Here is a 51,913-nt window from a genome sequence, read left to right as displayed (position 1 = left end):
CGGGACGCAAGAATTATACCAAAAGCATTTATCGGAAATTTTCACAGACTCTCAGAAAATGAATCCCTGCTAGGTGAGCTCGAGGAGCTGCAGGTCGCTTTGGAGGAAGTACAGGCGAGGCATAGCCAGATTGAGGGGCGCAACGAGCAACTGCTCGCGGATTTTGCCGAGGTCACCCGGGTTACTGAAACCCAGCGCCAAGCAGCCGAATCGGCGCGGACCGAGTTGGCGAAGCTGCAGCTAAGGCTGGAAGGCCTCCCTCCACTGGAGGCCCAACTTTCACGCACGTGTGAGGCGCTCGAGGCGGAACGTCGAGCCCGCGTGACTGCCGATCAAGTTGCAGCCGTGGCTGAGGTCCGCCTCGAGCAGAGTAGAGCCTCGGTCGATGATCTGAGGTTACGGCTTGCGCGGGCTGAGACTGATGTGCGAGAAGGAAGCCAGGAAGTTGCAAAGCTGAGAAGTCAGGTAAGCAACTTGCAGGGGGCACTAGACAGCACGGGCAAGGAACTCACCCAGACCAAGGAGGACGCCCGACGCGCCGAGGCGGCAGTTATTGAGTTGAAGGGACGGCTCGCCGCCGCTGCGGGCAGGAACTCGAACTCGCAAAATCGCCTACAGGACGCCCTGCAGCAAACGCCTCACACACCTTCTGATGCCCCGTGACGTCGTTCTTACCGATCGCCCTCCGGCGCTTAGCGTCGCTTGAGGGCCTTAGGTCCGCCGAGTCTGCTCACCCGAGTTCGACAGTTACGCTCGCAAGTACTTGTTTTTGCTAGAGCGCACTTTCAAAAATGCCACTACAGCAGCGCCAACTGCTCCGGCGCCGCTGGCTTTTCGATTCCTAATGCATGAAGCACCTCGTTTTGCTCCGTGCTGAGCGTCGACACCCCCGCGACCGGCTCGCCGCCGTTCAGGCGCACCCGGTGATGCTGGATGCGCTGCAGTTGCTCGAGCGCCCGCTCGGGCGTGTAGCCCGCGTCGGCGGCCTTGAGTCGGCTACGCATCACGCGGTGCAGGATCAGCGCCATGAAGCAGATCGACGCATGCGCGCGAATCCGCTCGGGCAGGCGGTGATACACCGGGCCGATCTCGATCTCGGACTTGAGCACCTTGAAACCGCGCTCGATGTCGGCGAGCGACTTGTAGCGCTGAATCACGTTCTGCGCGGCGAGCCCCTCGGCATTTGTGACCAACAGCAGCTTGCCGTCCATCATTTCGGCGAGACGCTTCGCCTTGTCGTCGATGTGGTAGCTGAAGAGCTCCTCGCCCAGATCCACCTTGAGGATGCGCGACAGGTGCGCTTCGCTGACCGCATGGTAGAAGCGCGCCTTGGCGCCGCTGTCCGAGAGCTTGCGGCCCCGGTGCTTCACGCCTTCGTCCTGCTCGGTGAGCTTGCCCGACCATTCGTCTGCCTGGCGGATCAGCGCGTCGATGCGTTCGTTGCGTTGTTCTGTCTTGGTGGCCGCAGCCATCGGGTCGTGCGCGACCACCAGCCGCAGCCCGTTCCAGGGCTGCTCCGAGATCACCTCCTGGGTGGCGGTGGCGCACTGCTGTTCGTGGAAGGGTTCGAGCAGCTCGATGAACTCGTTGTATCGGCGGCCCGGCACCGCGACGATGAATTCGAGCGGCTTGCCGCTGGCCAGGCGCACGGCCTTCAGCGCCTCCAGATTGTCCAGGCTGAGCAGCCCCCGGTCAGCCACCAGCACCAGGCGCTGCACCGACGGGAAGCGCTCGAGCACCTTGGAGAGTGTGGGCAGCAAGGTACGCGTCTCGGCCGTGTTGCCGTCGAACACCTCGTGGTAGATCGGTAGCCCCTCGGCGGTCTGCACCACGCCGAGCATGAACTGGCGGGCGATCAGCCCTTCCTTGGCCATGCCGTACTGGCGCACGTCGCCGGCCTGCTGGCTGAGTCCTTCGCTGCGGATCGTGGTGAGGTCGTAGAACACCACCGACAGATCCTGGTCGATCAGCGGGCGCAGCAGCCCGGCGACCACCGCATCGACCTCGTCCTGATGATCCATGAGTGCATCGAGGCTGCGCAGCAACTGCTGGTGCGTCACCGCCTTCGGCCCGAAGTCGGGCAGCGCCACCGTCTGTACCCAGCGCAGCACACCGAGCTTGGATTCGGGGTCGCACAGGCGGTTGAGCACCATCAGCCGGATCAACGCTTCCACGTCCGTGGTGCGGCGCGTGCGGCGAAACACCCGACGCAGGCCCGAGAAACCCAGCGATTTCCACAGCTCGGTCAGCGCCCACACGTTACCGAGTGCCCGCGCGGACTCGAACGACACCGTCGGCGCCGGCGGCTTGGCGCCCATCGGTTCGCGGCCGGTGACCTTGAGCAGGCCGTTGATCACCGCGTCGAGCGAACCATCGACCTGCTCAGCGCGCCCGAGCGTGGCGACGGTGCGCTTCTTCACTCGTCCCGCCTCGTCGCGATAGGACTCGACGAGTTGGACGTAGCGGCGGCCTCCGGAGGTGGTGAGCTTGACGTGCATGCCGCCACTCTACCCAGGCACAAGGCCTCGTCAAGTTTGAAGGTGGCTGTTACAAACGTGCCACCACAGCACTTTTGCGATCATGGCCTTGAAACCCGCGCCGGTGCTGAAGGCACTTTCCGAAAAGGGTCGAAAATCGGGGTGAAGTGTCGAACCCCGGCGGTCAGCGCCCACACGTTACCGAGCACGCGCGCGGACTCGAACGACACCGTCGGTGCCGGCGGTTTGGCGGCCATCGGTTCGCGGCCGGTGATCTTCAACAGGCCGTTGATCACTGCGTCGAGCGAACCATCGAGTTGCTCGGCGCGGCCAAGCGTGGCGACGGTGCGCTTCTTCACCCGTCCGGCTTCGTCGCGATAGGACTCGACGAGTTGGACGTAGCGGCGGCCTCCGGAGGTGGTGAGCTTGACGTGCATGATGCCGCCACTTTAACCACCTACGAACCCCCGTCAAGCCTAGGGGCGTCTGTTACAAACGTGCCGCCACAGCACTTTTGCGATCGTCGCCTTCAAACCCGCGCCGGTGCTGAAGGCACTTTCTGAAAAGGGGCGAAAATCGGGGTGAAGTGTCGAACCCCGGTGCTCAACTAACAGTTCCCTTACTTCGCTTGCGACACGTCGTCGCCAAGCATCTTGCGGATGGCATTGACGTAACCGATCCTATAAATTGCACGCCCTCTGGCGTTCAAGATTCGGCCATGGTCGTCCTGCGACCAACCCTCATCTTGAATTAGTCTGTCACTTATTGCGTGTCGCAGGGCATCTTGTTCCTCGCGCGTGAGGCCGGAGGAGGCGGGGAGAGTCTGAATGCTGCCTTGTGGCACGTCGGTTTGCTTCGTCGTTCTATCGATCACCACATGTGTATTGGCCTTGAGCAGATTGACCTGGCCCCGGAGTTTCTTGTTCTCTGCAAGGACCGCTCCCATAACGGCACGAACGGCAGGATCGGGGATCTTATCGAGGACTCCGAAGAGTGGGTTCTCGGGGGCCTTCCGCACCTTGCGGGTGACTCCACCGGTATGATTTGCCCAGGCTTGGATCAGCCCCTTGAAATCGTCACCCGTCCTGTTGTGAATAGTAGATTTAACAGGACCGCCCCGCTCCGTGGAAATCTTGGAAATGGTCGCAACAGAAAAATCTCGGCTACCACGTTCATATTGTTCTCGGCACACCGCATGGATGATGTCGAGATTCTTGGCCTTTCGGGCAGTTGCGTTTGCCTTTAGTTCCTCAAGCAGGTCGTCAGGATGCATCACTTTCTTCCTTGAACGCGGACAGGACGCGCTTGCCGCGCGCCGATTCGATAATCTCGCGGGCTGGCGTACTGGCGACGCTCGCGGCAAGGACGTCCCAGGCTTCATCTAGGATCCCCAAGTCACAAAGGCGGCGTCCTCCCTCCACGAATTCGAGAGCCTCTCCGAGCGACCCTGTGCGGGCCTGAATTAGCTTCATTACGGCGTTGCCGACATCCAATTGCTGCTGGGGATTGAGTCGAAAGAAAATTGGTGGGATCCTGTTGTACTCGAGCATGCAGTCGAGTAACTGACCGCGCCGCATCGCAGGTTTTCGCGCATCAATTCCTAAGTTGATGGTCGCGTTCTCACAGAGAACTTCGATTTGGTGCATCTCGGACTTTGCTTCAGTGAACGCAACCTGAATGTCCTGCATCTCGCCCACTGCCACCAACTGCACTCCGTCCGAGTCCTTCTCCTTCAGGATTTCCAGCGAACGAGCGATCAAATGGTAGGTCGCCTGAAGGTCATTGATGAGTTTCCCCATCGCCTCCGCCTCCTCTTCGTAGCGTTGAGATAGTCGTTCTAATTCGCGGGCTTCAGTGAAAAACAGGCCCTCACGTTGGCAGTGGTTCCGATGGTTCTCCAAGTCCGTAACTGCTTTCTGCAGACTATTGTGGCGCTCCGCACGTTCGTGAGTCTCGTAACTGATTGTGTTGAAATGTGCCTGTAGACCCGGCAACCACGCAGGACCCGAAAGAAAGAAGCGGCAGCGGACACAGTTGCGCTCTGAAGGGTAGCCGGGAACGGGGGCGTAAGTTGTGTCCTCCAAACGGTCATTCAATCTATCCCCACCTACATCACATTTTGCTCCCCCTACCGGGCAGATACCCTTGTCCTCGAAGACGTAGGTTGCTGCAGACTTGTGACCGACCGCAGCGCGCATTGCATCGACGCTCACGCTCGCAAAGCGCTGGCTAACCTGTTCTATGGTCGCATCTAACAGGAAGCGCCGATGATTGGCCTCATCGGCCGCAAAGGCGTTGCGCTCTGCCGCTTCCAGTACTTCCTTCATGTAAGCATGGCCGCATTTTGTGTAGTAAATGGTCATTAGCAACCCACTATGACCGACAATCAGTTTCGAAACTGCGGCTAGCGGCAGTTGCTGGTCAAGCACGAGGTAGGTGATCAGGGAAACTCGAAGGCTGTGCAGGGAGAAGTGTGTGTTGTCGGGAGTTGGATATACAAATTTAATGGCCGACCCATCATTGAGCGTTGCATCCCTTTCCGCGCACAACCGCTCCAATTCAGCGAGGAGTCGATACCATAGGTTGTCAAGGGCGTTACTGCCTATTGGTAATCGGCGGTCGGAGATCTTAACTGCTGCAGCATCCCGGAACAAGAAGCAGGCATTGCCCCGCTCCTCGAGTATCTTCGGGTGTGGTGGAGTGAAACCAAAGTGCTTGCGCTTCAGGTTGGCCCAAGCGGAAGGCGAATCAATTGGGTTGTATCTCTCCTGCCAGTTTCTCAGTTTCTCGAGCCAGTAAAGGGCGTTCTCGTGCGCCCAGGGGATGACATAGCCCTTGGCGCTCTCCGCTTTATTGACGTCGGCTGTCTTATTAGTGTTGATGAACAACCCTACGCCCGATTCGTTCTTGTATCTATGGAATATCCCTCGCTGGTAGGGCCTGCTAGCGTTACCGGTAGCGAGTGGCGAGTCGTTCAACTCAAAGGCAGCCCCATTTGATCGGGCAGTGTAGCGCCAAGTGTCCGCCTCGCCCGAGTCCAGCATCCTCACTTGGAATGTGCGCAGCGGCAATTCCAACTTGAGCAATAGTGCCGTAGCCCGAACGGGCGACCAGATCTCGAAAACTTTGGCTGGGTAGTCCTTGAGCGCCTTTTCGCGCACACTCGCAGGACGCTCCCGCCACACGCAGTCTGGATCAGTCCGGTCAATGATTTTAGGATCAACCGCGAACCAGTCGCCTCCGCCTCTGCGGCCGTCCGTTGCGCGCTGCGCCCACTTCCAGTCGCAGAAATTCGGCCCTGAGCCCAGCAGCTGACGCAATTCCTTGATGTAACGGATGGAGAGTACAGGCCGGACGCTTTCCGTCGGTGACGCAATGCCAGAGAAGGATAGCCGTGTTACCGGGTTGTGGAATTCGGACGGAATTAACAATTGGCCGTTGTCATCTTCGATGGAGAGTTTTTCTTTAAGTAGCCAGTCGAGGAAGTCAGCGACGATATTGTTAAGACTTATTTCCCATCGACCCAATGGGCTAATTGCACCTTCGATCTTGCTGGCAGCCAGAATTTCGCTAAAAACTGGCTTGGGTGTGCTCCTCTTAAGGAAAATAATCGGATTGCAAGGCAGATCTTGCCGGATGATGTATTTTACCAAGAACGTATCAAGGGCCGCGCGGCGACTAGATAGATTGACAAACTGACTCTTCAGCCATTCGGCGGCGAGTGAGCGCCAACTTTCCATTCGCGGGTCAATATCCTCAAGATGTGTAAAGCAAAGGTCAGACCCCTTGCCGGATGCCCTGTCACGGATGCGTGGGAACGGGTTGGCCAAGTGGGGCGGCACGACGTTGTGGCCTTCTCCGTCGGCTTCAGCGAATTTCTCGCGTAGCACCCAACCGAGGAAGTCACTGATTTCATCATGCATGGCCTTTCCGTTGCTTTCGGTTAGATCATCCAATCTAAGCGTCGCCCACAGGTCGGGCAGGTGGGCCTCCTTCTTTAGCAGCTCCGCGGGACGCTTGTCCAGCTGACATGCCTGCAGGTAGCGGACAAAGAAGGCGGTGAGTGCGCCGTATTTTTTCTTAGGTGATTTTTGGGTTGCCAACCACTCGACCACCAGTTCGCGCCATGCCTCGAACTCCGGGTCGATCGCCAGCAGGAAGCGGAACCCGGCATCAACCTTTGCAATTTGCCGTTTCTCCTTGCGGCGAGGGAAGGGGTTTGCGAGGTGGGTTGGCACGACCTTGCGGCCCTCTCGGTCCGTTTCAGTGAATTTATTCTGGAGCACCCAATCGAGGAAATCGCTGATTTCATCGTGCAGTGCCTCTGCGTTTAGTTGGATTAGTCCATCTAACCTCAGCGTTGCCCACAGATCAGGCAGGCGAGCATCTTTCTCAAAGAGATCCGCCGGGCGCTTCGGCAGTTGACATGCCTGCAGGTAGCGGACAAAGAAAGCCGTGAGTGCGCTGCATTTTCTTATATGTGCGTTATGGGTCGTGAACCACTCGACAGCCAACACTCGCCACGCCTCGAAGGCCGGATCGATCGCCAGTAAGAAGCGGAACTCGGGATCAATTTTTACAACCTGCCGCTTCTCCTTGCGGCGTGGGAACGGGTTGGAGAGGTGCGCTGGAACGACCTTGGGGCCTTTTGCATCGGCTTGAGCGAGTTTCTCCCGGAGCACCCACTCGAGGAAGTCACTTATTTTATTTTTTTGGACCTTCGCGTTGCAGTCATTTTGGCGATCCAATCCCAGTGTCGCGAAAAGGTCGGGCAGGTCGGTACCCTGCTGAAAGAGCGTCATTGGTCGCTTGTCGAGTTGGCGTGCATGCAGGTACTGGACAAGGAAGACGTGTAGTGCCCCGTATTGCTTTCTAGGCGATTTTTGGGTTGCCAACCACTCGACTACCAGAACTCGCCACGCCTCGAAAGTCGGGTCGATCTCCAACAAGAAGCGAAACTCGGAGTCGATATTAAAAGCCCACCGCTTTCTTCTTCTGCGCGGGAAAGGGTTCGCGAGGTGAGTCGGCACGCTTTTGTGGCCTTTCGCGTCCGCCTCGGTGAGTTTCTCCCGGAGCACCCAGTCGAGGAAATCGCTAATGCAATCATGCCGGGTGAGGGCGCTGTTCTTAACTAGGCTATCCAACCCCAGTGTGGCCCACAGGTCGGGTAGGCGGGCATCCTGCTTGAACAGCGCCACAGGACGCTTGTCCAAGTCAGATGCGTGCAAATATCGGGTAAAGAAGGCGTTGAGTGGGGGATAACTGTTTTCAGCGTTTTCCTGGGGCGCCAACCATTCGACTGCCAGCAATCGCCACGCCTCGAAGGCCGGATCGATAGCCAGTAGGAAAAGGAACTCGGAATCAACTCTTACAAACTGTCGCTTGTCCCTGCGGCGTGGGAAAGGGTTTGCGAGGTGCGTCGGTACGCTTTTGTGGCCGTTCGCGTCTGGCTCAGTGAGTTTCTCCCGGAGCACCCAGTCGAGGAAATCACTGATGTGATCATGCTGGGCGGCCGCGCTGTATTCAGCTAACCCATCTGACCTCAGCGTCCCCCAAAGGTCAGGCAGGCAGGCATCCTGCTTAAACAACTCCGCAGGGCGCTTGTCATGGTGAGATGCCTGCAGATAGCGCACAAAAAAGACGGCGAGGGGGGCGTATCTGTTTTGAGGTTTTTTCTGGGTGGCCAACCACTCGACCACCAGCAATCGCCATGCCTCGAAGGCCGGATCGATCGCCAGCAAGAAACGGAACTCAGGATCAATTTTCGCGACGATCTTCTTACCCTTTGCCATGTCAGGGCCTCCTCAGCAGTTTCGGGTTCGTTCCGCTCAGCAACGCCAGCGGGTCGATATCCTTAAAACCGTAGTCACCGAAGTCGGGAGGCGCGAACTGGATTTCCGTTCGTTCGCGCTCGGCGGCGGCTTCTAGTGCGCGTATTAGGCGAGCGCGATCTGGCTCGGTGTAGACCAACTGGGACTCCAATGACTTGTGATGTAGCGCCTTCTTTCGGAGGATTGGATCGACATTGGCATCGAATAAGGCCTGCCCGTAGGAATGCCTGTGGCCATGTGGCGATGTGCCCAGGGCTTTAGCGGCCGTCAGGCCGATCCGCTCGACGGCACGCCGATGCTGACGCTCGAAACTGTCAATGCTGTATGGCTTTCCAGCGAGGGTTACGAAAGCGAACGGGTGGTCACAGGCTAGTTGTGCCCGCTGCACCATATAGAAAACCCATAGTTTCCAGAACAGAGCGGCCGCCCAACCTGGAAACCAGTTCACGTACATGAAGTAACTCCTCGAGTCGAGGGCGTTCCCCTTCCAGCCTGCGAACAATTGATCCGTGTTACCGTAGTTGTTTCGAGGACGCAACCCGTACTTGCCGTTCAGGTAGGTCAGTCGATTGCATTTGATAGGTTGGCCTTTGGCGTCCAACCAGTCGGGCGGCGCCGTCCCATCGCTCGGATGGAAGATACGCACCAAGGCGCGATCGTTATGTATCGGGTCGGGCACTACGTCGTGCACATAAAGGTGAAACGGTTCGGACATGCGAAGGCCGCCGTAGTGCATCAAGAGCGTGATTAGGATGTCACGGAGGTTCAACCGCTCCTCGATCCGGGGGCTCTTCTGCTTGCCAGGCACGATGAAGCCCCGAAATAACAGGTCGTGGATACGCTCATCAGGGAAACGCTTTACCGGGTCGTGGTCGAAAATCGGGGTCTTCTTGAGGAGGATGTTTCTAGCGCGCGTCATAGCGAGCGAGTCATTTTCTGGATCCCAGGTGTGGGCCAGAAAGGCGCGGTGCCGTCGCTGGTGCCACGCAGCCCACGCCAGCATTTCTTCACTGCGTGTGGCCGTACGCCACGGATTAAGAGGCTTCGCGTCGAACTCTTGTGCCATCCAGTCGGAGAAGTGCGAGATCCTAGTCACTAGCCCCCCGACAATGGATGGATTGAGTCCATTCCAGTAGAGCCCGCTGGGGTCGGTGCCATCGACCCCCACGGTCCCAGTCGTAAGGCGCTGGGCAAAGGTCTCAAACAACTGCTTTGGATCATCAAAACAATCGTGATTTGCCGCCATATAGTCGATCAGGAGGCCCACGGCTTGGACCGTCTTGCTCATCCACGCCGAGCTTCGTCCCTGAGAGTGCGAAAGAAAGTAGTCGGCGAGCGGCAGCAGGGGGCCATGCTCGGTGAGAATGACGGGAATCTCTGTGACCGCGCCGGTATGATCGCGGCGCACCTTGCCTCGGATGGTTGTGTGAAGCACTAGACCATCCCCGCCAGAATTTCACTGAGATGCGCTCCCAGGGCGACCTGGCGACGGGATGCATGCGGCGGCGCTTCAACCGCCGCCTTGGCCGCAGCCAAGTCACCCACCAGAATCACCTGCGTTTCGGCACGCGTGACGGCGGTATACAGGAGCGTGCGGTCGAGCAGCCGAGATCTTGTGACCGGGATGATTACGCGGCGAAATTGGCTGCCTTGAGCCTTGTGGACCGTGATGGCGTAGGCCAACTCAATGCTGGGCAGGAGATCGAGAGTCAGTTGGCGCTGCCTACCATCATCCCAAAGGATGTGCCCCAAAACCCTACCGGGCGCGACGTTCGGGCTGGGCGGCTCCGCCGATATAAGGGTTCCGAGTGACCCGTTTTGCAGGTTCATTTCCCAGTTATTGACGAGGCAGATCACGGGATCGCCGACACGAAGGCCCGTGCCTTGGTGCTGGTCGAACTCGTCGTTCCACAGTAGAAGTGCATCGCCGACGGGATTGAGTCTCTTCTGGCTTAACTGGTTGAGCATTCTGACGCCACCGGCGGCCGCATTTCTGACGGCGGCAACGACTTGGCTGCCCTTCCGGTCATCGGCCAGTAGATCTAGCACCAACTCGTTGATGGCCGCACTGGGACAGGGCAGGAAGGCGATTGCCTTCTTGGGATCGTCCGGTAGGTCCGGCCATTGCCCGCTACGGATTGCGTTGGCAGCCTCAGCAATTGCGCCGGAGTGGCGTTTCACCTTTTGGAGTTCAACACGCGGGATACCTTGCTGGTGCGCCAATTCCTGTAGTACCAGCCCTGGCCCCACCGGTGCGAGCTGGTTAGGGTCTCCCAGCACGACGAAGCGATAGGTGGACGGCAGATGCCGCAGAATGCGGAATGCCGTGGGCAGGTCGACCATCGACGCTTCGTCAATGATGAGCACACCCCGCTCGGGCGCCTCCTCGGGATTAAAGTGCTTGAGGAAACCGGCGATGGTGCTGGCCTCATGACCCGTGGCTTCCTGGATGCGGCGGGCCGCCCGCCCGCTGATTGCAACGGCGTAGGTCGGCCAGCCTGCCGCACGGCAAACTGCGAACCAACTCTTGAGCACCGTCGTCTTCCCGGTGCCTGCGCCGCCGGTGACAACCGTTATCAGGTTGGCGTTTGCAACGTTCAGCGCTTCGAACTGACTGGATTCGAGTGTGATGCCGCTTTCAAGTCGATAAGCCTCAAGTACGCCGGCGAGTTCATCCCTAGTTAGTAGCGCCTCGGGGTGGGCCGCTCGTTGCGCAATGGCCCGGGCGATACCCTGCTCCATGACGAACGGGCCGAGCGCCTGCAGGCGGCCATGGCGACGCAGGAATACGCCGGCGGCTTCCCCTTTTTGCAGAGCCTGAGCGATCAATGCGGATCTGCCAGACCCCAGTAAGCGTTCCAAGCGCTCCTCTGCCTGTGCGTGGAGGACGCATGAATGTCCTGTGTCAAATGCCCCGTACAGGACTTCCTCGACGGCTGCAACTAGCCGGCGCGGATCGTCTTCGGCAAGTCCAAAGGTTTGCCGCGCAAGCGTGTCGGTGGATTTCCAGTCAGCGGCGAAACTGATCAGGCGGTAGGGGTCTTCCTCGATTTTTGCGGCTGCCTGGTTGCCAAAGTAATCCAGTACCTTGCGGCCCAAGGCTACCGAGAAGCCGCGGTTCTGCAACCATTGCAGATTGAAGGTGTCTCCCCAACACCGCCAGGCAGTTGCGATTTGCTCGGCCGTCGTTTTGGGCAGGACTTGTGCAAGACGATCCACCGCGCCCGCATCAAGGAGGGCATACAGTTCCTCGCCAAAGTGATCCCAAAGTCGGCGGGCTTTGACCATGCCAATGCCTTTAAAGGCATTGCACTCAGCCAGCAGGGTCACGATGTGCTCGCCCGATGGCCGAACGAGTTCCATCGTCTCGGGAGTTATGGTTGATTCGATCAACCGGTAGCCGTTCACGACGATGGCGTTGTCTTCAGCTACGCCAGTGATCCTCCACAACTGGCCGAGTTCGACGCTCCCTCGAAGCAGATAGTGGGGCGCCTTGACAACCAAGTGCGCCCGGGCATCGACGCGATGCCCGTCGCCATCGACCTCTACACCCGTGAAAATGGCGCCACCCCGGCCCAACGGGTTTTGGCTTCGGATCGTGCTTACGCGAAGCGTCAGGCTAGGCGCGCTCACCGGGGCAATCTCCCCGTGCTCGATAGCAAACTGTCCAGGATGTGATATCGGGCCAGTTGGCCGCGCACCTCCATTAACTCGGCCTTGAGCGCAGCGTTCTCTGACTCAAGGCGCTTCAGGCGTGCCTTGTCGGCCGCTGCTCGAGGACTATTCGATTCGGCACCGCCCACCGCACTCGCCGCCTCGGTAACTACAACCGGCGGCAGGACGCCGCGCTCACGCAGGTCGGCTTCAAGTTGTTTCAGCGAATCCCTGACCCGGGGGTTCTGCAACAACACGCTCTTGGCAAAGTTGCACTCGCGCGAAATCTCCATACGGTTGAGCTGGCCGCGCGTAACCATGTCGCGAAGGTCGCTATCGGTCTTGCTCGCCGCCCAGGAAGTGAAGGTGGTGAGGTTCTCGTCAGCCTTTTGCTGTCCGTTAAGGGGCTTTTTCATAGTAAGTGGCCTACTATTAGGTGCGTAAAAACACCCTAGCAGATGACCCCCCCTAAAAAAAAACGCCGCCCTCGTGGGTCGAGAGTGGCGTTTTCGGGGGTGAATAGTAACGACTAGCTACACCACATATACACCGACTGCGGTGTCGTGGTGGCGGTGATGCGTGACTGCTGGCGGTCGTCGTACTCGGTGGTGGTGCTGTCGACGAGGAAATAGACCACCTCCTCGACGACCTTCAGCATCGCCGTCTGGTTGTTGAGCACGGACAGGCGCGGGCTGGACAGCACCTTGACGGTGCCGAAGGTCTCGAGCAGCTCGAGCTGGATGTCGGTGCTGGCCGACAGGTAGCTGAGCGTGGGCAGGCCGGCCCCGGCGTCGTTGGATCCGCGCGGGCGCACGTTCCAGCCCGGCACGCCGATCCGCGTCCAGTCGATGCCCTGGCGGTAGCCGTCGGCGAGGGTGACTTCGACAATGGTGGCCTCGATCATGACCTGGCGCCGTGCTGACTGCTGCACCTGGTCGAGGAAGGCGCGCAGATGGGCGTGCTGGCGTGCGTTGGCGCGCACCAGCAGCACGCCGCTCTCGCGATTGACCATGACGTCGGCGCTGCGGCAGGGCGCGCCGGCCTCGCCCCCGCAGCGCGGGCCGCCGCCGGCGTCGTCGAGGAGGGTAATCAGGTTGGCCTCGAGCGAGGCCCAGAAGTCGTTGCTGGCGCGGGTTTCGATCTGGGTCACCGAGGCATTGCCGGCGCCGTTCGCACCGCCCTGGGCGAGGGCGCCGGTGGTGGCGATCTGGGTGCTGGTGGCGACCGCGCCGCGCATGTCGCGGCTCAGGTTCACGTAGTCGAGCGGGTAGCTGCGGATGAAGGGGGTGTCGGGGCGCACCGACAGGTGGCGGCCACGCAGCTCGTAGCGGATGTCGACCTGGCGGGCGATGCGCTCGAGCAGCGCGGGCAGTGGCTGGTCGAGCGCATGCAGGGTGACGCGGCCCTCGATGCCGGCGTGGAGGTCGAGCTCGAGGCCGGCATCGCGGCCGATGGCGAACAGCAGCTCATGCACCGGGATGTCGCGCACCGACACCGAGTAGCCGGCCGGGGAGGGGGCGTCCGGGACGGGGGCTGCCGGCGGCGCGGCGTCATGGGCGGCGGCGGGCGGTGAGGTGGTGGGCGGCTCCGGCGCTGTCACGCTCGTGCTCGCGAGCGTCGCGGCGGGCGTGCGGGGGAGGGGCGCGGCCTGCGCATCGAGGTGTCCGGCCGCCATGCGCGAGGGCTGCAGCGCGGTGCAGGCCGTCGCCAGCGCGACCGCCACCGCGCTCGTCGCGAGGGTAGAAATAATGTTGATGGGGCGATTCATGATTCGATGCTAATTGCATTTGAACGAAAACGGAATACCTGAATGGAATAATCGCGGGAACGTCGCGGCGCGCCTGTGGTCGGTTGCAAGTGTCTGGAGCAGAACAGCTCTGCTTCCGCAGGGCGTGGCCATGGACTGCGCCTGAGACGTTGTTGCATTGCAACATCGAAGTCTCGCATCGGCGTGCGCCTCTGTTACAATGCTCAGCTTTTTCCGGACTCTCCGCCCATCGTGTCCTTGTCTGCCGAACATGCCTCTCCGCTGGTCTCGCTGCGCGACGTGCGCTTCGCCTATGGCGAGCGCGAGGTGCTGCGCGGCATCGACCTCAGCGTGCACCGCGGCCAGGTGGTTGCCATCATGGGCGGCAGCGGCTGCGGCAAGACCACCCTGCTGCGCCTGATCGGCGGTCAGTTGCGCGCCAGCGCCGGTACGGTGACGGTCGAGGGGCGGGACGTGGCGGGCATGTCGGCGGCCGAGCTGTATGCGCTGCGGCGGCGCATGGGCATGCTGTTCCAGTTTGGCGCCCTGTTCACCGACATGAACGTGTTCGACAATGTCGCCTTCCCGCTGCGCGAGCACAGCCGTCTGCCCGCCGGCATGGTGCGCGACCTCGTCATGATGAAGCTCGAGGCGGTGGGCCTGCGCGGCGCCGCGGCGCTGCGTCCCGGCGAGCTGTCGGGCGGCATGGCGCGACGGGTGGCGCTGGCACGCGCGGTCGCGCTCGATCCGATGCTGATCCTGTACGACGAGCCCTTCGCCGGACTGGACCCGATCTCGCTCGGCATCATCGGCCAGCTGATCCGCAGCCTCAACGATGCGCTCGGTGCGAGTTCGGTGATGGTCACTCACGATGTGCACGAGTCGCTCGAGATCGTCGATTACATCTATTTCGTCTCCGACGGCCGCATCGTCGCCCAGGGTACGCCGGACGAGATCCGTGCCTCGGCCGACCCCTTCGTACATCAATTCGTCAATGCCGAGGCCGACGGCCCGGTCCCCTTCCACTATCCGGCGCCGCCGATCGACAGCCTGCTGGGCGAGGAGCGCACATGAACGGGTTGTTCAATGGGCTGGCCGCCGGCCTGCGCCACGTCGGCGAGTTGACCATCAACGGCGTGTGGCGGCTGGGCTTCGCCACCCGCTTCCTGCTTGCGGTGCTGCTCGCCTCCGGGCAGTCGGTGCGACGCATCCATCTCACCATCCGCGAGCTCTACTTCAGCGGCGTGCTGTCGCTGCTGATCATCATCGTATCGGGGCTCTTCGTCGGCCTCGTGCTCGGTCTGCAGGGCTACGACATCCTGCAGCGCTACGGCTCGGCCGACGCGGTTGGCGTGATGGTGGCGCTGTCGCTGCTGCGCGAGCTGGGCCCGGTGATCGCCGGCCTGCTGTTCGCCAGCCGCGCCGGCTCGGCGATTGCCGCCGAGATCGGCCTGATGAAAACGACCGAGCAGTTGAAGGCGATGGACATGATGGCGGTCGATCCGATCGCCCGCGTGGTGGCGCCGCGCTTCTGGGGTGGCGTGCTGTCGATGCCGCTGCTGGCGGCCCTGTTCTCGGCGATGGGGATCTTCGGCGGCTGGCTGATCACGGTCGTGGTCATCGGCGTCGATGACGGCGCCTTCTGGTCGCAGATGCAGTCCGCGGTGGAGTTCCGCTACGACGTGATGAATGGCGTGATCAAGTCCCTCGTCTTCGGCACCGTGGTGTCGCTGATCGCGGTGTTCGAGGGCTACGACTGCCAGCCGACCGCCGAAGGCGTGTCGCGTGCCATCACCCGCACCGTCGTGACGTCGGCGCTGGCCATCCTGGCGCTCGACTTCGTCCTTACTTCCTTCATGTTCCGGGGTCTATGATGAGTCGTACCACGCTCGACCTGTGGGTCGGCATCTTTGTCGCGCTGGGTTTTGCGGCGCTGATCTTCCTTGCCATGCGCGTGGCCAGTTTCTCGGGTTTCGATGCATCCAACGCCTACCGCGTCGAGGCGCCGTTCGACAACATCGGCGGGCTGAAGGTGCGCGCGCCGGTGAAGAGCTCGGGGGTGCTCGTTGGCCGAGTTGCGGCGATCCGCTTCGATGCCGAGATCTACCGCGCCGTCGTCGAGCTCGAGCTCGATGGTCGCTACCAGTTCCCGGCCGATACGACCGCGTCGATCCTGACCTCGGGCCTGCTCGGCGAGCAGTACGTCGGCCTGGAAGCGGGCGCCGACATCGAGATGCTCAAGGGTGGCGATCGTGTGCTGATCACCCAGTCCGCCGTGGTGCTGGAAAAGCTCATCGGCCAGTTCATGTTCGATCGTGCCGCAGACACGCCGGCACAGGCCAGCACGCCCGCACAATAAGCCGGCGGCAGGTCTCTGGAGATAACAACAATGAAGATGCAATCCCCCATCAAGCGGCTGGCGGCCCATGCCCGCCTTGCCGCACTCGCGCTGGCGGCGTCGCTGCTGACCGGCTGTGCCACCACCGCCAACCCGGACGATCCGCTCGAGGGGTACAACCGGGCGATGTTCAGCTTCAACGAGCAGGTCGACAAGGTGGTGCTCAAGCCTGCGACCGAGGTCTATCAGGCGGTGCTGCCGAGCCCGGTGCGCACCGGCGTGGGCAATGTGTTCGGCAACCTGGCCGACCCCTGGATCGGCCTCAACAACCTGCTGCAGGGCAAGGTCGCCGAGGCGATGAGCGACTTCATGCGTTTTGCCTTCAATTCCACCTGGGGCCTGCTCGGCCTGCTCGACATCGCCAGCGAGGCGGGCCTGCCCAAGCACGACGAGGATCTCGGCCAGACCCTGGGACGCTGGGGGGTGGGCGAGGGCGCCTATATCGTGCTGCCGTTCTTCGGTCCCAGTACGGTGCGCGACACCGTCGCCCTGCCGGCCGACATGGCCGGCCGCACGCCGTTCAGCATCGACCACGTGCCGACGCGCAACACCGTCACCGCCACCCGCGTGGTCCACGTCCGTTCGGTCCTCCTTGGCGCCGATCGCACGCTGGAAGAGGCGGCCCTCGACCGCTACGCCTTCGTGCGCGACTTCTATCTGCAGCAACGCCGTTACAAAGTCAGTGATGGCATGCAGGAGCGGGTGTACGAAGATTTCGACGACCTGTCCGCCGCACCGCTCGGCGACGAGGTCGATTCGGCTGCCGCCGCGGCGGTCGAGCGCCTGGAACTGGTGCCCGACGCCCGGCTCGCCCTCAATGCCAGGGCGCCGTCTGCAACCCCAACCGACATGCAGTAAGACAAAGACATGAAAAAACTCATCACTCTGTTCTGTTTCCCCCTCTGCCTTCTTTTCGCCGGTCTGGTGCCGGCGGCCGTCGCCAGCGAGGGCAAGGCGCCCGAAGTGCTGATTCGTGACGTGACCAACGAGGTGCTCGAGATCGTGCGCACCGACCCCGCATTGCGCTCGGGCGACACGCGGCGCGTGATCGAACTGGCCGAGGCCCTGGTGCTGCCGCATTTCGATTTCCGCCGCATGACCATGCTCGCGGTCGGTCGCGACTGGCGCGAGGCCACGCCCGAGCAGCAGGGGCGTCTGATCGAGGCCTTCCGCACCTTGCTCGTGCGCACCTACGCCAACGCCTTCACCCAGTACCGCGACGAACGCGTCGTGTTCCCGCCCTCGCGCTACGCCGCTACCGACACGCGCGTGCAGATCCGCACCGAGGTCGTGCGCCCGGGCGCGCAGCCGATTGGCATCGACTACATGCTCGAGAAGGGCGAGCAGGGCTGGAAGGTCTTCGACGTCGTCGTTGCCGGCGTCAGCCTGGTCACCAATTACCGCAGCAGCTTCACCCAGGAGATCCGCAACGGCGGCATCGACGGGCTGATCCGCTCGCTCGAGGCGCGCAACAGTTCACTCGCCGACGAGCAGGGTCTGGGCACCACCGGCGTGGCGCGCGCGTCGTGAGTGCGGCGGCCGTAGCAAGCGTGTTTGTGCCGGCCGGCGAGCTGACCATGCTCGCCGCACCCGCGGTTCTCGAGGAGGGCCGGCAGCGGGCGCAACGCGGTGACCTGATCGTCGACTTCTCGCAGGTCACGGCCGCAGACTCCGCGGCGCTCGCGCTGCTGCTCGACTGGCTGCGTGCGGCCCGGGCCGCCGGGAACAGTCTGTCGGTGCGTGCACTGCCCGAGGGCATGGCCAGCCTCGCCCGCCTCTACGGCATCGAGTCGCTGCTGCCGCTCGAGGCCGGCGCATGAGCGTTCCGGCAATCCGCATCCACGGCGTCACCAAGCACTACGGCTCGCTGAAGGCCCTTGGCGGCATTGACCTGGAGATCGGCCAGGGCGAGTTCTTCGGCCTGCTCGGGCCCAATGGCGCAGGCAAGACGACGCTGATCTCGGCCCTGTCGGGGCTCGTGCGCGCGGACACCGGCAGCCTCGAGATCATGGGCCACGACGTGGTCGGCGACTATCGCAACGCCCGGCGCAACCTGGGCGTGGTGCCGCAGGAGCTGGTGTTCGATCCCTTCTTCTCGGTGCGCGAGCTGCTGCGCATGCAGTCGGGCTATTTCGGCATCCGCAACAACGACGACTGGATCGACGAGATCCTCGCCAGCCTCGACCTCAGCCACAAGGCGCAGGCCAACATGCGCGCGCTGTCGGGCGGCATGAAGCGGCGCGTGCTGGTGGCGCAGGCGCTGGTGCACCGGCCGCCGGTGATCGTGCTCGACGAGCCGACCGCGGGCGTCGATGTCGAGCTGCGCCAGGGACTGTGGCACTTCGTCCGCAAGCTCAACCGCGATGGCCACACCATCGTGCTCACCACGCACTACCTGGAAGAGGCCGAGACCTTGTGCGGGCGCATCGCCATGCTCAAGGCCGGCAAGGTGGTGGCGCTCGACACCACGGAAAATCTGTTACGGCGTTTTGCCACCCACAGCCTGCGGGTGAAGGTGGAGCAGCCGGCTGCCGCGCTGGCCGTGGGCGGCAGCGAAGACGCGGATGGCTGGATCGCGTTCGCCTTCGACTCCTACGCGGCGGTCGAGGACCTGCTCGCCCGTCTGCGCGAAGCCGGCGCCGGCGTGCGCGAACTGCAGCTTGGCGAGCCCGATCTCGAGCGCGTCTTTGTCGAGGTGATGCATCGTGCTTGAGACCCCGTCCCGCGCCACGCCCCCCCGCATCGAGCCGATGCCGGCCGAGTCGCCGCTGACCGGCTTTCGCACCCTGCTGTACAAGGAGACGCTGCGCTTCTGGAAGGTCAGCTTCCAGACTGTCGCCGCGCCGGTGCTCAATGCGCTGCTGTTCCTGCTGATCTTCTCGCACGTGCTCGATCGCCACGTCACCGTGTATGGCGAGGTCGCCTACACCAGCTTCCTGGTGCCGGGTCTGGTGATGATGTCGGTGCTGCAGAACGCCTTTGCCAACAGCTCGTCGTCGCTGATCCAGAGCAAGATCACCGGCAACATCATCTTCGTGCTGCTGCCGCCGTTGTCCTACCGCGAGTTCTATGCCGCCTACGTCATCGCCTCCATCCTGCGCGGGCTGATGGTGGGGCTCGGCGTGCTGCTGGTGGCGGCGCTGTTCGTCGAGGTGCCGATGGCCCATCCGCTGTGGGTGCTGACCTTCGCTCTGATGGGCGGGGCGATCCTGGGCTCCTTCGGCGTCATCGCCGGCATCTGGGCGGACAAGTTCGACCAGCTTGCCGCCTTCCAGAACTTCCTCATCATGCCGCTGACGATGCTGTCCGGGGTGTTCTACTCAATCCACTCGCTGCCGCAGTTCTGGCAGGACGTGTCGCATTTCAACCCGTTCTTCTTCATGATCGACGGGTTCCGCTATGGCTTCTTCGGTCAATCGGACACTTCGCCCTGGCTGTCGCTCGGGGTGGTGAGCGTCTGTTTCGTCGTACTCGCGGCGCTCACCCTGGCGATGCTGGCCCGGGGTTACAAGCTGCGTTCGTAAAGGATTCACATCATGTTTGAAGCAAGCGAAGTCAAGCGCCTGATCGAGCAGGGCCTGCCCTGCGAGCTGGTCGTCATCGAAGGTGAGGACGGCGTCCATTTCCGCGGCATCGTGGTCAGCGCCGCCTTCGAGGGCAAGCCCAAGGTGCGCCAGCACCAGGCGGTGTATGCCACCCTCGGCCGCCTGATGGGCAACGAGATCCATGCCCTGCAACTGCAGACCTTCACTCCCGCACAGTGGGAAGAAGGTCGCGGCGAACTGGGGATGTGATCGCCTGATGGACAAGCTGCTGATTGAAGGCGGTGCTCGCCTGGCGGGCGAGATCGCCATTTCCGGCGCCAAGAACGCCGCGCTGCCCATCCTGTGCACGGCCCTGCTGACCGCGGAGCCGGTGACCTACACCAACGTGCCGCAACTGAAGGACATCGGTACGCTGCTCGAGCTGCTCGGGCAGATGGGGGTGAAGGTCGAGCGTGCGGGCGATACCGTCACGCTGGATGCCTCGGGGCTGAACAACCCGGTCGCGCCCTACGACATGGTCAAGACCATGCGCGCCTCCATCCTCGTGCTGGGGCCGCTGGTGGCGCGCTGCGGCGAGGCGCGGGTGTCGCTACCCGGCGGCTGCGCGATCGGCGCGCGGCCAGTGGACCAGCACATCAAGGGCCTGCAGGCGATGGGTGCCGAGGTGCGCGTCGAGCACGGTTACGTGCATGCGACCGTGCCGCGCCTGAAGGGCGCGCGCCTGTTCACCGACATGGTGACGGTGACCGGTACCGAGAACCTGATGATGGCCGCGGTGCTGGCCGACGGCGAGACGGTGATCGAGAACGCCGCGCGCGAGCCCGAGGTGGTCGACCTGGCGAATTGCCTGGTGGCGATGGGCGCGCAGGTGTCGGGCGCCGGCAGCGACGTGATCCGCATCCGCGGCGTCGAGCGCCTGCATGGCGCGACCCACCGCATCATGCCCGACCGCATCGAGACCGGCACCTACCTGTGCGCGGCGGCGGCCACCGGCGGTTCGGTGCGCCTCACCCGCACCTCGTCGTGCTACCTCGATGCGGTGATCGACAAGCTGATGGACGCCGGCTGCGAGATCGTCTCCGAGCGCGATGCAATCCGCCTGTCGGCGCCGGCGCGGCTCAATGCGGTGAGCCTGCGTACCGCGCCCTATCCGGCCTTCCCGACCGACATGCAGGCGCAGTTCATGGCGATCAACTGCGTCGCCAACGGCGTGGCGATGATTCGCGAGACCATCTTCGAGAACCGCTTCATGCACGCGGTCGAGCTGCAGCGCCTGGGGGCCGACATCCGCATCGACGGCAATACCGCGGTGGTGCAGGGAGTGGCGAAGCTCGAAGGCGCGGCGGTGATGGCGACCGACCTGCGTGCGTCGGCCTCGCTGGTGGTGGCTGGCCTGGTGGCCGAGGGCGAGACCACGATCGAGCGTATCTACCATCTCGACCGCGGCTACGAGCGGCTGGAAGAAAAGCTGGCCGCGCTGGGGGCCAAGGTCAGGCGCCTCGCCTGAGTCGCGCTTCCCAAGGGCGCGCACGACAGAAAGCAGAAAGGGGGCCTGGCGCCCCCTTTTTTGTCCTTCTCGGCGCTTGCCGGCCGCGTGGCCGGCGGGGCCGTTTACAGCTCGTACTGGCCGTTGGCCTCGGGCTGCCAGGTCACCTCCAGCACCTTGAGGCGGATCAGCTTGCCGTCGGTCCCCTTCCAGTCGATCGACTGGCCGGCAGACAGGCCGAGCAGCGCGCTGCCGGCGGGCGAAAAGATCGACACGCGGTGGGCTGCGGCGTCGGCATCCTTCGGGTAGGCGAGCGTGAGCTCGTACTCGCGGCCGGTGCCTTCCTCGACGAAGCGTGCGCGGCTGTTCATCGTGATGACGTCGGCGGGCATGTCCTGCGGCTCGCGCACGTCAGCGCGCTCGAGTTCCTCGCGCAAGCCGTCGAGGTCGCTGCGGCTGCGGAAGGCGGGGAGGGTCAGCAGACCCTCGAGGCGCTCGAGGTCGCTGCTGGAGACGATGATCGACGGTTTCATGTTGCGGGTTTCCTGCTCGAAGTGCGCGCCGGTGCTGTGGCGCAACAAAAGAAAAGGCCGAACCACCGCCTGCGGTTCAGCCACTTGTGCCGAAGGTTAACAGAAGCGGCGCCGGGTTACAATGCAGGGTCCTCACGATCAAGGCTTTTCACGTGTCCAGCATCACGCTCGCCCTCTCCAAGGGGCGCATCTTCGAAGAGACGCTGCCGCTGCTCGCCGCCGCCGGCATCGTGCCCACCGACAATCCCGAGTCCTCGCGCAAGCTCATCATCGGCACCAACCGGCCCGATGTGCGCCTGGTCATCGTGCGCGCGACCGACACGCCGACCTACGTTCAATATGGCGCGGCCGACCTCGGGATTGCCGGCAAGGACGTGCTGATCGAGCATGGCGGCGGCGGTCTGTATCAGCCGCTCGACCTCAACATCGCCAAGTGCCGCCTGTGCGTCGCGGTGCAAAAGGGCTTCGACTACGCTGCGGCGATCCGGCCAGGTGGGCGTATCCGCGTCGCCACCAAGTACATCAACGCGGCCAAGGCCCACTTTGCCGGCAAGGGCATGCATGTCGACCTGATCAAGCTCTATGGCTCGATGGAGCTCGCGCCCCTGGTCGGGCTGGCCGATGCCATCGTCGACCTGGTGTCCACCGGCGGCACGCTGCGTGCGAACAATCTGGAGGAGGTCGAGGACATCATGCCGATCAGCTCGCGCCTGATCGTCAACCAGGCTTCGCTCAAGCTCAAGCGCGAGCTGCTACAGCCGGTGCTCGACGCCTTCGCCGGTGCGATCAAACCGTAAGGACCGTTTCATGAGTCAGACTCCGATCCGCCGCCTCGACGCGCGCGAACCCGAATTCCTGTCCACGCTCGATGCCTTGCTAACCTTCGAGTCCGAGGCCGACGAGCGCATCGATACCGCAGTGACCGAGATCCTGCGTGCGGTGCGTACCACCGGCGACGCCGCGGTGGTCGAATATACCCGCCGTTTCGACGGCCTCGACGTGCACTCGATGCCGGCCCTGGAGCTGCCGAAAGCCGAACTCCACCGCGCGCTCGACAGCCTGTCGTCCGATCAGCGCGAGGCGCTCACGATCGCCGCCGACCGCGTCCGCATCTACCACGAGCGCCAGAAGGGCGAGTCCTGGGAATTCACCGAGGCCGACGGCACCCGCCTCGGGCAGAAGGTCACGCCGCTCGATCGCGTCGGCCTCTATGTGCCGGGCGGGCGCGCGTCCTATCCGAGTTCGGTGCTGATGAACGCGATCCCGGCCAAGGTCGCCGGCGTCGGCGAGCTGATCATGGTCGTCCCGACACCGCGCGGCGAGAAGAACCCGTTGGTACTGGCCGCCGCCGCGATCACCGGCGTGGACCGCGTGTTTACCATCGGCGGTGCGCAGGCGGTGGCGGCGCTGGCGTACGGCACCCAGACCATTCCGCAGGTGGACAAGATCGTCGGCCCGGGCAACGCCTACGTGGCCGAGGCCAAGCGCCGCGTGTTCGGCACGGTCGGCATCGACATGGTCGCCGGGCCCTCCGAGGTCCTGATCATCTCCGACGGCTCGGGTCACGCCGACTGGGTGGCGATGGACCTCTTCGCCCAGGCCGAGCACGACGAGCTGGCGCAGTCCATCCTGCTGTGCACCGACGCCGCCTTCATCGACGCGGTGCACGAGGCGATCGACCGCCTGCTGCCGACCATGCCGCGCCGCGACACGATCGCCAGGTCGCTCGCCAACCGCGGCGCGCTGATCCATGTCGACAGTCTGGAGCAGGCCTGCGCGCTCGCCAACCGCATCGCGCCCGAGCACCTCGAGCTGTCGCTGGATGACGCCGAGGCCTGGATCGACCACATCCGCCACGCCGGCGCGATCTTCGTCGGCCACTGGGCGGTGGAGGCGCTCGGCGACTACTGCGCCGGACCCAACCACGTGCTGCCGACGATGCGCAGCGCGCGCTTCTCGTCGCCGCTGGGCACCTACGACTTCCAGAAACGCACCAGCATCGTGCACATCTCACAGGCCGGCGCCCAGCACCTGGGCAAGGTGGCCTCCATCCTCGCCCATGGCGAGGGCCTGCAGGCGCACGCGCGCTCGGCGGAGATGCGGCTGAAGGTTTGAGTGCACCCACCCGGGTCTCCCGATCCGGGTGGGGCGGGAAAGCGGCATCCCCTTGTCGATCGCAGGGAGGCGGACATGAAGCTCAGGTTCGGCTGGATGGTGGCGCTGGCCCTGGCCGCGGACGTGGCGGTGGCGGCCGAGGAGCCCGTGCTCAACGTCTACAACTGGAACGACTACATCGCCGCCGACACCATCCCCGCCTTCGAGAAGGCGAGCGGGCTCGCGGTGCGCTACGACCTCTACGACAGCAACGCCACGCTGCAGGGCAAGCTGCTGACCGGCGGCAGCGGCTACGACGTGGTCTATCCGAGCGTGGAGTACGCCGGCAAGCAGATCCAGGCCGGGATCTTCCAGCCGCTCGACAAGTCTCGCCTGCCCAATCTCGTCCATATCGACCCGCTGATCCTCGACGCGGTGGCGGTCGCCGACCCGGGCAACCGCTACCTCGTGCCCTACATGTGGTTCACCACCGGGGTCGCGATCAACGTCGACAAGGTCATGAAGGCGCTCGATGGCAAGCTGCCCGACAACGCCTGGGACCTGCTCTTCGATCCGGCGCTCACCGCGCGCCTGAAGGGCTGCGGCATCGCGCTGATGGACGAGGCGAGCGACGTGATTCCGGCGGCCATGCTCGACGCCGGCCTCGACCCGGTGAAGATGGACCCCGCCGACATCCGCGCCGCGGTCGAGCACATCCGCCCGGTGCGCAAGGACATCCGCAGCTTCAACACCGCGCCGATCGAGCAGATGGCCAAGGGCAGCCTGTGCGTGGCGATGATGTTCTCGGGCGACGCCCGCATCGCCGCGCGGCGTGCGCAGCTCGCCGGCTCCGAGGTCAGGCTGCAGTACCTGATCCCGGCGGTGGGGGCGATGATGTCGGTGGACGTGATGGCGATCCCGCGTGACGCGCCGCATCCGCACAACGCCCACCGCTGGATCGACGCGATGATGGATCCGGCGACGGTGGCGCGCATCTCCAACGAGACCTTCTACATCAGCGCCAACACCGCGGCGCTCGCGCTCACCGACGCCACGCTGCGCGACGACCCGGTGATCAACGTGCCCGCGGCGGTCAAGCGTACGCTGCGTGCCAAGCCGGTGCTCGACAAGGAGGTGCAGCGCGAGCTGACCCAGGCGCTGAACCGCTTCAAGGCGGCGCGCTGAAGGGGGGCGGGTGTGGGAGGCGAGCAGGGCGATGAACGATCGGGGGGCTGGCGGCGCGCGGGGTGGGGTGGGGGGCGAGTCCGTCCATCTGCGCATCGAACGACTCGGAAAACGCTTCGGCGACACCTGGGCGGTACGCGATGTCGCGCTCGACATCGGCGAGCGCGAGGTTTTTGCGCTGCTCGGCAGTTCGGGCTGCGGCAAGTCCACCCTGCTGCGCATGATCGCCGGCCTGGAGACGCCGAGCAGTGGGCGCATGCTGCTCGACGGCGAGGACCTCGCCGCGGTGCCTGCGCATCGCCGCCCGACCAACATGATGTTCCAGTCCTACGCGTTGTTCCCGCACATGACGGTGGCGGGCAACGTCGCCTTCGGCCTGCGCCAGATCCGGCCGCGCATGAGGCGCGAAGCGATCGCAGCCCGCGTCGCCGAGATGCTCGAGCTGGTGCAGATGCGCGCTTACGCGCAGCGCTGGCCGCAGGAACTCTCCGGCGGCCAGCAGCAGCGTGTGGCGCTCGCGCGCAGCCTGGCGCGCGAGCCGCGCCTGCTGCTGCTCGACGAGCCGCTCGCCGCGCTCGACAAGCGCATCCGCCAGCAGACCCAGTTCGAGCTCGTCGGCCTGATCCGGCGCGTCGGCGTCACCTGCATCCTCGTCACCCACGACCAGGAGGAGGCGATGACCATGGCCGACCGCATCGGCATCCTGTCCGAGGGCGGGCTGGTGCAGGTCGGCACGCCGGGCGAGATCTACGAACATCCCAACTGCCGTTTCAGCGCCAGCTTCATCGGCGAGACCAACCTCTTCCACGGCCGCATCGAGGGCGATCGCCTGGTTGGCAGCGAGTTTCCGCGGCCGATCGCCTTCGTGGCGGGCGCTGGCGCCGCTCCGCCGCAGGGCGGCGAAGCTTGGCTGTCTCTGCGCCCGGAATGCGTGCGCGTGCATCAGCGCGCCGCCGGCGATGCGTGCGTGCCGGAACGGCCTGGGGAGAACGCCGCGCCGGCCGAGGTCGCCGAGATCGCCTATCTCGGCAACCGCTCCATCTACCACCTGCGCCTGCCCGGCGGCCGTTCGATGATCGCCAGCGTGCCCGCGGCGCACTGGGGTGAGGCCGCGCCCCCGGCGCGCGGCGAGCCGGTGCGGGTGTCGTGGCCGGCGCCCGACGGCGTGCTACTGCTGCGATGAAGGTGCGCCCGGCTTCCGCGCAAGGGCATGGCCGCTTCTGGGTCGGCCTGCTGCCGTGGGCGTGGATGCTGCTCTTCTTCGTGCTGCCCTTCGCGCTGATCGTCAGTGTCAGCCTGTCGACCCCTGAGCTTGCGGTGCCGCCCTACGTTTCGCCCTTCGCCGGCACCGCTGTGGACGGAGCTTCGGCCTTCCGCCCTGATCCTGCCAGCTATGCGCGACTCGGCGGCGAAGTCGCGGCGCTCGGCACGCCTGGCGCCGACCGGCCCTACCTCGCCGCCTATGCCAATTCGCTGCTGCTCGCGGCGCTCACCACGCTGTGCTGCCTGGTCCTCGGCTATCCCTTCGCCTACCAGCTCGCGCGCGCGCCCGAGGCGATGCGCAACACGCTGCTGATGCTGGTGATGCTGCCGTTCTGGACTTCCTTCCTGCTGCGCGTCTACGCGTGGATGGGCCTGCTCGACAGCAGCGAGACCGGGCTGATCAACCAGGTGCTGCTCGGTCTCGGCCTGGTGACGGAGCCCCTGCCGCTGCTATACAACACCGGTGCGGTGCTGGTCGGCATGATCTATAGCTACCTGCCCTTCATGGTTCTGCCGCTCTACGCCAACCTGGTCAAGCTCGACCTGCACCTGCTCGAGGCCGCGCGCGATCTTGGCGCACGGCCGGCGACAGTGTTCCTGTGCATCACCCTGCCGCTGTCCTGGCGTGGCATCGTCGCCGGCTCGCTACTGGTGTTCATCCCGGCGGTGGGTGAGTTCGTGATTCCCGACCTGCTCGGCGGCGGCAGTGTGATGACGATCGGGCGCAGCATCTGGGACGACTTCGGCCCCAACCAGGACTGGCCGATGGCGGCCGCCGTGGCGGTCGTGATGCTGATCGCGCCGATCGTGCTGCTGCACCGCCACGGCGGGCGCGCGGGGAGCGACGAATGAGCCGCGGTGGCGGCTGGGGCGGACGCGCGTGGATGGTCGGCGTGTATGCCTTCCTGTACGTGCCGATCCTGTGCCTGATCGTGTTTTCCTTCACCGCCGGAGAGATCACCACGCGGCTCGACGGGCTCTCGCTGCGCTGGTACGCCGCGCTCGCGCGCGACGCCGAACTCCATGCGGCGGTGCTGCTGTCGCTGCGCGTCGGCGCGCTCGCCGCCACCGCCGCGGTCGTGGTCGGCACCGCGGCCGCGGTGATCCTGGTTCGCGCCGGGCCCTACCCGGGCAGCCGCTTCTTCGTCGGCATGATGAGTGCGCCGATGGTGATGCCCGAGGTGGTGGTCGGGCTGTCGCTGGTGCTGCTGTTTACCCATCCGACGCTCGCGGCTCTGGGCGGGCGCGGGGTGACGGCGATCTGGGTGGCGCACACCACGCTGTGCGCGGCTTATGTGGCGGTGCTGGTGGCGTCGCGGCTGCGAGAGATGGATCGCGCGCTCGAGGAGGCCGCACTCGACCTCGGCTGTCCGCCGCTCAAGGTGTTCTTCGTGATCACCGTGCCGGTGATCGCGCCTGCGCTGGCTGCCGGCTGGCTGCTCGCGTTCACGCTGTCGATGGACGACTTCGTGCTCGCGGCGATGCTGTCCGATCCGGGCAGCACGACGCTGCCGGTGCTGGTGTTCGCCCGCCTGCACCACGGCCTCAAGCCCGAGATCAATGCACTCGCGACCGTGATCGTGGTCGTGGTGTCGGTCGCGGTGCTGCTCGTAAATCGTCTGCTGCTGGCGCCGCCGCGCACCGCGGGGCGATCGGCGGGGCGCGCCAGTTGAGCGGTTTCAGCCGGCGAGGATCTCGCGCAGAGCGGCGACCAGAATGTCGCACTGCGCATCCGTGCCGATGGTGATGCGCATGAACTGGTCGATGCGTTCCGCCTTGAAGTGGCGCACGATGATCGCGCGCTTGCGCAGTTCGGCGGTGAGCTCGGCGCCGTCGCGCTGCGGATGACGGGCGAAGATGAAGTTCGCCGCCGAAGGCAGCACCTCGAAGCCAAGCGCCTGCAGGTCGGCGACGAGCTTGTTGCGGGTCGCGACCACCTTGGCGCAGCTGGCGCGGAAATAGTCGTCATCCTCGACCGAGGCGACCGCGCCGGCGATCGCAAGGCGGTCGAGCGGGTAGGAGTTGAAGCTGTTCTTGACCCGCTCGAGCGCCTCGATCAGCCCCGCGTTGCCCACCGCGTAGCCCACGCGCAGGCCTGCCAGCGAGCGGCTCTTGGAGAAGGTGTGGGTGACGAGCAGGTTGGGGTAACGCTCGACCAGCGCAACCGCGCTGTCGCCGCCGAAATCGACGTAGGCCTCGTCCACCAGCACTACCGCCTCTGGGTTGCCGGTGACGATGCGCTCGACCTCGGACAGCGCGAGCAAGCGGCCGGTGGGCGCGTTCGGGTTGGGGAAGATGATCGCGCCGGCGCGCTCGTTACCGTGCGGCAGGTAGTCCTCGACGCGGATCGAGAAGTCGTCGGCAAGCGGAACGCTGCGGTACGCGATGCCGTACAGCCCGCAATACACCGGGTAGAAGCTGTAGGTGATGTCGGGGAACCACAGCGGCCGCTCGTGCTTGAGCAGCGCCGTGAAGGCATGCGCGAGCACCTCGTCCGAGCCGTTGCCGACGAAGATCTGTGCCGGCTGCACGCCGTGGTGGCGGGCGAGGGCGGCCTTGAGGGCGTCGGCGTTGGGGTCGGGATACAGGCGCAGGCCGTCGCCGGTGGCGGCGCGGATGGCTGCCAGCGCCTTGGGCGAGGGGCCACAGGGGTGCTCGTTGGTGTTGAGCTTGACCAGGTTGTCGAGCTTGGGCTGTTCGCCCGGCACATAGGGGGTCAGGCCGTGGACGACGGCGCTCCAGAAGCGGCTCATGGCGGTGTCTGCTGAGTGGGTTCGGATGGCAGGTCGGCGACGCGATAGCGCCAAGCTCGACCGCTGCATAGGCTGCGCGGTGCAGCCATTTTGCCGCGCGATGTTATCATGGGTCGCTGGAAACCCTTTGGCTGGTAGTCTCTCATGCGGCAAGCAGAAGTCACTCGCAACACCCTCGAAACGAAGATCACGGTGCGCATCGATCTCGATGGCAGCGGCAAGGGCAAGCTCGATACCGGCGTGCCCTTCTTCGACCACATGCTCGACCAGATCGTCCGTCACGGCCTGATCGACCTCGATATCCACTGCGAGGGCGACACCCATATCGACGACCACCACACCGTCGAGGACGTCGGCATCACGCTCGGCCAGGCCTTTGCCAGGGCAGTGGGCGACAAGAAGGGCCTGCGCCGCTATGGCCACGCCTACGTGCCGCTCGACGAAGCGCTGTCGCGCGTGGTGGTCGACTTCTCCGGCCGGCCCGGGCTGCACTACTTCATCAGTTTCACCCGCGCCCGCATCGGCAACTTCGATGTGGACCTGGCGCGCGAGTTCTTCCAGGGCTTCGTGAACCACGCCGGCGTCACCGTGCACATCGACAACCTGCGTGGCGACAACGCTCACCACCAGTGCGAGACGGTGTTCAAGGCCTTTGCTCGCGCGCTGCGCATGGCGGCGGAGCGTGACGAGCGCGCGGCGGGCACCATCCCCTCGACCAAGGGCGCGCTCTGATTCCTCCCATCCTGCGGCGGCCACGCGCCGTCGTCGTCCCCCTGAATAGCGAGTCAAGCCGATGACCAGCGTGGCCATCATCGATTACGGCATGGGCAACCTGCGCTCGGTCGCCAAGGCGATCGAGCACGTGGCGCCCGGCCACGACGTCTTCGTGACCTCCGATCCGGCGCGTGTCGCTGCCGCAGCGCGCGTCGTCTTTCCCGGTCAGGGGGCAATGCCCGACTGCATGCGCGAACTCGACGCCCGTGGCCTGCGCCCCGCGGTGCTGGCGGCCGCGGCGGAGAAGCCCTTCCTCGGCATCTGCATCGGCCAGCAGATGCTGTTCCAGCACAGTGCCGAGGGCGACGTGCCCGGGCTCGGCATCCTGCCGGGCGACGTCGTGCGCTTTCCGGACGAGCGCATGCGGGCTGCCGACGGCAGCCGCCTGAAGGTGCCGCACATGGGCTGGAACGAGGTCTGGCAGTCTGCGCCGCACCCGCTGTGGGACGGCATTCCGGACGGCGAGCGCTTCTACTTCGTGCACAGCTACTTCGTCGTGCCCGCCGATGCCGCACTGACCGCGGCCGAGACCGACTATGGCCTGCGCTTTACCAGTGCGGTAGCGCGGGCTAATATCTTCGCGGCCCAGTTCCACCCGGAAAAGAGCGCCGCGGCCGGCCTCCGGCTTCTTGCAAATTTCATCCGCTGGCAGCCCTGAGCGCCGACGGCCCGTCTCACGACTCCGCCCCACCTGAACTGATCCCCGTATGTTGCTGATCCCCGCCATCGACCTCAAGGACGGTCACTGTGTTCGCCTGAAACAGGGCGAAATGGACGACGCCACGGTGTTTTCCGAAGACCCGGGCGCCATGGCGCGCCACTGGCTCGACGCCGGCGCCCGTCGCCTGCACCTGGTGGACCTCAATGGCGCCTTTGCCGGCAAGCCCAAGAACGGCGCAGCCATTCGCGCCATCACCGACGTCGTCGGCGAGGATATCCCGGTGCAGCTCGGTGGCGGCATTCGCGACCTCGACACCATCGAGCACTACCTCGACAACGGCATCACCTACGTCATCATCGGTACTGCCGCCGTCAAGAACCCCGGCTTCCTGCACGATGCCTGCAGCGCCTTCCCCGGCCACATCATCGTTGGCCTCGATGCCAAGGACGGCAAGGTGGCAGTCGACGGCTGGTCCAAGCTCACCGGCCACGACGTCGTGGATCTGGCGAAGAAGTTCGAGGACTACGGTGTCGAATCGGTGATCTACACCGACATCGGTCGCGACGGCATGCTGTCGGGTGTCAATATCGAGGCCACCGTGCGCCTGGCGCGCGCGCTGCGCATCCCGGTCATCGCCAGCGGTGGCATCACCGACATGCGCGACATCGACGCGCTGTGCGCGGTCGAGGAGGAAGGCATTCTCGGCGCGATCACCGGACGCGCGATCTACGAGGGCACGCTCGACTTCGCCGCCGCCCAGGCACGTGCGGACGAGCTTAACGGTGTGACTGAATGATTCTTTCCTGCGAGCGCCGCTGATGCTGGCCAAGCGCATCATTCCCTGCCTGGACGTGAAGTCCGGGCGCGTGGTCAAGGGCGTCAATTTCGTCGAGTTGCGCGATGCCGGTGATCCGGTCGAGATCGCCCGTCGCTACGACGAGCAGGGCGCCGACGAGATCACCTTCCTCGACATCACCGCCAGCTCGGACGATCGCGACATCATCCTGCACGTGGTCGAGCAGGTGGCCGAGCAGGTCTTCATCCCGCTCACCGTTGGCGGCGGCGTACGGGTGGTCGAGGATGTGCGCCGGCTGCTCAATGCCGGCGCCGACAAGGTCAGCATGAACACCGCGGCGGTGAACAACCCGCAACTGGTGCATGACGCTTCGAGCAAGGTCGGCAGCCAGTGCATCGTGGTGGCGATCGACGCCAAGCAGACCGCACCCGGCAAGTGGGAAGTGTTCACCCATGGTGGGCGCAACAACACCGGGCTGGACGCCATCGAATGGGCGCGCAGGGTCGAGTCCCTTGGTGCGGGCGAGATCCTGCTCACCAGCATGGACCGCGATGGCACCAAGAACGGTTTCGATCTCGCGCTGACGCGCGCGGTGTCGGACGCGGTGCGCATCCCGGTGATCGCCAGCGGTGGCGTCGGCACCCTCGAGCACCTCGCCGAGGGCGTGTCCGAGGGCCGCGCCGACGCCGTGCTGGCGGCGAGCATCTTCCATTTCGGACAGCACACCGTGCGCGAGGCCAAGGAGCTGATGCGTGCGCGCGGCATCGAGGTGCGGCTGTGAGCACGAGCACGCGCTGGTTGAACGAGGTCAAGTGGGACGAGCACGGCCTGGTGCCGGTGATCGCGCAGGAAGCGGCCAGCGGCGACGTGCTGATGTTCGCGTGGATGAACCGCGAGGCCTTGCAGCGTACCGCCGAGACCGGCGAAGCCATCTATTGGTCACGTTCGCGCCGTAAGCTGTGGCACAAGGGCGAGGAGTCCGGCCATGTGCAGAAGGTGCTCGACATCCGCATCGACTGCGACAATGACGTGGTGTTGCTCAAGATCGAGCAGGTCGGCGGCATCGCCTGCCACACCGGTCGGCATAGCTGCTTCTTCCAGAAGTATTTCGCCGACGGCCACTGGGAGGCCGTCGAACCGGTTTTGAAAGACCCGCAGGAGATCTACAAATGATCGATATCGAAGTGCTGCGTCGCGTGTCCGATACCCTGGTCGCGCGCAAGAAGGCCGATCCGGATTCCTCCTACGTTTCCAGCCTGTACCAGAAGGGTACGGACGCGATCTGCAAGAAGGTCGCCGAAGAGGCCGCCGAGACCATCATGGCGGCCAAGGACGAGGACAGGTTGCACCTGGTGTGGGAAGTCACCGATCTGTGGTTTCACTCGATGGTGCTGCTCGCCCACCACGGCCTGTCGGTCGATGACGTGCTGGCCGAGTTCCGCCGCCGCGAGGGCGTGTCGGGGATCGATGAGAAGAAGTCGCGCACAGCCCAGGAGGCCGGTGCATGAGCGACTGCCTGTTCTGCCGCATCGTCCGCGGCGAGATCCCGTCGAAGAAGGTGTACGAGGACGAGCACGTGTTCGCCTTTCACGACATTCACCCGGTCGCGCCGGTGCATGTGCTGGTGGTGCCGAAGCTGCACGTCGACTCGATGGCGCAGCTGACGGCGGAACACGAGACCGCGATGGGGCGTCTCATGGTTGCAGCGGGGCAGATCGCGCGCGAGCAGGGTTGCACGAACGGCTTCCGGACCATCGTCAACACCGGAAGAGTGGGTCTACAGGAGGTGTATCATCTGCACCTCCACATTCTGGGCGGCCCGGATCCCCTGCCGCCCATGTTGAAGCGTTAAGGAGAGCGGTATGGGTTCTTTCAGCATCTGGCACTGGCTGATCGTGCTGGTCATCGTCCTGCTGGTGTTCGGCACCAAGAAGCTGCGCAACATCGGCTCGGACCTCGGCGGAGCCGTGAAGGGCTTCAAGGAGGGCATGAAGGAGGGTGATGCGACCGCCGCCGGGGACAGCACCCAACAGAAGATCGTCAATGGCGAGACCATTGAGGGCGAGGCGCGCGAGAAGGTCGACAAGACCCGCAGCTGATCCTCCCGCGTCTCGATGCAACAGGGGCGCCCTGCCGGGAGCGCCCCTTCGTTTTCCTGCGGACCGCCCGCGGTGGTTCGCGTCTCGAGCGAGCAGACATGTTCGATTTCGGTTTTACTGAACTGATGGTGATCGGCGTCGTGCTGCTGATCGTGGTCGGGCCTGAGCGCCTGCCCAAGGTCGCGCGCACCGCCGGCCATCTGCTCGGGCGGGTGCAGCGCTACGTATCGGACGTCAAGTCGGACATCCAGCGCGAGATGCAGCTCGAGGAGCTCAAGAAGCTCCAGGAACAGGTCAAGCAGCAGGCGCAGGAGCTCGAGTCTTCCGTGCGCTCGGGCGTGTCCAGCATCGAGTCCGAGGTCGGGCGCACGACGGAAGAGCTGCGTTCGATGCTGCCGGATGGCGCCGCCGCCGGCCCCAATGCAGCCGAGGCGCTGAGCGGCAATCAACTGCTCGCCCAGGATCGTGCGGCAAAGGCCGATGACGGTCCGCAACTCGAGCTCGGCCTCGATTCCTCGGCACGCCCCGGCTCCACGGCAGACAAGACACAGGCATGAGTGCACAACAGGAAACCTTCATCGCCCACCTCATCGAGCTGCGCGATCGGCTGATTCGCGCCCTGCTCGCGGTCGTGGTCGTCTTCGTCTGCCTGATGCCCTGGGCCGGTGACATCTACGACATCCTCGCGCGGCCGATGATGAACACCCTCCCCGAGGGTACGAACATGATTGCCACCGGCGTCGTGACGCCGTTCTTCGTGCCGGTGAAGGTGACCATGATGGTGGCTTTCGTGATGGCGCTGCCCTGGGTGCTCTACCAGGCGTGGGCCTTCATCGCGCCCGGTCTGTACGCGCACGAGAAGCGCCTGGCGCTGCCGCTGGTGCTGGGCAGCACGCTGCTGTTCCTGATCGGCATGGCCTTCTGCTACTTCTTCGTGTTCGGCATGGTGTTCAAGTTCATCGCCGAGTTCGCGCCCAAGAGCATTGTGCCGGCGCCTGACATCGAGCAGTACCTGTCCTTCGTGATGTCGATGTTCATGGCCTTCGGCATCACCTTCGAGGTGCCGGTGGTGGTGATCCTGATGGTCAAGGCCGGCATCGTGGACGTCGCCAAGCTCAGGGAGGCGCGCCCCTACGTCATCGTGGGCGCCTTCGTGATTGCCGCGATCGTGACTCCGCCCGATGTGATCTCGCAGTTCATGCTCGCCGTGCCGATGTGCCTGCTGTACGAGCTGGGCATCGTGCTGGCCAGCATGATGAGCAAGCCCTCGCCGCGGCAGGAAGCGGCCGCCGACTACGTGCCGCCCTCGATCGCCGACATGGACAAGGAACTCGACCGCATCGAGGCCGACGAGCGCAAGGGCAGGGGCGACTGAGCGGCGGGCCTGGCACGGGGCGCGGCCTGCGCCCTGCGTCGGGGCGGGCTCAGCGGGTGGCGACCGGCGGCGGGCGGCGCCCGACGGCGACCTTCAACTCCAGCTCCTGAGCACCGCGCCGCACGCGAAACACCACTTCCTGACCGGGCGGCACCGCCGCCACCATGTCGAGCATCGCGCGTGGGTCGCGCACCACCTTGCCGTCGAGGGCGATCAGCACATCGCCCGGCCGCACGCCGGCGCGTTCGGCCGGGCTGCCGCGCAGCACGCCGGCAATGAGTGCGCCGCGCGCATCGGCGTAGCCGAAGGATTCGGCAAGCTCGGGCGTCAGGTCCTGGATCTCGACGCCGACCCAGCCGCGGACGACCTCGCCGCGGGCGACGATCTGCTCGAGCACATCTCGCGCGATCGACACCGGGATGGCGAAGCCGATGCCGAGCGAACCCCCCGAGCGTGAGTAGATGGCGGTGTTGATTCCCACCAGGTGGCCGGCGCTGTCGACGAGGGCGCCGCCCGAGTTCCCGGGGTTGATGGCGGCGTCGGTCTGGATGTAGTTCTCGAAGGTGTTGATGCCGAGCTGGCTGCGCCCGAGCGCCGACACGATGCCCATCGTCACCGTCTGGCCGACGCCGAAGGGGTTGCCGATGGCGAGCACGACATCGCCGACACTCAGGCTTTCGCTGGCGGAAAAGGTGATCGCCGGCAGCGTGTCGCCGGCCTCCAGCCGGAGCACGGCAAGGTCGGTCTCGGGGTCGCGGCCGATGAGCTGGGCGGGAAACTTGCGGCCATCGTTGAGCGCGACCTCGATCTCGTCGGCCGTCTCGATGACGTGGTTGTTGGTCAGCACATAGCCGTCGGGGCTGACGATGACGCCCGAGCCGAGGCCGGACTCGCGCTGGCTCGGGCCGTTGTCGGGGCGCTCGCCGAAGAAGTGGCGAAACAGCGGGTCATCGAACAGCGGGTGGCGCTGGCTGCGGCCGGCCTTGGTGGTGAAGACATGGACCACCGCGGGCATGGACTGCTGGGCCGCCGGGGCGTAGGAGCCGGCGGCGGCCGCGCGTTCGCCGCCGGCAGGGGCCTCCAGGATCGCCACCACCGCTGCGGGCGTGGCGTTGCGCAACCACTCGGGCTTGAGCGTGTTGAGCACGAACAGCACGGCCACGCTGACGGTCACGGCCTGCGCGAAGATGAGCCACAAGCGGCGCATAATGTTGGACTCTAGGTACGAGGGCCTCGAAAGGGCCGGCAGGGCCGCGACAGGAACGCCTGCCGGCCGCATGAGGTGAAGGAGACGGCATGCAACTCATCGAGCTCAGGAACTATCTCGACACCCTGCTCGACGCTTCACGGCTGAAGGATTATTGCCCAAACGGTCTGCAAGTGGAAGGACGCTCCGAGGTGGCGCGCGTGCTGTGCGGCGTGACCGCCAGCCAGGCCCTGCTCGACCGGGCCGTCGCCGGCGGCTATGACGCGGTGTTCGTGCATCACGGCTATTTCTGGAAGGGCGAGGATGGCACCATCACCGGCTTCCGTCGCCAGCGCCTGCGCACGCTGCTCAGCAATGACATCAGCCTGTTTGCCTACCATCTGCCGCTCGACGTGCACCCGGAGCTGGGCAACAACGCGCAGTTCGGCAGGCTGATGGGCTGGCAGGGCGAGGCCCGCTTCGCGGACCAGGAGCTGGGCTGGATCGGCCGTCCAGCGGCTGGCGCGGACGGGAAGACGGCAGCGTGCATTGCGCGCTCGGTTGCCGCCCGCCTCGGGCGCGATCCGCTGCTGGTCGGGGACGGCGATCGCGCGGTGCGCCGCGTCGCCTGGTGCACCGGAGGTGCGCAGGGCTATTTCGAGCAAGCCATCCTGGCGGGGGCGGACCTCTACGTCTCGGGTGAGATTTCCGAGCAGACCGTGCATCTTGCGCGCGAGACGGGCGTGCCCTACATCGCTGCCGGCCATCACGCCACCGAGCGCTATGGTGCACGCGCGGTTGCCGCGCACCTGCGCGAGCGGCTCGGCCTCGCGACCGATTTCGTCGACCTCGACAATCCGGTCTGATCGCGCTCGCAGGGCGGACAGGGGGCTGGTCAGCGGCGCGTCGTGTAGTTGCCCGACTCCGGCTGGTAGGGGCCGAGCTCTTCCTCGAGGACGGCCGACAACATCAGGATCTCGTCGATCACGGTGAAGGGGAAGCCGGCCCGCGTGCCTTCGCGATTGTCGCGCAACAACACCTGCAGATAGCGCTGGCAGGTGGTCGTGCGCCAGCACTTCTGCAGCGTCTCGATGATGTGCGGCAGATCTTCCAGGCTGGTGCGCGACGCGCGCAGGCTGTCGTAGTTCTGCCAGTTGACTGCGTTCACGTTGAAGGTCTTGTTCAGCTCTCGCGCGATGGCGTCGAACTCGGTCCGCAGGCCGGCCGCACGATAGACCTCGAGCAGCTTGAGCCAGGGTGCGACCGCCTGCTTCGGATTGCCACGGATGAATTCGGCCAGGGTTTCTGCGGCACCGTGCATGCGTCCGAAGCTCATCATGATGTCGGCCAGCTCGACCGCGGATTTGTGCTCTTCGTTCGGTGCCCGCTCGGCGTCGCCGCTGACGACGATCGGGGTCTCGATCGCGGCGACCGGCAGCGGCTCCCAGTCGACGATCGCCTTCGTGCCGTTGGCGTGCGCAGGATCGGTGGCGATGGCGCTGCGCGCCTTCAGTCCGCCCGCCGCGGACGAGGCCGGGCGGGTCGTCGGCTGGGTGGCCGCCGTCACGCGCTGGCGGCCCGAGGGCGGGGCCGTGACGCTGCGCCGACGCAGCAATAGCAGGGTCAGCAGCAGTGCGGCAAGGGCCAGCCCACCGAGCAGATAGCGGTCGTCGCTGGCGGCGCTGGACACGGGGGGCGTGGCCGCTGCCGTCGTCGGTGGCGCCGCGATGGACGCGCTGTCGGCCACCGGTGCCGTCGCGTGCGCGGCTGCTTCTGCGTCCAGTGCGCGGACACGTGCCTCGAGCCGGACCTGCATCTCCTCCAGTTCGCGGATGCGGGCGATCAACTCCATCTCCGCGATGATGCTGCGGTCGATGGCCGCCGCCAGTTCGCGCTCGCGCGCCAGCAGCGCGTCGCTCGCGGAGGCGGCGGCTGCCGAGCCCGCGCGGGCGCTGCCCGGCGTCGCGGCCTTGTCGACCTCGAGCCGGTCCTGGCTGGCCGCATTGGCCGCATTGGCCGCGGCTGTGCTGCGTGCGGGCGCCGCCGCTGCCGTGCGCGCCGGCGTGGTCGCGCGCGCCGGAGGACGGGCCTGCGAGCGGGCCGCAGCGGCGGGTGCCGGGCGTGGCGGACTGGCGCGCTGGGCTGTGGTGGCCGGGACGGGGGCCGCATCGGGGTAGGGCAGCAGCAGGGTGTACTCGCGCCGCAGCCGGGACTCGCAGGTGTTCTCGATGGCGAGCTTGAGGACGGGTTCGTTCATCGGCGTGCGGCTGCTCACGACCAGGCGGGCGTTGGCGCCGCTGCCGACGATTTGGATCTGGCCGGCCTGCAGCCAGGGCAGGTCGGCACCCACACCGGCCGGCGTGACGACGCGGAAGCAGTCGGCCAGGGCTGGCCTTTCGCCACCGATCAGGCGAATCTCGGCGCGAAATGGTGCGCCGATCGCCGACAGTGCGCCCAACTCGCCGAGCGCGGCGGCAGAGGCCGCCGGAACGCTGTTGAACAGTGCCGTGGCGAGGGCGAGGGCGAGCGGTATCCGGTTGTTCGTCATTGTCCGCGCTTCCGGCGGGGTGGAATCGATGCTGGGTTTGTATCAGAGTCTTTACAGCCATTCCAGCGACTGGGTCGCAAACCGGATGCTGATTACGTCGCAACGTGATTTTTTTGGTGCGCGCCGGATGGGCCAGGCGGAGGGGCCAGGCTGTGGTGCAGCGCTCAAATCGGTTAAGATCGACAATCCATACGTCAGCGTACGTCAAGGCCGCTCATGCCGCTTCCCGATCACCCTGTGTCGCGTCGCCGTGTCCACACCCGGCGCATCGAAGTCGAGGGTTTCGTGCGCGAGGACGGGCTCTACGAACTCGAAGCCTCGCTCTGCGATGTCAAGGACATCGACTATCCGATCGCGTCCGGGCTTCGTCCGGCCGGCGTGCCGGTGCACCTGATGCGGGTGCGCCTCACCATCGACAAGGCCTTCAACATCCTCGAGGCGGTCGCCTGCTCGGACGGCGTGCCCTATCCGGGCATGTGCGACACCATCGGCCCGGCTTACCGCCGGCTGGTCGGGCTCAATCTCGTGCGCGGTTTCCGGCGCACGATCGGCGAGATGTTCGCCGACGTGCGCGGCTGCACCCACATGACCGAGATGCTGCTGTCGCTGCCCACGGCCGCGATCCAGACCTTCGCCACCTTCCGCCGTGACAACGAGGACACGCCCGAGAAACCTTTCCAGCTCGATCGCTGTCACGCGCTCGAGAGCTCGGCCGAGGCGGTGCGCGTGTACTACCCGAAATGGTATCGCGCGGAGACGCTGGGACGCCCGGGCGAGGTCTGACACGCCGTGCGCGGAGCGGCTGTGCACTGCGCAAAATTGGTTATAATTATGGAGTCTTGCGGTCGTGGCGCGGGTTTGCGTGCGTGCCGCGGGTCGGGTCGGGGGGTCCCGATTCAAGGCGGGGGGCGACGGTCGAGGGAGACGGCGCCCGTCGTGGAGCGCACGCTCCGAAGCATGCCATCAACCTGCTCGTGGCGGCTCGCGCCGTTGCGGCTTCGATCGAAGGGCAATCATGAAGATTCATGAGTATCAGGCAAAAGAACTACTGAGAAAATATGGCGTCGTCACGCCGCGCGGCTTCCATTGCGTGTCCGTGGATGGGGCGGTCAAGGCAGCCGAGGAACTGGGCGGCAAGATCTGGGTGGTGAAGGCCCAGATCCACGCCGGCGGCCGCGGCAAGGGCGGTGGCGTCAAGCTCGCCCGCTCGCTCGACGAAGTGCGCCAGCACGCCAACGACATCCTCGGCATGCAGCTCGTGACCCACCAGACCGGCCCCGAGGGGCAGAAGGTGCGCAACCTGCTGATCGAGGAAGGCGCCGACATCAAGCACGAATACTACGTCGCCGCGCTGACCGACCGCGCCACCCAGAAGGTCGCCATGATGGCCTCCTCCGAGGGCGGCATGGACATCGAGGAGGTCGCGCACAACACCCCCGAGAAGATCCTCAAGGAATTCGTCGATCCGCTCGTCGGCCTCACCGACGCCCAGGCCGAGAACCTGGCCCGCGGCATCGGCGTGCCCGAGGCTTCGGTGGCCAAGGCGGTCGACACGCTCAAGCGCCTGTACACCTGCTACATGGAAAGCGATGCCTCGCTGGCGGAAATCAACCCGCTGATCCTCGAAGGCAACGGCAACATCAAGGCCCTGGACGCCAAGTTCAACTTCGACTCCAACGCCCTCTACCGCCACCCGGAAATCGTCGACTTCCGTGACTTCGACGAAGAGGACGCCGACGAGATCGAGGCCTCCAAGTTCGACCTCGCCTACATCAGCCTCGACGGCAACATCGGCTGCCTGGTCAATGGCGCCGGCCTGGCGATGGCCACCATGGACACGATCAAGCTGTTCGGCGCCGAGCCGGCCAACTTCCTCGACGTCGGCGGCGGCGCGACCACCGAGAAGGTCACCGAAGCCTTCAAGATCATGCTCAAGAACCCCAAGGTCAAGGGCATCCTGGTCAACATCTTCGGCGGCATCATGCGCTGCGACACCATCGCCACCGGCGTGGTCGCCGCGGCCAAGGAAGTTCATCTCTCCGTCCCGCTCGTGGTGCGCATGAAGGGCACCAACGAAGATCTCGGCAAGAAGATCCTTGCCGAGTCGGGCCTGCCGATCATCACCGCCGACACCATGGCGGAAGCTGCGACCAAGATCGTCGCTGCGGTCAAGTAAGGAGAGCTTCGAATGTCCATCCTGATCAACAAAGACACCAAGGTCATCACCCAGGGCATCACCGGCAAGACCGGTCAGTTCCACACCGAGAAGTGCCAGGAATACGCCAACGGCAAGAACTGCTTCGTCGCCGGCGTGAACCCGAAGAAGGCGGGCGAGAAGATCTTCGACATCCCGATCTACGCCTCGGTCAAGGAAGCGGCGTCGGAGACCGGCGCCACCGTGTCGGTGATCTACGTGCCGCCCGCGGGCGCGGCCGACGCCATCTGGGAGGCCTGCGAAGCCGACCTCGATCTGGCGATCTGCATCACCGAAGGCATCCCGGTCCGCGACATGCTGGTCGTGCGCAACAAGATGAAGCAGAAGGTCGCCGCCGGCGGCAAGGAAACCCTGCTGCTCGGCCCCAACTGTCCCGGCCTGATCACGCCCGACGAGATCAAGATCGGCATCATGCCCGGCCACATCCACCGCAAGGGCCGCATCGGCGTGGTGTCGCGCTCCGGCACCCTGACCTATGAAGCCGTCGCCCAGCTCACCGAGATCGGCCTCGGCCAGTCGTCGGCGGTCGGCATCGGCGGCGACCCGATCAACGGCCTGAAGCACATCGACGTGATGCGCATGTTCAACGACGATCCGGACACCGATGCGGTGATCATGATCGGCGAGATCGGCGGTCCGGACGAGGCCGAAGCCGCGATGTGGTGCAAGGCCAACATGAAGAAGCCGATCGTCGGCTTCATCGCCGGCGTCACCGCGCCGGCCGGCAAGCGCATGGGCCATGCCGGTGCGCTGATCTCGGGCGGCGCGGACACCGCCGATGCCAAGCTCGCCATCATGGAAGAGTGCGGCTTCACGGTCACGCGCAACCCGTCCGAGATGGCCAAGCTGCTCAAGGCCATGCTCTGATCCTGCGCAACACCTGCAGCTCGAAGGCGCCGGCTGGTCCGGCGCCTTTTTTGTTAACCGCGCCCGGCCGCGCGTTAGAATGCCCACATTCGCCGTCAATGGCCGCGTGCTGCATGGGCGCCGCGGCAACTATTCAATGGGTGGGGGCATGCCGAAGTTGGTTCTCAGCATGGATGGTCTGGTGCTCAAGGAGATGGCGCTCACCAAGGAGCGCACCACCATCGGGCGCAAGCCGGACAACGACATCCAGATCGACAACCTGGCCATCAGCGGTCATCACGCGGTGATCACCTGCATCACCAACGATGCCTTCCTCGAAGACCAGAACAGCACCAACGGCACCTATCTGAATGGCCAGCCGGTCAAGAAGAACGTGCTGCGCAACAACGACGTCATCGAACTCGGCAAGTACAAGATCAAGTTCCTCACCGACGGCGTCAAGACCGGCCTGTCGCCCTCCGAAATGATCGATACCGCGGCGCTCAAGCCGTTCGAGATGCCGGGGGTGAGTACCGACGTGACGGCCTCGACCGCCGGCCCGGCGCCGACCGAGACCCAGGTCGTGGCGGCCGCCGCGCGGCGCCAGCTCGAGCAGGGGGGCGGGCCGCCAGCCGGGGCCGACCGGCTGGGGGTGATCCAGGTCCTGAGCGGGGCGAACGCCGGGCGCGAGCTGCAACTGACGAAATCGATGACGACGCTGGGCAAGCCCGGGCGCCAGGTCGCGGTGATCACGCGCCGACCGCACGGCTACTTCATCACGCACGTCGAGGGGGCGAGCTTTCCGCTCGTCAACGGCAAGGCGATCGATGCCCAGGCGCGCCACCTCAATGACCATGACATCGTCGAGCTGGCCGGCGTGAAGATGGAGTTCTTCCTGCGCGGCTGAGTCCCCGCGGCGACGTGAATTTGTGCCGCGCTGCCCCGTTTGCCGGGGTGATAATGTCTGCGCTCACGAGGAATCAACGCGCGGCAGCCCGCACACTGCCCGTGATGCGGGTGGAAAAGGCGATGAAGCTGAAGGTGCTGGGGTGCAGCGGCGGGATCGGTGGTTCGCAATCGCGTACGACAGCCTTTCTTGTCGATGAGGACATTCTGATCGATTGCGGTACGGGCGTCGGCGACCTCTCGCTCGACGTGTTGCGCCGGGTCGACCACGTCTTCCTGACCCACGCCCACCTCGATCACATCGCGGCGCTGCCGCTGCTCATCGATTCGGTGGGCGAGCTGCGCAGCACGCCGATCCTGGTCCATGCGACGCCGGAAACGCTCCGCATCCTGCACTCCCATGTCTTCAACTGGCTGATCTGGCCGGACTTCTCGGCCATCCCCGACCATCATCAGCCCTTCATGCGTTTCCAGCCGATGAAGGTGGGTGAGTGCGTGGAGCTCGATGGCCGCCGGATCACCGCTCTGCCTGCACGCCACACCGTGCCCGCGGTCGCCTACTGCCTCGACAGTGGCGAGGGCCAGCTTGTGTTCTCCGGCGACACCGCCTACTGTCCCGAACTCATCGCCGCGATCAACGATCAGCGTGCGCTGCGACACCTGATCCTCGAGACCGCCTTCGCCGAGGAGCAGCACGGCCTGGCGCTGGCGTCGCGGCACCTGTGTCCGAGCATGTCGCTCGCGGTCCTGGAAGAAGTGCGCGGGACGCCGGTCGTCCATATCAGCCACCTGAAGCCCGGCGGCAGCCTGCGCATCATGGAAGAGCTGCGCGCAGGGGCGCCGCGGCTGTCGGTACGTCGACTCGAACAGGGTGAAGTGCTCGAGTTCTGAGTTCCGCGGCGACGCGGCCCGCTGCGGCTGGAGCGCCTGACCCTGCCATGCATTGAAGGAGGTCCGAGCCACGATGAGCGAAACCGCCCCCGCCCCGTTCACGTCCAGCGCCGTGTCGCGCCGCCTGTCCTTCTTCAAGGGTTTGCAGGCCTTGACCAACCGCATCCACGCGAGCAAGGACATCGACGAGATCATGCTCGAGCTCGCGCCCCAACTCTGTGCGCTGTTCGAAGCCGAGCGATTCACCATCTATGCGCTGGAAGAGGGCGGCGGCTCGATCGTCACCCGAGTCAAGACCGGTCTCAGCGGCGTGCAGAGCATCCGCCTGCCGATCGGCGAGAACAGCATCGCCGGCTTCGTCGCGCTCAGTGGTGACTTGGTCAACATCCGCGACGTGTACGACGATCAGGAGCTGCGAGCGATCGCGCCGGGGCTCAAGTTGCGGCGCGAAGTGGACGCCAGCACGGGTTTCCATTCCCGTCAGATGCTGGTCGCCCCGATCCGCGATCCCGACACCGGCAGCCTGCTCGGGGTGGTGCAGCTGATCAACACCCGCAATGGCGAACCCTTTTCCAAGGTGGCCGAGGAGGGGGTGCTGGGGTTGGCGCAGACGCTGGGCGTGGCCTTCCTGCGCCACACCCGCGAGCCGGGGCGGCTGCGCTCGCGCTTCGATGCACTCGTCGTCGATGGCCGCATCACCGCCGAAGAGTTCGCCGACATCACGCGTGAGGCGCGCACCAGCGGCAGCTCCACCGAAGCGCTGCTCGTGGACCAACTCGGGCTTTCCCATGCCGAGCTGGGTGCAGCCGCGGCGCGCTATTTCGGTGTGCCCTACCAGCCCTTCGTCACCAACCATGTCAAGCCGATGGACCTGCTGCGCAACATCAAGCGCGAGTACGTCGAGCAAAGCCTGTGGCTGCCCTACGAAGAGACCCCCGAGGGGGTGGTGATCCTGTGCATCGACCCCGAGCAGGTGCGCAGCTCGGGCGTGGCGCAGAACGTGCTGCCGAAGAAGCGGCTCAGCTTCCGCGTCACCACCATCCATGACTTCGAGCAGACGGTGGAGCAGTACTTCGGCACCTCGCTCGACGACTCCTCGGTCTCCGACCTGTTGTCCGACCTCAACGACCGCGATGACGACAGCACCTCGCTGAAGGACGACGTCACCGCCGCGGCGGACAACGAGCTGGTCAAGCTGGTCAACAAGATCATCATCGACGCCTACCGCCAGGGCGCCTCCGACATCCACATCGAACCGCGGGTGGGCAAGGAGAAGACCCTGGTGCGCTTTCGCAAGGACGGCTCGCTGGTGCCGTACATCGAGATCCCCGCCAGCTACCGCAACGCGCTGGTGACGCGCATCAAGATCATGTGCGACCTCGACATCTCCGAGCGCCGCAAGCCCCAGGACGGCAAGATCAGGTTCCGCAAGTTTGCGCCGGTCGACCTCGAACTGCGGGTGGCGACCCTGCCCACCCAGGGCGGCATGGAAGACGTGGTGATGCGCCTGCTTGCGCACAGCAAGCCGATCCCGATCGACGAGCTCGGGCTGCTGCCCTTCAACCTCGAGCGCCTGAAGTCGGCGATCGCCAAGCCCTACGGCATCTTCTTCGTGTGCGGTCCGACCGGCTCGGGCAAGACCACCACGCTGCATTCCATCCTCAGCTACATCAACACGCCGGACACCAAGATCTGGACTGTCGAGGACCCGGTCGAGATCACGCAGAAAGGGCTGCGCCAGGTGCAGGTCAATCGCAAGGCCGGGATCGACTTCGCCACCATGATGCGCGCCTTCCTGCGCGCCGACCCGGACGTGATCATGGTCGGCGAGATGCGCGACCACGAGACCGTGGCAGTCGGCATCGAAGCGTCGCTCACCGGTCACCTGGTGTTCTCCACCCTGCACACCAACAGCGCGCCCGAGTCCGTCGTCCGCCTGCTCGACATGGGCATGGATCCGTTCAACTTCTCGGATGCGCTGCTCGGCGTGCTCGCCCAGCGCCTGGCCAAGCGCCTGTGCACCAGGTGCCGCGAGCGCTATCAGCCCGACGCGGGCGAGCTGCAGCGCCTGGTCGACGAGTACTGCGAGGACATGCACCTGACCCCCGATTTTCGTGCCGATCCCGACGGCGCGCGACAGCGGGTGCTCGCGCGCTGGCGCGAGGCTTTCGCCGACAAGGACGGCGGCTTCACGCTGTACCGGGCGGTGGGCTGCGAGCACTGCACTCAGGGCTACAAGGGGCGGGTCGGCCTGCACGAACTGATGCTCGGCTCCGACGCCATCAAGCGCCTCATCCAGGAGCGCGCTCGGGTCGAACAGGTGCTCGGCCAGGCGCTCGCCGAGGGCATGCGCACGCTGCGCCAGGACGGCATCGAGAAGGTGTTGTCGGGCATCACCGACATGAAGCAGGTGCGCAAGGTCTGCGTGCGCTGAGCGCAGGGGCGCGCATGGCGGTTAGAATCCAGAGCGACCCCCGTTCCGGAGACTGCCCATGTACCGCATTGCCCCCAGCCTGTTGTCCGCCGACTTTGCCCGCCTCGGCGAGGAGGTGCGTAACGTCATCGCCGCTGGCGCGGACTGGATCCACTTCGACGTCATGGACAACCACTACGTCCCCAATCTCACCATCGGCCCGCTGGTGTGCGAGGCCATCCGCCCGCACACCACCGCGCCGATCGACGTGCACCTGATGGTGAAGCCGGTCGACCGCATCATCCCCGACTTCGCCAGGGCCGGCGCCAACGTCATCACCTTCCACCCCGAGGCCTCCGAGCACATCGACCGCAGCCTCGGCCTGATCCGCGATGCCGGCTGCGAGGCCGGCCTCGTGTTCAACCCGGCGACGCCGCTGCACCACATGGACCACGTCATGGACAAGCTCGACGTGGTGCTGCTGATGAGCGTCAATCCGGGCTTCGGCGGGCAGAAGTTCATTCCCGAGACCCTCGTCAAGCTGCGCGCCGCACGCGCCAAGCTCGACGCCTACGAGGCGCGCACGGGCCGCCGCATCCTGCTCGAGATCGACGGCGGGGTGAAGACCGACAACATCGCCGACATCGCCCGCGCCGGTGCCGACACCTTCGTCGCCGGCTCGGCCGTGTTCGGTGCCGGCAGGGACAGCGACCCCCACCGCTACGACTCCGTCATCGGCGCGCTGCGCGCCGAACTCGCCAGGGTGGGGGCATGAGCGTGACGGCGCGCTTCTCGCCACGGGCGGTGCTGTTCGACCTCGACGGCACCTTGCTCGACACCATCGCCGACCTCGCCGACGCTGCCAACCTGATGCTGTCCGAGCTCGGCCGTCCGGCACGCAGCCAGGACGAAATCCACAGCTTCGTCGGCAAGGGCATTCCCAACCTCGTGCGCCGCTGCATGACCGAGGGCACGGCCGCCACCGAGGCCGAGATCGACGCCGCGGTCGCGGTCTTCCGCCGCCACTATGCGGTGGTCAACGGCGTGAGCTCGCGCCCCTACCCCGGCGTCACCGAACTGCTCGCCGCGCTGCGGGCGCGTGAGCTGCCGCTCGCCGTCGTCACCAACAAGGCCGAGGCCTTTACCCTGCCGCTGCTCGAGCGCATGGACATTGCGCACTATTTCGACACCGTGGTGAGCGGCGATACCCTGGCGGTGAAGAAGCCCGATCCCGCGGTGGTCCTGCTCGCCTGCGAGCGCCTCGGCGTCGCGCCGGGCGAGGCGCTGATGATCGGCGACTCGGCCAACGATGCGCTCGCTGCCCAGGGCGCGGGCATGCCGGTGCTGCTCGTCACCTATGGCTACAGCGAAGGGGTGCCGGTGGACACTATCGAATGCGATGGGCTACTATCGAACGCGCTTCAGGCGCTGGACCATATCGGCTCGGCATAGCTGCCGCCAGGGCTGCACGGCGCGGCTTCAATCGGCCGGTTTCCGCTGTCTGGCTTCCACCGCGCCTGGCCTTCTCACTCCACCTCAGATCGACATCGTGATGCGCGCACTCCGGGATCGCCTCCTCGCCGCCAGCTCCTCCGTCCAGCCCGTCTGGCGCGGCGGCTGGCGTTGGCGTTTGGGCCACTGAACGCGATTCCCCTTCGCGGGGGGCCGGGCAGCGCCGAGTGCGCACGCCTTCACTGCCTGTCTCCCCGCCTGCTGCAAGCCTCTCCGAATCACACGCTGTCCGTGGAGTCCCCATGCTCGAACACGAATTCAACGCCCTTGCCGCCGAGGGCTACAACCGCATCCCGGTCACGCTCGAGACCTTCGCCGATCTCGACACTCCGCTATCCATCTACCTGAAGCTCGCCAACGAGCCCTATACCTACCTGCTCGAATCCGTGCAGGGTGGCGAGCGTTTCGGCCGCTATTCCTTCATCGGCCTCGCCTCGCCGACGCGCATCGAGGTGTATGAGCGTTCGGCCCTGCTGCTCACCGGCAACCGCCTGGTCGAGCGTCGCGACTACGGCGATCCGCTCAACTTCGTCGCCGAGTTCATGAACCGCATCAAGGTGCCGCCGCGCGAGCACCTGCCTCGCTTCGCCGGCGGCCTGGTGGGCTGCTTCGGCTACGACACGGTGCGCTACATCGAACCCAAGCTGGCCAGGACCGACAAGCCCGATCCCGTCGGCACGCCCGACATCCTGCTGCTGCTGTCCGAGGAGGTCGCGATCGTCGACAACCTCAGCGGCAAGCTCACCCTGGTCGTGTATGCCGAGCCCGAGGTGCCCGGCGCCTGGAAGCGTGCGCAGAAGCGCCTGCGCGAGCTGCTCGCGCGCCTGCGCGCGCCGGTGCAGATGCCCGAGGATGTGCGCGCCGAGCCCGCGCCCGCGGTGTCGAGCTTTGGCGAGGACGCCTTCAAGGACGCGGTGCGCCGTGCCAAGCAGTACATCGTCGACGGCGACGTCATGCAGGTCGTGCTGTCGCAGCGCATGAGCAAGCCCTTCGCCGCCAGCCCGATGGCGCTGTACCGCGCGATCCGCTCGCTCAACCCCTCGCCCTACATGTTCTATTTCAACTTCGAGGACTTCCACGTCGTCGGCGCCTCGCCCGAGATCCTGACCCGGCTCGAGGACGACGTCGTCACCGTGCGCCCGATCGCCGGCACCCGCAAGCGCGGCGCCACGGTGACCGAGGACCTCGCGCTCGAGCAGGAGCTGCTCGCCGACGAGAAGGAGCGCGCCGAGCACCTGCAGCTGCTCGACCTCGGCCGCAACGACGCCGGCCGGGTGTCCGAGACCGGTACCGTCAAGGTCACCGAGCGCTTCACCATCGAGCGCTACTCGCATGTGATGCACATCGTCTCCAACGTCGAGGGCAGGCTCAAGGAAGGGCTCAATGCGCTCGCCGTGCTGCGCGCCACCTTCCCGGCCGGCACCGTGTCGGGGGCCCCCAAGGTGCGGGCGATGGAGATCATCGACGAGCTCGAGCCGGTCAAGCGCGGCATCTATGCCGGGGCGGCGGGCTACCTGGGCTTTCACGGCGACATGGACCTTGCCATCGCGATCCGTACCGCGGTGGTGAAGGACGGCCAGATCCACGTCCAGGCCGGCGCCGGCATCGTCGCCGACTCCGATCCCGACGCCGAATGGCAGGAAACCCAGAGCAAGGCGCGCGCCATGCTGCGCGCCGCCGAGATGGCCGAAGGCGGGCTGGACACGCCGGTGCAGTGAGGAGCGCGACATGCTGCTGATGATCGATAACTATCATCGGCATCCAGTGAAGTCCAAGGTTGTCCGATACCCAAGCCAAAAGCCAGCAGCGGCGCGGGTTTGAAGGCCAGCAGCAACCATCATTGTCCATTGTCATCCGGTTAAATTGCGGGTATCGTTGCGGGTATCGAAAGCCTGATACCCGCAGCCATGCCCCTAACCGACGCCAAGATTCGCAACGCGAAGCCCGCAGACAAGCCGCAGAAGCTGGCGGACGGCGGCGGGCTGTACCTTGAAGTTCGCCCGACCGGCGCGAAGTTGTGGCGCTACCGCTACCGCATCGCGGGCAAAGAAAACGTCTTTGCCGTCGGCGACTATCCAACCATCGGCCTATCGGACGCACGCGACGAACACCGCAAGGCGCGGGCATTGGTCGAACAAGGCATTCACCCTTCCCACAATCGACAGGCCGAACGGCTGGCGAACGTCACGGCCAACGCAAACACCTTCGAAGCCGTCGCGCGGGAGTGGATAGCGAAGAAGTCGGCAGGATGGACGCCGTACTATCTGCGGCAGGTTGAACGCTTCTTGGCCGCCGACGTGTTCCCCTATGTGGGCAAGCTACCGATTCGCAGCGTCACGGCGGCGCACTTGCTCGAAATCATCCGTCGCATTGAAGGCCGGGGCGCTGAAACCGTCGCGCTGTTGGTTCGGCAATGGTCTTCGGCCATCTTCCGCTATGCCGTCGCAACGCTTCGCGCCGACAGCGACCCCGCCGCAGCGTTGAAGGGCGCGATTCACCGCCCGAAGGTCGAACACCGCAAGCCGCTTTCGCGCGAACAAATCGGCGACTTTGCGAAGGCGCTAGACGAATACGGCGGGTATCGAACAACCGTTATCGCGCTGCGGCTGATGTTGCTTACCTTCGTTCGTACCGTCGAACTTCGCAAAGCCGAATGGTCGGAATTCGACCTAGACCGCGCGGAATGGCGGATACCAGCCGAACGAATGAAGATGCGCGAACCGCACATAGTCCCGCTGTCGAAACAGGCCGTCGAACTGCTGCGCGAACTGCATACCCACACGGGCGGGCGCGGAATGCTGTTCCCGAACTACCGCAACCCGAAAGAGTGCATGACCGCTACCACGTTGAACCGGGCGCTTGAACGCATGGGCTTCAACGGCAAAGACAGCATCGGGTTTTCCGCGCACGGCTTCCGCGCTACCGCTTCGACCATCCTTAACGAAATGGGCTACCGGCCCGACGTGATCGAACGCCAGTTGGCGCACGCCGAACGCAACAAGGTTCGCGCCAGCTACAACCAAGCGCAGTACATGGAAGACCGCCGAAACATGATGCAGGAATGGGCGGATATGGTCGGCGAAATGACCGCAGGGGCCGCGCAATGACGAACTACAGCATCGAAGACGGCTTGCCGATACCCGAAGCCAACAAGGGCGGCAGGCCGCCGCTTGAACGCTTGGCCGAACGCGACGAAAAGATATTGGAAGCGGTCGCGCAAGGCGTCGAACTTAACGAAGCAATCGAAGCCGCGATACCAAAAAATATCGAACGCGGTTCCGAAAATTGGTATCAACGAAAATCAGAATTGAAGAAAAGAATAACGAACAAAATCAACAACCTGTCGAAGTAATATCGAATAGGTTATTCCCCGTGACCCCGCCTAACAGACGGTAAAAAATGCGTCCATCCCAACACGGATAAGGATGGACGCAAATGAACCAACTCCCCGAAACTGGCTTTCTGCGCCTGCCGCAGATCATCGGCGACCCCGCCAAGGGTTTGCCCCCAATCATCCCGGTCAAGAAATCGACTTGGTGGCAGGGCGTCAAAACCGGGCGCTTCCCGCAGCCGGTCAAGCTTGGCCCGCGCGTTACCGCGTGGCGTGTCGAAGACATACGCGCCCTGATTGCATCGGCTTGAAGGGGGTTCGCTAGTGTCTGCCCACAATATCGCGCCAGATTTCGGCTTTGGGCCGAAGTCCTTAGAAGAACGGCAAGAAGATTGGCGCGAAATGCTGGCGCTTATTCCTGTAAGGCCGAAGAACAAGGACGAAGACATACGCGCCGTCGCGCAAGCGTTGAAGACTAACGGCGCTGACTTCGAATCGCTGTTTATCGAGTTTGCGAAGAAACACGGCATTCGTTCCCATCGGGCGAAGTGGATTTGGAACAAGGAAAAACCCGAATCCGACGCATTCGAAGAACTGTTGGAACAGTACGAAGCCGCGAAGAAGCAAAAGCAACGGTTTAGCCCGCTTTCCGCCGCGATTATTGAAGCGATGCCGCCGCAGCCGTGGCGAGTGAAGGACGTACTACCGGCGTTCGGTCTGGCCGCGTTCTACGGCGCTTCAACCGCTGGCAAGTCGTTTGCCGCGTTGGAAATGGCCGCAGCCATTGCCGAAGGTATGCCGTTCTTCGGGCACGCCACAAAACCCGCTCCCGTGCTGATTGTGGGCTTGGAAGGCGAAAGCGGATACCGGGGCCGCGTCCTTGCGTGGCAGCGCCACCACGGGCGCGCTATGCCCGACAACGTGGGCTTTCTGCTGCAACCGTTCCGCCTTACTGACCCGCAGGACGTGGCCGACCTTGCCGCCATCTGTCCGCCCGGCTGCGTCGTCTTTATCGATACCCTGAACAGGGCCGCGCCCGGAATGGACGAAAACAGCAGCCGCGATATGGGCGCAGTGATCGAAGGCGCGAAGACGCTTCAACGTTTAATCGGCGGGCTTGTCGTTCTTGTTGCCCACACGGGCAAGGATTCGGCGAAGGGGCTTCGCGGGCATTCAAGCCTGTTTGCCGCGCTAGACGCCGCCGTTCTGGTAAGCCGCGAAGGCGACGCCCGAAGCTGGAAAGTCGATAAAGCGAAGGACGGGCGCGACGGCGACGTTCATTACTTCCGCTTGCATGTCGTCGAAATCGAAACAGACGAAGACGGCGACGTAGTTACTTCGTGCGTCGTGGTGCCGGATAACGTCATGCCCACAAGGGCCGAAAAGCCGCTAAC

The 51,913-nt window shown here is 64.9% G+C and carries 52 protein-coding genes and 1 pseudogene; 41 read left to right on the top strand and 12 right to left on the bottom strand.

Annotation, left to right across the window (positions count from 1 at the left end):
• Positions 1-663: hypothetical protein (locus tag PLC66_RS14405; RefSeq protein WP_324541589.1), on the top strand; the 663-nt coding region annotated here is incomplete at its 5' end.
• Positions 664-797: 134 nt separating this feature from the next.
• Here PLC66_RS14405 and PLC66_RS14400 read toward each other — a convergent pair.
• From PLC66_RS14400 to PLC66_RS14365, 8 genes and pseudogenes are all read right to left on the bottom strand, one after another.
• A complete protein-coding gene (locus PLC66_RS14400) occupies positions 798-2,498 on the bottom strand; it encodes an IS1634 family transposase (protein WP_324541587.1) in 1,701 nt (566 codons plus the stop codon).
• A gap of 161 nt (positions 2,499-2,659) precedes the next feature.
• Positions 2,660-2,914, bottom strand: a pseudogene (locus PLC66_RS14395) (IS1634 family transposase N-terminal domain-related protein); the annotation flags it as partial.
• Between the two features lie 182 nt (positions 2,915-3,096).
• Entirely contained in the window at positions 3,097-3,750 is a 654-nt protein-coding gene (gene gmtX, locus PLC66_RS14390; RefSeq protein WP_324541585.1) for a gamma-mobile-trio protein GmtX, read from the bottom strand.
• Positions 3,740-8,269: a gamma-mobile-trio integrase GmtZ gene (gene gmtZ / locus PLC66_RS14385; protein WP_324541583.1), complete on the bottom strand. Its 4,530-nt coding sequence runs from the start codon at positions 8,267-8,269 to the stop codon at positions 3,740-3,742. Before gmtZ ends, gmtX begins: the two co-directional genes overlap by 11 nt.
• 1 nt (position 8,270) lies before the next feature.
• Positions 8,271-9,743 carry a gamma-mobile-trio recombinase GmtY gene (gene gmtY / locus PLC66_RS14380; RefSeq protein ID WP_324541581.1) on the bottom strand — a complete coding sequence of 491 codons (1,473 nt, stop codon included), beginning with the start codon at positions 9,741-9,743 and terminating at the stop codon, positions 8,271-8,273.
• Positions 9,743-11,941, bottom strand: a complete 2,199-nt coding sequence (locus PLC66_RS14375; protein ID WP_324541579.1) for an AAA family ATPase — start codon at positions 11,939-11,941, stop codon at positions 9,743-9,745. Before PLC66_RS14375 ends, gmtY begins: the two co-directional genes overlap by 1 nt.
• Positions 11,938-12,378 carry a VPA1267 family protein gene (locus PLC66_RS14370; protein ID WP_324541577.1) on the bottom strand — a complete coding sequence of 147 codons (441 nt, stop codon included), beginning with the start codon at positions 12,376-12,378 and terminating at the stop codon, positions 11,938-11,940. Before PLC66_RS14370 ends, PLC66_RS14375 begins: the two co-directional genes overlap by 4 nt.
• Positions 12,379-12,491: 113 nt before the next feature.
• A complete protein-coding gene (locus PLC66_RS14365) occupies positions 12,492-13,730 on the bottom strand; it encodes a hypothetical protein (protein WP_324541575.1) in 1,239 nt (412 codons plus the stop codon).
• 231 nt (positions 13,731-13,961) lie between these two features.
• Between PLC66_RS14365 and PLC66_RS14360 the strand changes: the two genes are divergently transcribed.
• Genes PLC66_RS14360 through murA form a run of 10 tightly spaced genes read left to right on the top strand, consistent with a single transcriptional unit; the run spans position 13,962 to position 21,159 of the window.
• Entirely contained in the window at positions 13,962-14,783 is an 822-nt protein-coding gene (locus tag PLC66_RS14360; RefSeq protein WP_324541573.1) for an ABC transporter ATP-binding protein, read from the top strand.
• Positions 14,780-15,583 (top strand): lipid asymmetry maintenance ABC transporter permease subunit MlaE, encoded by an 804-nt coding sequence (mlaE, locus tag PLC66_RS14355; protein ID WP_324541571.1) that lies wholly within the window; start codon positions 14,780-14,782, stop codon positions 15,581-15,583. Before PLC66_RS14360 ends, mlaE begins: the two co-directional genes overlap by 4 nt.
• Positions 15,583-16,068 carry an outer membrane lipid asymmetry maintenance protein MlaD gene (gene mlaD / locus PLC66_RS14350; RefSeq protein WP_324541569.1) on the top strand — a complete coding sequence of 162 codons (486 nt, stop codon included), beginning with the start codon at positions 15,583-15,585 and terminating at the stop codon, positions 16,066-16,068. Before mlaE ends, mlaD begins: the two co-directional genes overlap by 1 nt.
• A 30-nt stretch (positions 16,069-16,098) precedes the next feature.
• The gene (locus PLC66_RS14345) at positions 16,099-16,965 is read left to right on the top strand and encodes an MlaA family lipoprotein (protein WP_503012216.1); all 867 of its coding nucleotides are present in this window, start codon (positions 16,099-16,101) and stop codon (positions 16,963-16,965) included.
• Between the two features lie 9 nt (positions 16,966-16,974).
• Positions 16,975-17,637, top strand: a complete 663-nt coding sequence (locus PLC66_RS14340; RefSeq protein ID WP_324541568.1) for an MlaC/ttg2D family ABC transporter substrate-binding protein — start codon at positions 16,975-16,977, stop codon at positions 17,635-17,637.
• A 20-nt stretch (positions 17,638-17,657) separates the two neighbouring features.
• The gene (locus tag PLC66_RS14335; RefSeq protein WP_324541566.1) at positions 17,658-17,927 is read left to right on the top strand and encodes an STAS domain-containing protein; all 270 of its coding nucleotides are present in this window, start codon (positions 17,658-17,660) and stop codon (positions 17,925-17,927) included.
• On the top strand, positions 17,924-18,820 hold the full coding sequence (locus tag PLC66_RS14330) for an ABC transporter ATP-binding protein (RefSeq protein WP_324541564.1): 897 nt from the start codon (positions 17,924-17,926) through the stop codon (positions 18,818-18,820). The genes PLC66_RS14335 and PLC66_RS14330 overlap by 4 nt, the downstream gene beginning before the upstream one ends.
• 37 nt (positions 18,821-18,857) lie before the next feature.
• On the top strand, positions 18,858-19,631 hold the full coding sequence (locus PLC66_RS14325) for an ABC transporter permease (RefSeq protein WP_324541593.1): 774 nt from the start codon (positions 18,858-18,860) through the stop codon (positions 19,629-19,631).
• Between the two features lie 12 nt (positions 19,632-19,643).
• Positions 19,644-19,901 (top strand): BolA family protein, encoded by a 258-nt coding sequence (locus PLC66_RS14320; RefSeq protein ID WP_002928523.1) that lies wholly within the window; start codon positions 19,644-19,646, stop codon positions 19,899-19,901.
• 7 nt (positions 19,902-19,908) lie between these two features.
• Positions 19,909-21,159, top strand: a complete 1,251-nt coding sequence (gene murA / locus PLC66_RS14315; protein ID WP_324541560.1) for a UDP-N-acetylglucosamine 1-carboxyvinyltransferase — start codon at positions 19,909-19,911, stop codon at positions 21,157-21,159.
• Positions 21,160-21,263: 104 nt separating this feature from the next.
• Here murA and rnk read toward each other — a convergent pair whose 3' ends face one another.
• Positions 21,264-21,671, bottom strand: coding sequence for a nucleoside diphosphate kinase regulator (rnk, locus tag PLC66_RS14310; protein ID WP_324541558.1), 408 nt, complete (start codon positions 21,669-21,671; stop codon positions 21,264-21,266).
• Positions 21,672-21,823: 152 nt separating this feature from the next.
• On the opposite strand from rnk, the gene hisG reads away from it, so the two are divergent.
• From hisG to PLC66_RS14280, 6 genes are all read left to right on the top strand, one after another.
• Positions 21,824-22,468 (top strand): ATP phosphoribosyltransferase, encoded by a 645-nt coding sequence (gene hisG, locus PLC66_RS14305; protein ID WP_324541556.1) that lies wholly within the window; start codon positions 21,824-21,826, stop codon positions 22,466-22,468.
• 10 nt (positions 22,469-22,478) lie between these two features.
• Positions 22,479-23,786: a histidinol dehydrogenase gene (gene hisD / locus PLC66_RS14300; protein ID WP_324541554.1), complete on the top strand. Its 1,308-nt coding sequence runs from the start codon at positions 22,479-22,481 to the stop codon at positions 23,784-23,786.
• Positions 23,787-23,861: 75 nt separating this feature from the next.
• The gene (locus PLC66_RS14295) at positions 23,862-24,950 is read left to right on the top strand and encodes a polyamine ABC transporter substrate-binding protein (RefSeq protein ID WP_324541552.1); all 1,089 of its coding nucleotides are present in this window, start codon (positions 23,862-23,864) and stop codon (positions 24,948-24,950) included.
• Positions 24,951-24,981: 31 nt separating this feature from the next.
• Positions 24,982-26,133, top strand: a complete 1,152-nt coding sequence (locus tag PLC66_RS14290) for an ABC transporter ATP-binding protein (RefSeq protein WP_324541550.1) — start codon at positions 24,982-24,984, stop codon at positions 26,131-26,133.
• Complete coding sequence (locus PLC66_RS14285) at positions 26,130-27,065, top strand: ABC transporter permease (RefSeq protein ID WP_324541548.1); 936 nt, start codon at positions 26,130-26,132, stop codon at positions 27,063-27,065. Before PLC66_RS14290 ends, PLC66_RS14285 begins: the two co-directional genes overlap by 4 nt.
• Positions 27,062-27,886, top strand: a complete 825-nt coding sequence (locus PLC66_RS14280) for an ABC transporter permease subunit (protein WP_324541547.1) — start codon at positions 27,062-27,064, stop codon at positions 27,884-27,886. The genes PLC66_RS14285 and PLC66_RS14280 overlap by 4 nt, the downstream gene beginning before the upstream one ends.
• Positions 27,887-27,892: 6 nt before the next feature.
• On the opposite strand, the gene hisC is transcribed toward PLC66_RS14280, so the two are convergent.
• Positions 27,893-28,966 (bottom strand): histidinol-phosphate transaminase, encoded by a 1,074-nt coding sequence (hisC, locus tag PLC66_RS14275; protein WP_324541545.1) that lies wholly within the window; start codon positions 28,964-28,966, stop codon positions 27,893-27,895.
• 144 nt (positions 28,967-29,110) lie between these two features.
• Here hisC and hisB point away from each other — a divergent pair, with 144 nt between their 5' ends.
• The 10 genes from hisB to tatC all read left to right on the top strand — a co-directional run bounded on the left by hisB (position 29,111) and on the right by tatC (position 34,671).
• On the top strand, positions 29,111-29,698 hold the full coding sequence (gene hisB / locus PLC66_RS14270) for an imidazoleglycerol-phosphate dehydratase HisB (protein ID WP_324541543.1): 588 nt from the start codon (positions 29,111-29,113) through the stop codon (positions 29,696-29,698).
• A 61-nt stretch (positions 29,699-29,759) separates the two neighbouring features.
• Positions 29,760-30,398, top strand: coding sequence for an imidazole glycerol phosphate synthase subunit HisH (gene hisH, locus PLC66_RS14265; RefSeq protein WP_324541541.1), 639 nt, complete (start codon positions 29,760-29,762; stop codon positions 30,396-30,398).
• 49 nt (positions 30,399-30,447) lie between these two features.
• Positions 30,448-31,197, top strand: a complete 750-nt coding sequence (gene hisA / locus PLC66_RS14260; protein ID WP_324541539.1) for a 1-(5-phosphoribosyl)-5-[(5-phosphoribosylamino)methylideneamino]imidazole-4-carboxamide isomerase — start codon at positions 30,448-30,450, stop codon at positions 31,195-31,197.
• Positions 31,198-31,219: 22 nt separating this feature from the next.
• Positions 31,220-31,978, top strand: a complete 759-nt coding sequence (gene hisF / locus PLC66_RS14255; protein WP_324541537.1) for an imidazole glycerol phosphate synthase subunit HisF — start codon at positions 31,220-31,222, stop codon at positions 31,976-31,978.
• Complete coding sequence (gene hisI, locus PLC66_RS14250; RefSeq protein WP_324541535.1) at positions 31,975-32,370, top strand: phosphoribosyl-AMP cyclohydrolase; 396 nt, start codon at positions 31,975-31,977, stop codon at positions 32,368-32,370. The genes hisF and hisI overlap by 4 nt, the downstream gene beginning before the upstream one ends.
• The gene (locus PLC66_RS14245; RefSeq protein WP_324541533.1) at positions 32,367-32,705 is read left to right on the top strand and encodes a phosphoribosyl-ATP diphosphatase; all 339 of its coding nucleotides are present in this window, start codon (positions 32,367-32,369) and stop codon (positions 32,703-32,705) included. Before hisI ends, PLC66_RS14245 begins: the two co-directional genes overlap by 4 nt.
• Complete coding sequence (locus PLC66_RS14240) at positions 32,702-33,049, top strand: histidine triad nucleotide-binding protein (RefSeq protein WP_324541531.1); 348 nt, start codon at positions 32,702-32,704, stop codon at positions 33,047-33,049. The genes PLC66_RS14245 and PLC66_RS14240 overlap by 4 nt, the downstream gene beginning before the upstream one ends.
• Before the next feature lie 10 nt (positions 33,050-33,059).
• Positions 33,060-33,296, top strand: coding sequence for a Sec-independent protein translocase subunit TatA (tatA, locus tag PLC66_RS14235; protein WP_324541529.1), 237 nt, complete (start codon positions 33,060-33,062; stop codon positions 33,294-33,296).
• A 98-nt stretch (positions 33,297-33,394) separates the two neighbouring features.
• A complete protein-coding gene (gene tatB, locus PLC66_RS14230) occupies positions 33,395-33,853 on the top strand; it encodes a Sec-independent protein translocase protein TatB (protein ID WP_324541528.1) in 459 nt (152 codons plus the stop codon).
• Entirely contained in the window at positions 33,850-34,671 is an 822-nt protein-coding gene (gene tatC / locus PLC66_RS14225; protein ID WP_324541526.1) for a twin-arginine translocase subunit TatC, read from the top strand. Before tatB ends, tatC begins: the two co-directional genes overlap by 4 nt.
• A 49-nt stretch (positions 34,672-34,720) precedes the next feature.
• Here the strand turns inward: tatC and PLC66_RS14220 are convergent, their stop codons facing one another.
• Complete coding sequence (locus tag PLC66_RS14220; protein ID WP_324541524.1) at positions 34,721-35,878, bottom strand: Do family serine endopeptidase; 1,158 nt, start codon at positions 35,876-35,878, stop codon at positions 34,721-34,723.
• Positions 35,879-35,967: 89 nt separating this feature from the next.
• On the opposite strand from PLC66_RS14220, the gene PLC66_RS14215 reads away from it, so the two are divergent.
• On the top strand, positions 35,968-36,723 hold the full coding sequence (locus PLC66_RS14215) for a Nif3-like dinuclear metal center hexameric protein (protein ID WP_324541522.1): 756 nt from the start codon (positions 35,968-35,970) through the stop codon (positions 36,721-36,723).
• 29 nt (positions 36,724-36,752) lie between these two features.
• Here the strand turns inward: PLC66_RS14215 and PLC66_RS14210 are convergent, their stop codons facing one another.
• Positions 36,753-38,405 (bottom strand): type IV pilus assembly protein FimV, encoded by a 1,653-nt coding sequence (locus tag PLC66_RS14210; RefSeq protein WP_324541520.1) that lies wholly within the window; start codon positions 38,403-38,405, stop codon positions 36,753-36,755.
• Between the two features lie 216 nt (positions 38,406-38,621).
• Here PLC66_RS14210 and PLC66_RS14205 point away from each other — a divergent pair, with 216 nt between their 5' ends.
• The 13 genes from PLC66_RS14205 to PLC66_RS14145 form a co-directional block, all read left to right on the top strand.
• On the top strand, positions 38,622-39,188 hold the full coding sequence (locus tag PLC66_RS14205; protein WP_324541518.1) for a DUF2889 domain-containing protein: 567 nt from the start codon (positions 38,622-38,624) through the stop codon (positions 39,186-39,188).
• 232 nt (positions 39,189-39,420) lie between these two features.
• On the top strand, positions 39,421-40,581 hold the full coding sequence (gene sucC / locus PLC66_RS14200; RefSeq protein ID WP_324541516.1) for an ADP-forming succinate--CoA ligase subunit beta: 1,161 nt from the start codon (positions 39,421-39,423) through the stop codon (positions 40,579-40,581).
• 12 nt (positions 40,582-40,593) lie between these two features.
• Complete coding sequence (gene sucD, locus PLC66_RS14195; protein ID WP_324541514.1) at positions 40,594-41,487, top strand: succinate--CoA ligase subunit alpha; 894 nt, start codon at positions 40,594-40,596, stop codon at positions 41,485-41,487.
• 148 nt (positions 41,488-41,635) lie between these two features.
• Complete coding sequence (locus PLC66_RS14190) at positions 41,636-42,373, top strand: FHA domain-containing protein (RefSeq protein ID WP_324541591.1); 738 nt, start codon at positions 41,636-41,638, stop codon at positions 42,371-42,373.
• Positions 42,374-42,495: 122 nt separating this feature from the next.
• Complete coding sequence (locus PLC66_RS14185; RefSeq protein ID WP_324541513.1) at positions 42,496-43,263, top strand: MBL fold metallo-hydrolase; 768 nt, start codon at positions 42,496-42,498, stop codon at positions 43,261-43,263.
• 73 nt (positions 43,264-43,336) lie between these two features.
• A complete protein-coding gene (locus PLC66_RS14180) occupies positions 43,337-45,697 on the top strand; it encodes a GspE/PulE family protein (protein WP_324541511.1) in 2,361 nt (786 codons plus the stop codon).
• A gap of 58 nt (positions 45,698-45,755) precedes the next feature.
• A complete protein-coding gene (gene rpe, locus PLC66_RS14175; RefSeq protein WP_324541510.1) occupies positions 45,756-46,451 on the top strand; it encodes a ribulose-phosphate 3-epimerase in 696 nt (231 codons plus the stop codon).
• Positions 46,448-47,128 (top strand): phosphoglycolate phosphatase, encoded by a 681-nt coding sequence (locus PLC66_RS14170; RefSeq protein WP_324541508.1) that lies wholly within the window; start codon positions 46,448-46,450, stop codon positions 47,126-47,128. Before rpe ends, PLC66_RS14170 begins: the two co-directional genes overlap by 4 nt.
• 302 nt (positions 47,129-47,430) lie before the next feature.
• Positions 47,431-48,906, top strand: coding sequence for an anthranilate synthase component I (gene trpE, locus PLC66_RS14165; RefSeq protein WP_324541506.1), 1,476 nt, complete (start codon positions 47,431-47,433; stop codon positions 48,904-48,906).
• 189 nt (positions 48,907-49,095) lie between these two features.
• Complete coding sequence (locus PLC66_RS14160) at positions 49,096-50,295, top strand: tyrosine-type recombinase/integrase (RefSeq protein WP_324541504.1); 1,200 nt, start codon at positions 49,096-49,098, stop codon at positions 50,293-50,295.
• Positions 50,292-50,540, top strand: coding sequence for a hypothetical protein (locus PLC66_RS14155; protein ID WP_324541502.1), 249 nt, complete (start codon positions 50,292-50,294; stop codon positions 50,538-50,540). The genes PLC66_RS14160 and PLC66_RS14155 overlap by 4 nt, the downstream gene beginning before the upstream one ends.
• Positions 50,541-50,623: 83 nt before the next feature.
• Entirely contained in the window at positions 50,624-50,830 is a 207-nt protein-coding gene (locus PLC66_RS14150) for a helix-turn-helix transcriptional regulator (RefSeq protein ID WP_324541500.1), read from the top strand.
• Between the two features lie 13 nt (positions 50,831-50,843).
• A partial coding sequence (locus PLC66_RS14145; RefSeq protein WP_324541498.1) for an AAA family ATPase occupies positions 50,844-51,913 on the top strand: 1,070 nt, incomplete at its 3' end.

This window comes from Thauera sp. (genome assembly GCF_035444905.1).
Classification (GTDB): Bacteria; Pseudomonadota; Gammaproteobacteria; order Burkholderiales; family Rhodocyclaceae; genus Thauera.
The sequence above is the reverse complement of the archived record's forward strand: the minus strand, read 5'-3'. Positions and strand labels throughout refer to the sequence as shown.

Excerpts from the sequence above, each read along its gene's own strand:
- hisB (WP_324541543.1), top strand. The coding sequence starts at position 29,111 with ATGCGGCAAGCAGAAGTCACTCGCAACACCCTCGAAACGAAGATCACG.
- PLC66_RS14285 (WP_324541548.1), top strand. The coding sequence starts at position 26,130 with ATGAAGGTGCGCCCGGCTTCCGCGCAAGGGCATGGCCGCTTCTGGGTC.
- PLC66_RS14210 (WP_324541520.1), bottom strand. The coding sequence starts at position 38,405 with ATGACGAACAACCGGATACCGCTCGCCCTCGCCCTCGCCACGGCACTG.
- PLC66_RS14320 (WP_002928523.1), top strand. The coding sequence starts at position 19,644 with ATGTTTGAAGCAAGCGAAGTCAAGCGCCTGATCGAGCAGGGCCTGCCC.
- mlaE (WP_324541571.1), top strand. The coding sequence starts at position 14,780 with ATGAACGGGTTGTTCAATGGGCTGGCCGCCGGCCTGCGCCACGTCGGC.
- rnk (WP_324541558.1), bottom strand. The coding sequence starts at position 21,671 with ATGAAACCGTCGATCATCGTCTCCAGCAGCGACCTCGAGCGCCTCGAG.
- PLC66_RS14325 (WP_324541593.1), top strand. The coding sequence starts at position 18,858 with ATGCCGGCCGAGTCGCCGCTGACCGGCTTTCGCACCCTGCTGTACAAG.
- tatC (WP_324541526.1), top strand. The coding sequence starts at position 33,850 with ATGAGTGCACAACAGGAAACCTTCATCGCCCACCTCATCGAGCTGCGC.
- gmtX (WP_324541585.1), bottom strand. The coding sequence starts at position 3,750 with ATGCATCCTGACGACCTGCTTGAGGAACTAAAGGCAAACGCAACTGCC.
- PLC66_RS14170 (WP_324541508.1), top strand. The coding sequence starts at position 46,448 with ATGAGCGTGACGGCGCGCTTCTCGCCACGGGCGGTGCTGTTCGACCTC.
- hisF (WP_324541537.1), top strand. The coding sequence starts at position 31,220 with ATGCTGGCCAAGCGCATCATTCCCTGCCTGGACGTGAAGTCCGGGCGC.
- PLC66_RS14190 (WP_324541591.1), top strand. The coding sequence starts at position 41,636 with ATGCCGAAGTTGGTTCTCAGCATGGATGGTCTGGTGCTCAAGGAGATG.
- PLC66_RS14245 (WP_324541533.1), top strand. The coding sequence starts at position 32,367 with ATGATCGATATCGAAGTGCTGCGTCGCGTGTCCGATACCCTGGTCGCG.
- PLC66_RS14180 (WP_324541511.1), top strand. The coding sequence starts at position 43,337 with ATGAGCGAAACCGCCCCCGCCCCGTTCACGTCCAGCGCCGTGTCGCGC.
- PLC66_RS14205 (WP_324541518.1), top strand. The coding sequence starts at position 38,622 with ATGCCGCTTCCCGATCACCCTGTGTCGCGTCGCCGTGTCCACACCCGG.
- PLC66_RS14280 (WP_324541547.1), top strand. The coding sequence starts at position 27,062 with ATGAGCCGCGGTGGCGGCTGGGGCGGACGCGCGTGGATGGTCGGCGTG.
- PLC66_RS14345 (WP_503012216.1), top strand. The coding sequence starts at position 16,099 with ATGAAGATGCAATCCCCCATCAAGCGGCTGGCGGCCCATGCCCGCCTT.
- trpE (WP_324541506.1), top strand. The coding sequence starts at position 47,431 with ATGCTCGAACACGAATTCAACGCCCTTGCCGCCGAGGGCTACAACCGC.
- PLC66_RS14150 (WP_324541500.1), top strand. The coding sequence starts at position 50,624 with ATGAACCAACTCCCCGAAACTGGCTTTCTGCGCCTGCCGCAGATCATC.
- hisA (WP_324541539.1), top strand. The coding sequence starts at position 30,448 with ATGTTGCTGATCCCCGCCATCGACCTCAAGGACGGTCACTGTGTTCGC.
- tatB (WP_324541528.1), top strand. The coding sequence starts at position 33,395 with ATGTTCGATTTCGGTTTTACTGAACTGATGGTGATCGGCGTCGTGCTG.
- PLC66_RS14220 (WP_324541524.1), bottom strand. The coding sequence starts at position 35,878 with ATGCGCCGCTTGTGGCTCATCTTCGCGCAGGCCGTGACCGTCAGCGTG.
- PLC66_RS14365 (WP_324541575.1), bottom strand. The coding sequence starts at position 13,730 with ATGAATCGCCCCATCAACATTATTTCTACCCTCGCGACGAGCGCGGTG.
- PLC66_RS14370 (WP_324541577.1), bottom strand. The coding sequence starts at position 12,378 with ATGAAAAAGCCCCTTAACGGACAGCAAAAGGCTGACGAGAACCTCACC.
- PLC66_RS14290 (WP_324541550.1), top strand. The coding sequence starts at position 24,982 with ATGAACGATCGGGGGGCTGGCGGCGCGCGGGGTGGGGTGGGGGGCGAG.
- tatA (WP_324541529.1), top strand. The coding sequence starts at position 33,060 with ATGGGTTCTTTCAGCATCTGGCACTGGCTGATCGTGCTGGTCATCGTC.
- rpe (WP_324541510.1), top strand. The coding sequence starts at position 45,756 with ATGTACCGCATTGCCCCCAGCCTGTTGTCCGCCGACTTTGCCCGCCTC.
- hisH (WP_324541541.1), top strand. The coding sequence starts at position 29,760 with ATGACCAGCGTGGCCATCATCGATTACGGCATGGGCAACCTGCGCTCG.
- sucD (WP_324541514.1), top strand. The coding sequence starts at position 40,594 with ATGTCCATCCTGATCAACAAAGACACCAAGGTCATCACCCAGGGCATC.
- hisD (WP_324541554.1), top strand. The coding sequence starts at position 22,479 with ATGAGTCAGACTCCGATCCGCCGCCTCGACGCGCGCGAACCCGAATTC.
- gmtZ (WP_324541583.1), bottom strand. The coding sequence starts at position 8,269 with ATGGCAAAGGGTAAGAAGATCGTCGCGAAAATTGATCCTGAGTTCCGT.
- PLC66_RS14340 (WP_324541568.1), top strand. The coding sequence starts at position 16,975 with ATGAAAAAACTCATCACTCTGTTCTGTTTCCCCCTCTGCCTTCTTTTC.
- PLC66_RS14155 (WP_324541502.1), top strand. The coding sequence starts at position 50,292 with ATGACGAACTACAGCATCGAAGACGGCTTGCCGATACCCGAAGCCAAC.
- murA (WP_324541560.1), top strand. The coding sequence starts at position 19,909 with ATGGACAAGCTGCTGATTGAAGGCGGTGCTCGCCTGGCGGGCGAGATC.
- PLC66_RS14160 (WP_324541504.1), top strand. The coding sequence starts at position 49,096 with ATGCCCCTAACCGACGCCAAGATTCGCAACGCGAAGCCCGCAGACAAG.
- PLC66_RS14400 (WP_324541587.1), bottom strand. The coding sequence starts at position 2,498 with ATGCACGTCAAGCTCACCACCTCCGGAGGCCGCCGCTACGTCCAACTC.
- PLC66_RS14185 (WP_324541513.1), top strand. The coding sequence starts at position 42,496 with ATGAAGCTGAAGGTGCTGGGGTGCAGCGGCGGGATCGGTGGTTCGCAA.
- PLC66_RS14240 (WP_324541531.1), top strand. The coding sequence starts at position 32,702 with ATGAGCGACTGCCTGTTCTGCCGCATCGTCCGCGGCGAGATCCCGTCG.
- hisC (WP_324541545.1), bottom strand. The coding sequence starts at position 28,966 with ATGAGCCGCTTCTGGAGCGCCGTCGTCCACGGCCTGACCCCCTATGTG.
- sucC (WP_324541516.1), top strand. The coding sequence starts at position 39,421 with ATGAAGATTCATGAGTATCAGGCAAAAGAACTACTGAGAAAATATGGC.
- PLC66_RS14295 (WP_324541552.1), top strand. The coding sequence starts at position 23,862 with ATGAAGCTCAGGTTCGGCTGGATGGTGGCGCTGGCCCTGGCCGCGGAC.
- PLC66_RS14215 (WP_324541522.1), top strand. The coding sequence starts at position 35,968 with ATGCAACTCATCGAGCTCAGGAACTATCTCGACACCCTGCTCGACGCT.
- PLC66_RS14330 (WP_324541564.1), top strand. The coding sequence starts at position 17,924 with ATGAGCGTTCCGGCAATCCGCATCCACGGCGTCACCAAGCACTACGGC.
- mlaD (WP_324541569.1), top strand. The coding sequence starts at position 15,583 with ATGAGTCGTACCACGCTCGACCTGTGGGTCGGCATCTTTGTCGCGCTG.